The organism is Nocardia pseudovaccinii (assembly GCF_050942345.1).
Classification (GTDB): Bacteria; Actinomycetota; Actinomycetes; order Mycobacteriales; family Mycobacteriaceae; genus Nocardia; species Nocardia pseudovaccinii.
The window spans coordinates 8,646,692-8,701,126 of the sequence record NZ_CP192074.1 but is presented as its reverse complement, the minus strand read 5'-3'; the positions used below and the strand labels follow the sequence as shown (position 1 = coordinate 8,701,126).

Here is a 54,435-nt window from a genome sequence, read left to right as displayed (position 1 = left end):
TGTTCACGCGTACTCCTTTGCCATTCGCGTGAGTAGAGCACGGCTGTCGATGGGATCCATCGCACTTTGCCGGAGGCTCGCGTACGCCTCATGGTATCGCCGCATGGTGGTTGGCTTCGCAAGATACAAGTTCCCCGTGAAATTCTCCGTGTAGACCACTGGCGGCTCGATCGCCTGCCCGTGCTTATCCGCGCCGAACTCCAGGATGACGAACGGACCGACCGCGACCCCGAGGGGGAATCCCGCACGGAACGGGAGGATCTGCAAGTTCACGTTGGGACGGATGCTCATGTCGGCGAGATGCCTCAGCTGGGTCGCCATCACCTTAGGCCCGCCGACCATTCCCCGGAGGACCGGCTCTCGAAGGATGACGTCGAGTGCCGCAGGATGGTGCTTCCGGGTGATTCTCGTTTGCCGTCGGACCCGTAACTGCACTCGGCGTGCGTGCTCCTCGGGGCCATCGTCCGGATAGACGGATCGGATGAGCACACTCGCGTACGCCGGTGTCTGCAACAACCCCGGCACGAGTTCGGGCTCATAGGTAATCAGCCGCTGCGCCGAAGCTTCCAGCCCGACGAAGAAGTCGAAGTTTCTTGGCATGACGTCGCCGAACTCGTACCACCAACTCAGCTCGTTGCCTTGCGCCGCAAGCCCTTTCATCGCGGCCGTGTGGTCCGCATCGAAGCTGTAGATCTTGCACAGCGCGTCGACGTCCACATCGCGGAGATGCGCCACCGTGCCCTTTTCGATCCGTTGTAATGTGCTGCCACTGCGGTCGATCAGCTCGGCCGCTTGGTGCAGCGTGAGTCCGCACCCCTGTCGACCATCCCGCAGATACTTCCCCAACTGCCGCCGTGCAAGCGTCGATCCGTCCTCCGACATACCCCGCCTCCCATCAGGTTTCACTGTTCGCAGTAGCAGAGCACACCGCCATCCCATGTGGAGGTCACATTGCGAATGATCATGCAATCGCGACATAACCCCAGGAAGGATTGCATCCAAGGGGGTATTCGTGGACCAGATCAGCGTTGGCATGATTCGTGTACGGAGGGTTCACTCGACCCGCCGCGACCCGGCACCGCACGCTGCTCGGTGAGAGTGTCTGAGCCGAGTGCGGCAGATGTGGGCTGAATCCGCAGGATCGAAACCAATTGAGAACGACTTTGCGTCCCAACGGAACCGATTGACCGTTTCACGCGTCCAGTACAGTAAGCGGACGATCAGCGAGGGAGGGGAAGCCGATGGAAGTAGGGCAATCGGCCGCGAATGCGCTGTATCAGCAAGCCACTGGGGGAACATTTCGGATGGAGGCCGACGCCGCACGGCGGTGCGCTGAGGTCTACACACGGTTGGTCGAAACCACACTTGAACCGCAGATCGTCGCGTCCCGCAGTGTGCACCAGCATGAAGGCTTTGGGGGCTTCGATTCTGCCAAGCAGCTTCAGGATGGATTCTCTGGCAAGGCCGTAAAGATGACCGAGGCTCTCAACGGGATGAAAGAGGCAGCGCTCAGGATGGCGGCGGCCTATCTGCAAGCTGGTCAACTGGTTGAGGAAGCCGACGCAATGAACGCCCGAGCCATGAACACAGCCACCTCGGAGGTACAAAAGTCATGACAGGGATGCGTAAGGCGCTGATTGCCCTGCTGGCGATAACAGTCACCCCGTTCGCGGTGAGTTGTTCGACGAACAACGACCCGACACAACCCGCTGTCAACTCCGGTCAGGCCAGCACCTCGTCCACTGACACGCAATCGGCCCGGCCGACGCTTACCGCACCCAAGCTTCAGCCGCCCTCGCAGGACAACAAATACACTGCTAGCACCGGACGTCCAAAGATCGTCTTCGACCCGTGTACTTGGGTTAACGACCAAACGATTCAAAAGGCTGGATTCGATCCCGCCTCACGCAAACGCGGTAGAGATCTCGTCGCCGAGTACAGCTTCCTGGTTTGCAGCTTCTCCTCCCAATTGCGTGACCTGAGTCTGGACTCCGGAAACGCGACTTGGGCGGAAGACCTCGCGAAGGTGGGCTCGTTCAGCGAGCCGATCACCGTGAACGGCCGCGAAGCTCTGTTGGTTCATGATCCGGAAGTGCACCGCGGCTGTCAGGTCGACGTACGAACCAAGGTGGGATTCGTACAGATAGCGGTCTATCTCACCGACCGCGCCCCACAGACCCTCAACCCCTGCGACGGCATCACCGACATCGCCTCCACTATCGAGCCGGAGATCGGCAAGGACAACTGACGATGACCGGCCTCGACATCAACGATGTTCCTTCGGCGCTCGGTGCATTCGATTCGAGCCGCAAGCCCGACACCAGTCAGCCGAGTACGCTCGCGCGCAGTCAGCAGCAGGGTGCGGAGCAGTACGAGACGAAACTGTCTGCCGATGGCCAGGATCCGGCGTACATCACTCGGATGGAGCAGTTCGAGGGCCACACCCACGAGGAGATCTACACCAACGCCCAGCAGATGAGTCCGGGCATCATGCATCAGCAGGCCGATACCTGGATCAGCATCGCCACCGCGCTGAGCGGTGGACTGTTCGGCGCGAATCTCGCGATTCAGAAGGCATTGTCCTCGGGCATCGAGGGGGCCATGGCTGATGCGGCTCTTGCTGCGGCGCAGACGTTCTATCGGCAGGCAAGTGATGTCGAGCAGGTGATCAATGCCTGCGGGCACCGGATAAAGGGCGTGGCGTCGGCCGCCGAAGTGGTGAAGATGACGGTGCCGCCACCGTCCGCGGCGCAGGGGAGCAGGGGTTCGGCGACGTCGCTGGACCCCGCGCAGGTCATTATTTCCGCGGTCGGCGCGGGGCTGGTCGGGGACGGCGACAGTCAGGAGGTCGCCTATCAGCGCGGCATCGAGGCGCTGCATCGCACGGCGATCGACACCATGAACAACAACTACAAACCGTCCTACGGCCCCGCCGGATCAGGAGTTCCGACATTCGTGCCGGTCACGTCGCCGGGCGGCGGTGGCAACGAGGGCGTTGCCGGGCCGAGCGGCGGTAGCGGGGGCAGCAATGGCGGCGGCACCACTGGATCCGGTACCGGAAACACCGGCGGTAACAACGGCGAGTCGAATGGATCGGGGACCGATCAGGGCACGGTGAACCCCACTGGTCTCGACTCGAATTCCACTGCCGGACAACAGACCCAGTCCCCGACGACGGCCGCGAGCTCCACCGCCACCTCGCCCGCCGCGACAACCACCACTCCGACGACCTCGGGACATGCGGGCGGCTTCGGCACATCCGGATCGGGCGGCACATCCGGGCCCGGCAGCAGCACCACACCGAGTCCGGGACGCAGTGTCACCGGTGTGCCGACGACCGGAAACTCCGGCGCGGCAACGGTTTCCACTGCGACGACCAGCGCGGCCGGCACCGGCCGCAACGGTATGTCGGGCATGTCGCCCGGCGCGGGGCGCAAATCGGGGGAGGACGAGTCGAACCGCAAGGTTCCCGACTATCTGATCGGCCAGTACGAAGAACTGGTCGGCCCGGACGATCCGGCGGTTCCCCCGTCGATCGGGGCCGACGCGCCCTCGGCGTACCCGAGCGGTGAGCGCGGGTGAAGTTCGAGTTCACGCCCGATGAGTTCATGCACATCTGGCGTGAGACGCGGTCGGATCGCTACCCCTTTCCCTTGCGCCTGATCGCCTCGGTGCGCTGGGAGGACGAATTCGACCAGCTCACACGCGAATTGGACCGCCGCCTGCCGCTGCACGCCAACCCCGACCTCTCTGCCGTCTTGCGCGTGGCCGCAGATCCGCGAATCGCATTGGCGCTCACCGGAACTCGGCGACGCCCATTGCGCGCATTCGGCGCGATCGACGCCGACATCGGCGTCACCCTGGTGCAACGGCCGGGCCCCACCACCGATTTCGGCGGCAATGTAGTGCTCGAGGTCGGCACCGCCGCGATCGTGCCCGCCGTATTCACCGCAGTGCTCGGCGACGTGCCACCCGGACGTCATCCGGCCGTGGCCGAAGATGCCCAACGCCTGGTCGACAACCTCGAGTCCTGGACCGGCATCAAAGAAACACCGTCCGACCGTATCTACCGCCTGCTACGCGCCCCGCGCTCCGGTTCCGGAACCGTGGAATTCCTTCGCGGCCTACGCGATTCCCATCCCGCCCCACCCGAATACCTGAACTGGTTCGACATCGACGGCGACGGCCGCTACCACTACCGCCACCAATACAACGAATTCCACATAACCCCGTGCGACCAGCTCACAATTCGCCGCGAAATCACCCGCCTGGCACAAACCATCCCCTGATCCACCGCTCGAGTACCGAGGGGTGCTCCACTTCGACTGCCAGATCGCTGGATGACCTGTCGACGCGGAACACCCACGCGCTGTCAGGACGGCCTGGCTCGAGCCCTCGACTCCAGCGAACCGGCGGAAAGGGTCGACTGCGGGTCGACACGATGTCGGACGCGGCCGTCCCCGGCGGGGCCGAGACGGTCGATTGCTATGGCGTGTCAGGCTCTTTGTCGAGCGAAGGACGATAGCGCGGATCTTGTTCTATTGCTGCCCGGAAGCGCGGGTGAGCTTGGACGAAGGCGAACCTTTCGTCATAGATCGGGCGGTACGTCACCCGCTGGGCACTCTTGCCGAACAGGTGGATGACCACCACCAGCCCCAGCGGAATCGAACCCGGGAACAGTGCGAGTACCAGCGGGATGAGCAGGGGATCGACATGCGCCACACTGACGATCACCACAGCGACGAGATTGGCGGCCATCAGCCATAGCAGCGAGCGGGTGGCCCAGCGGTATCGCCGGGCGGTGCGGACGCATCGGTCACAAACGGGCCACTCGCCGACGAGGATCGTCGAAACAGGCGCGACCGGCACCACGCCTCCGGTGAACAAGTCCTTGCCGAGGTCTCGTTCTCTGGCTGTGCGATGAAACCGCGGATGCAGATCCGTGTCGTAGAAGCGGGCCCGCACGTGGCTTCGCGACACAGCCGGACGACCGTGCCCGGGACACAAGTCGGGCAGAGGTTGCGCAATTTCCAGTTCGAGTGGTTCGACGCGTAGCCGCCGGGGTGTTTTCCGCCAGAGCGAACCGGTATTCGGCAAGGCGTCCCGACACCGGCGCACCCGGATCGTCACGTCGTCCTCATGCGTATACGGCCGCTGATACACCAGCGGAGTCGGCGGTAGTGGGTTCGCCTCGAAGCCGTCACCACTATTGGGGCGGTAGTAGTCACCGGCCAGGCGAGGTCGCCTCACTCGAACCATCCGCGTTGATTGCGGTCCTGGAAGTACAGATCGTCGTCGTTCAGATCGTCGGGTGTGACGATCCGTTCCCGATTGGGCTTTCGAGTTCCTGGAATCACGTGGCTCGCTGGGTGGTCACGGCTACTTGCGACGTTGGGGGCCGACGTGGACGGAGCTTCTTGGGGAGTGCTGGTCGGCGATTGCGCGGCCGACGAACTCGGAGATGGCTCCGCAGGTGGCGAAGTGTCGGGATCCTGGTTCCGGTAACTTTCGAGGATCGCGTTCCCCAGTTCGGCCTTTCGCTGGATTTCCTCGGGCGATGTCGCCGCGAAATCCTCTAGCGCCTTGGGGATGACCGCGTCGCCGAGACGCGCGAACGACTCGCTGTGCACGAGATCGCGAATGGTGCCCTTTCCTTGCAGGATCTCCTGCATTTGCGCCTTCAGATCCGGAGCGAGGCCCGGGCTGCCGACAATGATGTTCAGAGCCTTCGCAAGGTGACGTGACATGCCGACGTCGCCGCCGGCGAGATCCAGCATCGGTTCCTCGCGATTCATCAGTTCACTCCGGGATGGTCGTAGGTTCCACCGAGGCTGGGGATTTGGAATTCCATCGCGGTTCCGATGAACGCTGTGATCGTGCCGAGCGCTGCTTGTGCGGCAGCCAGCAAGGCTCCAAGGTTCTTGACCTGTTTCACAACATTGAGTGTCATCGCGAGGAGGATGGCATTGCAGACGACCTCGAGTGCGGCGGCGGCGGAGGCGCCGACGCCGGTTGCCGCAGCAGCAGCTGCGGCGGCTTGCGTCAGAACCCACTGAACGACACGGTCGCCGAGCTCCAGTATTCCCGCTTGGACGGTCTGCGCGATGCCGAACGATGCCCACGCGAAGGCGGCGACGGCGTTGGAAATCTCTGTCAGCGGCTCGACCTGCCCGTCGAGGGCCGCCGACAGTTTGGAGAAGTAATCATTCGCGCTGGTGGCCGCGTTGCCCTGCCACGATGACTCGACATTTTTCATCGCTGCGTCGATGGCGTCACCGTAGGCTGTGTTGTAACCCGCCAGATTCTCTACTGCCTTGGCGGACTCGAGCATTTCCTGCCAATCTCCTCCGAAATACTTCTGCACCTCTTCGATCGGGTTCCATCCGGTCAACGAAACGATGAGATTCAAGTAATAGGTAACGCTGTACGCGTTTCCGAGGACGAAGTCGACCAGAGTTCCTCCGGTCGACAACCAGGCCTCTACCTGCGGTTCGACGAGCTTCTCGGTCGGATCGGATGCGGTAGTCAGGTCTGTCATTTTCCGGCCTTTGTCGGGTAAGTCTTATCGAGTGCTTCGGCTCGTGCCTTGTCGACGGTTCGGTACATGTTCGCGGCGTTCTTCAACTCCGTAGCGGATTCGCTCGTCTTGGAGCCGAGCCGTGTGTAATTCACCGCCAGTTCGTCGCAGGCCTCTTGAAGGACCCCGATGAGAGGTTTCAGGGCCAAACCGGCATTGCTTTCCAGATCGAGATACTTCTTGGCGTACTCGACCGCCCTCGCGCTTCCCACAGCGATTTCCGCCAGCTGGTCTGCCGCCTTGTCGATATCGTCTGGGGCGACCTTGAATTCGTATGTCATTCTTTGACTTTCTGTTGATGTGGCGAGAACCGCGCGTGCCGACGCAATCCCGTTCGTTTCCGGCTGGGGTGGCGTGTCGGACGCGCGTCTACGTTGGCCGATCGGTGCGAGAACTCGACCTGGCGGTAGGGAGGTGCGTACCCGGGCCGGATTCCGGTGCCAGGGTGCACTTCTCGGGCTGTCCACCATGCCATCGCGGTCACCCCCCTCGTGAATCGCCGTAAGAATACTTCACCTCGAGCATCCGGCCCCAGGTTCCGGACGAGGCACACCACCCGCGGCGCGGCGGGTGAACTGGCGGAGAACTGGCGCGGCACAAGGCCGTTGGTGGCGAAAGTGTTCGGCCGATAGGTGTTCGGTGGATAGGGAGATAGGGGCTGTTGGGTGCCAGCCGGTTCGCAACTGCAGGGGCCGCACTCGCTCGCGGTACCGGTGTCAGCGTGTGTGGGGCGGAAAGTGGTGTGGCGGCTGGTTGTCCGGCAGCCGGTAGCCCTGCGGCGGAAGGCAATTCGGCGAGTATGCGGGTCCGGGAGCCGGTTGCGGCTGGTAGCCGTTGGGTGCGGCCGGATTCGGGGGATATTGCGGTGGATATTGTTGGGCGCCTGCCGGATACGGGTTCGGCCGGTGGCTTCCAGGCGGGTTCGTCGGTGCGGAACCGTAAGCCGGGTACATGTTCGGCGGTGGCCCATACCCGGGATAGGTTCGCGGATCAGTCTGCGGCTGAACGGATCCGGATCGCAGTGCGCGCACGTCGCGGCGCTGCACGGTGACTCGGGCGGGTTCGTGGAGGTCGTAGTCCGGTAGGTCGTTGTCGTCGAAGAAGCAGAAGGCGGTGGCGAATCCGCGCCAGAAGTAGCCGCGGACCAGGTTGCCGAAGGTCGGCCAGCGGCCGTCCTCTCCCCGGATGACCACCAAGCCCAGCAGTGCTTTGCCGATGGTGGCGTGGATTATGCGCTGCACGATCACCGTGTGTACGAACGACAGCGCCGCATAGGTCGCCACGAAGACGAGGACGACCCACGCCAGCCCCGAGACGGCGGTGTTCGCTACCGCGCCCGCTGATCCGCCATGTAGCGCGATATCGAAGAACGCCGCCGTATTGCCGCGCAGTTCGCGCGGCGAAGGGTAGCGAGGATCATTCTTGTCGCCGTGGTACTGCGGCGCGCGTGGCGGAACCTCGAGAAAGTCGTTGACTCGCTGCAACCCTCGACCGGCGATCCCCATATCGACGATCCTGGCATACCTCTGCCGCGCAGGCTCCTTGGAACCGGTCGCCTAACGGCGGCGGCTCATGCGGCGGGCCCCGAGGAGGAGTGCGAGAACCAGGATTACGCCGCTCACCAAAACAAGCGTGCGGGTGCCCGAGTGGTTGTCGGATTCATCGGTGGGCTGGGCTTCGTGGTCGGTGTCTTTCGGGGGTGGGGAGGCAAGTCCCGCAGTGCCTTTCGTGGATGCGGACTTGGTTTCCGGGAGCTTTCCGACGGTGGAGTTCTTCGGCAGGGCGAAACCGTAGTCGAGCAGGCGCGCGGCCTGTTCCCACGGACGTATCGGCAGCACATCGGCTTTCAGCAGCGTCACGATGAGTCTGCGGCCGTCGCGTTGGGCGGCGGCGACGAAGGTTTGCCTGGCGTCGTCGGTGTAACCGGTCTTGCCGCCGAGCGCACCGTCGTATTCGTAGAGCAGGTGGTTGTCGTTGGCGATGGGGAAACCCGGATGGTCTTTGTCGTCAGGGTTTTTCGGGTCCTTGGGGTAGCCGGGAAAATCGATTTGCTCGGTGTGGATGAATTCGGCGAACAAGGGAATCGTCATGGCCTCGCGGAACAGCACCGACAGGTCGTAGGCCGAGGTGCTCATCCCAGGGCCGTCCAGGCCGGACGGGCTGGCGGTGCGAGTATCCAAGGCGTGCAACGACTTCGCCAGATCGTTCATCTTCTGCACCGTTGCGGCGTCGCCGCCGAGCTGGGTGGCGATGGCATGCGCGGCATCGTTGCCCGACGCCATGATCAGCGCCTGCATCAGTTGTCGGTTGGTGTAGCGGCCGCCGGGGCCGATGCCGACGCGGGTGCCGTCGGCATTCGCGTCGTCCTGGGTTCCGGTGACGGTCTTGTTCAGGTCGAGGCTGCGCAGTGCGACGGTCGCGAGCAGCACCTTGATCGTGCTGGCGGGCCGGTAGCGCCCGTGCGGGTCCTTGGCGGCGAGCACCTCACCGGTATCGAGGTCCGAAATCTGCCAGGCCGTGGCGGAAATTTCCTGCGGCACCGGCGGTGCGCCGCGCGGGATGACGACGCCGCATTCACCCAGGCGTGAGCCGCCGACCGGTGGAGTCGGCACGGCCAGCGGGGTCGGCGACGGCTGTCCGGGTTCGGGGACCTCGGATTCGTCGATCGGGTTGGGCGGCTGCGTCTTCTGCGGGCAGCTGTCGGTATTCGGGGTGCTGAACGGCGTCGTCGTGGTGGTCGTCGGCGTCGCGTGCGAAACGGTCGCGGCAGGGCCCCAGGTCACGGCCGTAATGGCCAGTGCGGAACCGAGGCAGAGTGCGACGAGGAGGCGAAGATCCCGGGTGCTCATCGGCTGCGAGCCTACTGACCGGCCGCGCGGTGGGCCGTGATGAGACACGAATGCGCCAAGTGTTGACAGGAACTACTAAATGAGAGCTACTATCAAATAGTTGTAACTATCATTTTCTGGAGGGGCTATGCAGACAGACTCGACTCGCCGCTGGTTGGCGCTGGGGGCGCTGGCCTTGGCAATGCTGACCATCGGCCTGGATATGACCGTGCTGACCGTGGCGCTGCCCACCCTCGCCGTCGACTTGAACGCGAACACCGGGGCGCTGCAGTGGTTCAGCACCGCGTACACACTGGCGCTCGCGGCCGTGATGCTGCCCGCGGGTGCGCTCGGCGACCGCTACGGCCGCAAAAAGCTGCTGCTCGGCGCGCTGGTGCTGTTCGGAGCGGCCTCGCTGGCCTGCGCCTTCGCCGCCACCGCCGGTCAACTCATCGCGGCCCGCGTGGTACTCGGCATCGCGGCGGCGGTCATGATCCCGCTGTCGATGGCGGTGCTGCCGGTGCTGTTCCCGGATTCGGCGCAGCGGGCCAAGGCCATGAACATCTGGGTCACCTCGACCGCACTGGGCCTGCCGCTCGGTCCGATCCTCGGCGGCTGGCTGATCGATAACTTCTGGTGGGGTTCGGTATTCCTGATCAATGTCCCGATGGTGGTGCTCGGTGTGCTGGCCATCGCGGTCCTGGTGCCGGAGTCGCGGAACCCGGATCAGCGGCCGATGGATCTGCCGGGCGTCGCGCTGTCGATTCTCGGCATGGTCGGCGTCACCTACGGATTCATCCGGCTCGGTGACAAGGGGTGGGGCAATGGGCTCGGCTGGGGTGCGCTGCTCGGCGGAGTCGCGGCCGTCGCGGTATTCATCGCGTGGCAGCGGCGCGCGAGCTTCCCGCTGGTCGATCTGGGCCTGTTCGGCAGCCCCGGCTTCCGCTGGGGCGCGGCGTTCACCGTGATCATCACGTTCGGCTTGTTCGGCCTGTTCTTCACCGTGCCGCAGTACTTCCAGGCGGTCCTCGGCGCGGATGCGCTCGGCAGCGGCGTGCGCCTGCTGCCGTTGATCGGCGGACTGCTGATCGGATCGCGGCTGGGTGATCGGTTGCAGCCGAAACTGGGACCGGCGCTGATGGTGGGACTCGGCCTGACGGTGCTCGCGGTCGGCATGGGCTTGGGCGGGCTGACCGAAGTGGGGACCTCGTACTGGTTCGTGGCCGTATGGGTCGGGTTGACCGGTGCGGGCATGGGCCTCGGGCTGCCAGCTGGCATGGCGGTCGCGCTGGACAATCTCGAGGTGGCCCGTGCGGGTGTCGGCTCGGCGCTGGTGCAGGCGCTGCGTCAGGCGGCGGGCACCATCGCGGTGGCCGTGCTCGGCACCGTCCTGGCTACCGTGTACCGCGGCGATCTCGGCGCATTGAATGTCGATCCGATTCGCGACAGCGTGAATGCCGGTGTGGCGGTTGCGAAGTCGACCGGCAATGCGGCGATGCTGGAGCAGGTGCAGTCCGCGTTCGTCGGCGGCATGAGCGCGATGCTGTGGGTGTGTGCGGCTCTCTGCGCGGTGGCGGTGCCGCTCGCACTGCGGGTGCTGCCGGGGCGGTCCACGGCCGCACCGCAACACGAGGAGGCGATACCGGACGCGCTGGTGCCGGTCGATGGGCCAGAATCGACTCATGTCGGTTGAGCTGCCCGCGGACGGGACGGCCGCGCAGAGCCTGCGCGAGCGGAAGAAGGAACGGACCCGCCGGACGATTCGCGAAGAAGCGTTCCGGCTGTTCCGTGAGCAGGGCTATACCGAGACCACCATCGAGCAGATCGCCGCGGCGGCCGAGGTATCGCCCAGCACCTTCTTCCGCTATTTCCCGACCAAAGAACAGTTGGTGCTCGCCGACGATCTCGATCCACTGATGATCGACGCGATACGGGCCCAGCCACACGACATCCCGCCGATGACGGCGTTCCGCAATGCGGTCGCGGGGGTGTTCGCGAATCTGCCCGCAGCCGAGCTGGCATTCGAACAGGAACGTCAGGCCCTGCTGTATCACGTGCCCGAGCTGCGCGCGGCCATCGGATTGGAACTGCAACGCGGCATCGACCTGATGGCGGGCCTGCTCGCCGACCAGATGGGCCGGGATGCGGACGATTTCGAGATACGCGTGACCGCGGGTGCCATCGCGGGAGTCGCGCTCGGCATCGCGAGGTTCAACCCGCTGAATGCCGAGAACCTCAATCGCGCACTGGATTTCCTGGAGGCGGGGTTACCGCTCGGCAAGCAGTAGTGCTGCCGAGCGGCCGAAAATCCTAGCCGGACTGGGTAACCGGGCACCCGTGTGCCAATGGGCCGAGCAATTTGTTGTTGTCGTAGAAGTGCTCGAGTTCGAGAATGCGCAGGTCGTCGCTGACCCGGGCGATCGTTACGCCGAACATCTCGATCAATGCGCCGGTGGGCTGGTTGCCCTTGTATTCGCCGTCGTAGCGGCCCCAGTGCCGCCAGCGGAAGGTGACCGCGGGCGGTCCGGCCAGCACCTCGAGCACCTCCCAGAAGAAGCCGTTCGGGAAGGCGGTGTGGAAGATCTCGTGGGAGGACTCGAAGGTCTCCTGCTCGACCTCGTAGTACGGGTTGTCGCCGATCAGGATGTTGTAGCTGCCGATCCTGGCGAATTCCTCGGCGTCCTGCCACGGCCCGCCGTTGACCCGGCCTCGGTAGTGCTCGGCCACCAGCGAAACCCAGGTCGCCGGATCCTTCTTGTGTGAGACCTCCATTTCGAAGACCCGCACCAGATCCTCGACGATGGCCTCGAGCGAGCCCGCCGCGTGCTCGGTGGTGCGCTCGCGCGGCACGGTTTGCCTGGTCAGGTGGTAATCGGGCGCGCCGTTGCGCCAATCCTCGGCCGGCGTCGCGGCGACCACCGCGTCCCGGCCCTGCAGCCACAGCGGCGTCTCGGTTGTGGAATCTGTTGTATCAGCTGTCATCTCGGCTCGCGCCCCTTCGAAGAGATCGGACGCGAGGCAGGCTAACAGCCGGTCGGCCGGTTGTCGCGGCAGGTTCGAATTTGCCGAACCCTATGTCTCCCAGCAACTTTCGAGTTTTAAACGATGATGTGTCACATTCTACCAGCCGTATGCAGTACGCGGTGCGGCGAATCGTCGTCCATGCTGGCGAAGAAGCCGCCGATCACATCCTCGATCTCCGAAATCGACTGTGCGCAATACAGAATCGGTTGGTAGTGCGTGATGTCGTAGACGGCGGTGCCCATCGTCGCCACGTCCAGCGGTCGCAGCTCGGCGTGCTGGAACTCCTCGATCTCGCCGTAGGAGGACAGCAATCCAGCTCCGTAGCAACGGATTTCGCCGTTCTCCCGGACCACGCCGAACTCCATGGAGAACCAGAAGACATCGGCGAGGAACTTGAGCGCCGTCTCGGTGGTCAGCCGGGCGACGGCCGCGCCGACCGCCTCGTAGATGGCGGCGAAGCGCGGGCTGGCTATCTGATTGGCGTGTCCAATGATCTCGTGGATGGCATCGGGTTCCGGGGTGTACAGCGGGGCCGAATGGTGCCGGATGTACTGGGTGGAGTGGAAGGTGCGGTCGGCGAAGGAACCGAAGAACTCGCGCAGCGGCACCAGACCGGCCGCAGGCACATAGCGGAATCCGGTCAGCGGGACCAGTGCCGCGGAGACCTCGTCGAGCTGCGGAATGTGATCGCGCGGCAAATCGACCCGGGCCGCGGCCGCGAGCACCTCGGTGGCGGCGTACTTCTGGTGTTTGCGTGCGAGTTCGGCCGACACGATGCGCCACACCTGTTGTTCCTCATCGGTGTAGTCGATCTGCGGCAGGGGTTTACCCGGTGCGTAATCCAGCGCCAGCGCGGCGATCGCGTTGCGGCGGGCGCGGTAATCGGGATCATGCACGCCGGGGTGCTCGTCGCTCAAGTGCACCATGACATCGCCATCGCCGGATCTGGTCACCGGCGAGTACAGCTGAGCTTCGGTGAACATACGTCGATGCAAGCACCGCGGGGTCTTTGCGACAACAAAAGCCCGTCCAGCTGATCAAACTGTATAGCTGGGCGGGCTTCTTCGCGTTATTACCGGCAGCGGACCGGCTCCTGCGGCGGCGAGCTGATCAGTGCTGACCGTGCAATTCGTGCACCACCGCATGGCCCTTGCCGCGGCCGATCATCCACTTGTTGACCGGCGTGGTGAGGATGAAGGCCACCACCAGGGAGAAGGCGAGCGTCGCCCAGAACATGACCGTATCCAGGTGTGCGTCCATGGCGCCGGGCACGGCGAGGATGACGGCATTGTCGACGATTTCCATGACCGTGATCGAGACCGTATCGGCGGCCAGTGCGGTGGTTATCGCGGCGGCCAGCGGCAGACCCGCCTTCAGGACGCCGCGCATGGTCAGCGCGTAGCCGAAAAGGAAGGCGAGCACGATCGCCAGCACCATGGTCGCGGTGTTGTTCCAGCCGAGTGCCGTGCCGATCACCATGCCGAGGATTTCGCCGATCGCGCAGCCGGTGAGGCAGTGCAGGGTGGCCTGGGCAGCCATCCGCCAGGATGCCGGAGCGTGATGCTCGGTGTTTGCGTGCTGAGTATGCCCGGCGGCTGCCTCATGCGCGGAATGTGCTGTATGCCCGGCGTGTTCGTGGTGTTCGACGGGCGTTCCGTGCTCCTGCTCCATGTCGGGAACTATACCCCCGTAGGGTAATTAGTCAAATGTGAATTCCGACGTTGTGCCCGATTTGCCAGACATGAGCGGACCGGATAAAGCAATATGGCGAATGTACGAAGGAGGGCGCATGAAATCCGTGCGGATCGATCTCGACCAGAAACTGCTCGCCGCCGCGGCCGCCATCATGGGCACGTCGACGAGCAGCGCCACCATCAACGAGGCACTGCGCCGAATCGTTGTGCACGAGCGGCAACTTCACCAATTGCAGCGATTGGCTGCCGGTGTGCTGTCCCCCCTGCCCGGACCCGAGATCGCGGTTGCCGACGGCTGATCGGGCTCACCGCGTCGGGCAGCGCAGCCCTTCCTGGGGCGGGGTCAGCTCGATCAGGTACTTCAGGACCGGTTCGTCGACGCATTCGACGCCGTCCAGGAACGAACCATGTTGGATGCCTTCATAAGTGACCAACGTGGCGCCCAGCGCGCGGGCGAGATTCGTCGCGCCCTGGTACGGCGTGACCGGATCACCGGTGGATGAGACGACCACCAACTTCGGCAGGCCGGTCACCGTCGGGGTATGCGGGCGGCTGGTCGGTGGGACGGGCCAGAAGGTGCAGGCGTCGAACGGAACCCAATCGGCCGCGCGGCCGGTGTCGAACGCCGGGGCAGCGGCGCGGACCCGCCGGTCCAGTTCGAGCGCGCTCGCTCGATCGGTGATCCGCCGGTCGTCGAGGCAGCTCACGGCGGTCTTGTAACCGGTGTCCACCGACTCGGGCGCGAGATAGTCGTCGGCCAGGGTGAGCAGGATATCGCCGTGGCCCTTGGTCAATTCGGTGAGGCCGCGGGTCAGCACCGGCCAGGCTTTCGAGGTGTACATGGTCGAGATCACCCCGGTCGTGGCGTCCGAATAGCCGAGGCCGCGACCGTCGTTCGTGGTGGCGGGGCGGTCGGCCAGCGGCCGCAGCAATGCCGCCATGCGCCCGGACGCCTTGGCCGGATCGGTGCCGATCGGACAGTCCGGCGCTTTGACGCAGTCGGCGGCGTACGCGTCGAAAGCCCGTTGCATACCGGCATAGACGATCACCGGATCGGCGATATTGGTGGCCGGATCGGCCGCGCCGTCCAGGACCATGGCACGTACCCGATCCGGGAACATCTCGGCATAGGTCGAGCCGAGTCGGGTGCCGTAGGAAACGCCGAGGTAGGTCAGCTTCTCCTCGCCGAGTGCCGCCCGGACGATGTCGAGATCGGCGGCGGACTCGGCAGTTCCGACATGTGACAGCAACGCTAATCCGGTGCGCTGCACGCATTTCGCGGCCAGATCCATGCTGTTGTGTTCGGCCTGCGACATCCAGAAGGGCAGGTATTCGCCTGCCAGACCGGCACGTTCGGCCGCCAGCTCCTCGGGCGTACTGCAAACGAGCTTCGGCGTCGACGCGCCGAGTCCGCGCAGATCGATGCCGATCACATCGAAGCGTTGCGCCAGCGGTGTCTGCGCGAGGTCGGCGGGCAGCGTCAGGCCGATACCGCCGGGCCCGCCCGGGTTGGTGAGGATCGAGGCGATCTTCTGTCCGCGTGCGCGCGATCGCGAGATCGCCAGTTGCGCGGTTTTGCCGTCGGGCTCGGCGTAATCGATCGGAACCGTGACGCGGGCGCATTCGAGTCCGGTGCGGTTCGCACCATTTTCGAAACCGTCGCACGGACCCCATACCAGCGTTTGGTGGTAGTACTTGCCGATGCCCGGGGTGTTGTCGAGGTGCGGGCTCTGCACGGGCTGGGCCTGCGCACCGCAGGCGGCCGCGAGAAAGACTGCGGCGAGCCCGATGTGACGCGCACTCCGCCTGCGCCAGTTGAACATTCGACCCCCATGGTTGGACCTGCGCACTCAGTCTGCCCGACCCGGTCGCGGTGCGCAGACCATGGTCGCCATCGCATCCGGCCTGTCGGTGGGTGCTGGCATGATGCGAGATCGCATCGCATTCGAGGGGGATTGATGTCGGTACCCATCGCCAAAATGCCATCCGGCCAACGTCCACGCGAACGGCTGCTCACGCTCGGCCCGCACGCGCTCAGCGACAGCGAATTGCTCGCCGTGCTGCTGCGCCAAGGTCGCCGCGGTGAAAGCGCATTGGATATGGCCGCCGAGCTGATCGCCGAGCACGGCGGCATCGCCGGTCTGGCAGCCGCGCGGCCCGAGGAATTATCGCGGCGCGCGGGTGTGGGGGAGGCCAAGGCGGCGGCCATCATCGCCGCCTTCCATCTCGGCACCAGGGCGCGCAACAGTCCGGAGACCGCCCCGCGCCTGGACGGCGCCGCCGACGTCGTCCGGGTAGCGCTGCCGCTGTTCGCGGGCGCCCGCGTCGAACGGCTGCTGGTGCTGGTGTGCGATGCGCAGAATCGCTTGCGGCACAAGGTATTCGTCGCCGAGGGGGCGATCGATCAGGTCGCCGTCCCGGTCCGTGAAATCCTGAATACCGTGCTGCGCCACGACGGTCGCGCCTTCGCAGTCGTGCACAATCACCCCTCCGGCGACCCGGTCCCCAGCTTCGACGATCGCCGCGCGACCACGCTGCTCATCGAATCCGCCCGCACCGTCGGCCTGCGCTTCCTGGACCACGTGGTGATCGCGGGGGACGGGTGGGCCAGCGCCGCACCGCTGCACCGGTCCGGTGCGTGATGCGGTCAGCGGGGCAGTGCCGGAATGCGTTGCAGCAGTGCGGGTGTCGGCTCGTCGACACTCGCCGCGAAGTCGTCGTGCCTGGTGACCCACCGCACCACGAACGGGCACACCGGCACGATCCGGCGGCCGCTCGCCACCGTGTCCGCGAGCGCGTCGTGGATCAGAATGCTGCCCAATCCCCGGCCGCCGAACGCCGGATCGACCTCGGTCGCATAGAACACACGGTGCGTACCGTCATCGAAATACAGCTCCTCGCCGACGGTCGTACCATCGAGCCGGATCTCGTACGCATTGCGCGCGGGAACGCCGACTACCTCTACATTCGGTTCACTCATGCCCCCTGGAACGCATCCGTACCGCCGTTTATTGCGCAGACGACAAAGGCAACTGGTGACTGGATGCAGATGTGTTCGAATATGAGCGAACGGCCTTTGGTGGGCACGGCCGATGAGCGCACGAATGGCGAAGGCCGCCTGCATCCGAAGATGTAGGCGGCCTTCGTTTTTCGGGCCGGTGAGGTTGGTCCTGGGGTCAGCGGGCGAACAGCAGTGCGCGCTTGACTTCCTGGATGGCCTTGGTGACCTCGATGCCGCGGGGGCAGGCGTCGGTGCAGTTGAAGGTGGTGCGGCAGCGCCAGACGCCTTCGACGTCGTTGAGGATGTCGAGGCGTTCGCGGGCGCCTTCGTCGCGGCTGTCGAAGATGAAGCGGTGCGCGTTCACGATCGCGGCCGGGCCGAAGTAGCTGCCGTCGCTCCAGTACACGGGGCAGGAGGTGGTGCAGCAGGCGCACAGGATGCATTTGGTGGTGTCGTCGAACCGGGCGCGGTCGGCCTGGCTCTGGATGCGTTCGCGGGTGGGCTCGTTACCCGAGGTGATCAGGTAGGGCTTCACGGCACGGAACGCGTCGAAGAACGGCTCCATGTTGACCACGAGGTCCTTCTCCACGGGCAGGCCGCGGATCGGCTCGACGGTGATGGTGAGGGACTTGCCGCTCTTGGGCAGCATGTCCTTCATCAGCACCTTGCAGGCCAGCCGGTTCACGCCGTTGATCCGCATGGCGTCCGAACCACAGACACCGTGCGCGCAGGAGCGCCGGAAGGTGAGCGTGCCGTCCAGGTAGGACTTGATGTAGATGAGCACGTTCAGGAAGCGGTCGGTCGGCAGGACCGGCACCTGGAAGGTCTCCCAGTGCGCGCCCTTGTCGTCTTCCGGGTTGAACCGGGCGACCTTGACGTCGACCATGACCGAGCCCTCGGGAACCGGTGCGGCCTTCTGCGGGGGTGTTTCGAGTACGGCAGTCATCAGTACTTACGCTCCATCGGCTCGTAGCGGGTCTGCACCACCGGCTTGAAGTCGAGGCGGATATCGGAGATGAGCTCCGCGCCCTCCTTGTAGGCCATCGTGTGCCGCATGAAGTTGACGTCGTCGCGGTCCGGGTAGTCCTCGCGGGCGTGGCCGCCGCGCGATTCCTTGCGGTTGAGCGCGCCCACCACGGTGACCTCGGCCAGCTCCAGCAGGAAGCCCAGCTCGACGGCCTCGAGCAGGTCGCTGTTGTAGCGCTTGCCCTTGTCCTGCACCGTGATTCGGGTGTAGCGGTCCTTGAGCGCGTGGATATCGGTGAGCGCCTGCTTGAGGGTGTCCTCGGTGCGGAACACCGCGGCGTTCATATCCATCGTGTACTGCAATTCGGTGCGGATATCCGCGACGCGCTCGTTGCCGTGATCCGACAGCAGCATGGCCAGCCAGTCCTGCACCATCTGCGCCGGGTTCTCCGGCATCTCGACGAATTCGGTGCGCTGGGCGTACTCCGCGGCGGCGATGCCGGAGCGGCGGCCGAAGACATTGATGTCGAGCAGCGAGTTGGTGCCCAGACGGTTGGAGCCGTGCACCGAGACGCACGCGCACTCACCGGCGGCGTACAGGCCGGGCACCACATCGGTGTTGTTGCGCAGCACCTCGCCGCGGATCCGGGTCGGGATGCCACCCATCACGTAGTGACAGGTCGGCATGACCGGCACCAGTTCCTTCACCGGGTCCACACCCAGGTAGGTGCGCGCGAATTCGGTGATGTCGGGCAGCTTTTCCTCGAGCACGTCCTCGCCGAGGTGGGTCACGTCGATGTAGACGTAGTCCTTGTTCGGTCCGGCGCCGCGGCCCTCGAGCACCTCGAGCACCATCGAGCGGGCGACGATGTCACGCGGCGCGAGGTCCTTGATGGTGGGGGCGTAGCGCTCCATGAAGCGCTCACCGCTGGCGTTGCGCAGGATGCCGCCCTCACCGCGGACGGCCTCCGAGATCAGAATGCCCAGGCCGGCCAGGCCTGTCGGGTGGAACTGGTGGAACTCCATATCCTCCAGCGGCAGACCCTTGCGGAACACGATCGCCATACCGTCACCGGTCAGCGTGTGCGCGTTCGAGGTGGTCTTGTACATCCGGCCGGAACCGCCGGTGGCGAAGATGATCGACTTCGCGTGGAAGACGTGCAGTTCGCCGGTGGCCAGCTCGTAGGCGACCACACCGGTCGCGACCGGACCGCGCTCGGACTCGGACATGACCAGGTCGAGCACATAGAACTCGTTGAAGAACTCCACGTCGTGCTTGACGCAGTTCTGGTACAGCGTCTGCAGGATCATGTGGCCGGTGCGGTCGGCGGCGTAGCACGCGCGGCGGACCGGGGCCTTACCGTGATCACGGGTGTGACCACCGAAGCGCCGCTGGTCGATCTTGCCCTCGGGCGTGCGGTTGAACGGCAGACCCATCTTCTCCAGGTCCATCACCGCGTCGATGGCCTCCTTGGCCATGATCTCCGCGGCGTCCTGGTCGACCAGGTAGTCACCACCCTTGACGGTGTCGAAGGTGTGCCATTCCCAGTTGTCTTCTTCGACATTGGCCAGCGCGGCGCACATGCCACCCTGTGCAGCACCGGTGTGGCTGCGGGTCGGGTAGAGCTTCGTCAGAACGGCGGTGCGGGCCCGGGGACCGGCCTCGATCGCCGCGCGCATACCGGCGCCACCGGCACCGACGATGACGACGTCGTAGCGGTGCTCCTGAATCCGGGATTCACTCATGCCTCCACCTCGCTGCGCTCGGCTCCGGCATGTGTGAAACACGCTGTGTCGATGATTCGTTCGCTGCGCTCACTCATGGGAGTTCGCCTGTTCCTAACTGATGTTGGGGTCGAAGGTGAAGATGACGTAGGTGCCGACGCCCACGATCAGAATCATCGAAATGGCCAGCAGGGTGTTCAGCCAGAACCGGGTCGAGTCCTTGCGCGAGTAGTCCGCGATCACCGTGCGCAGGCCGTTGCCGCCGTGCAGCTGGGCCAGCCAGAGCATGCTCAGATCCCAGAACTGCCAGAACGGGCTGGACCAGCGGCCGGCCACGAAGGCGAAGTTCAGCCGCTTCACGCCGCCGTCGAGCAGCAGCATGATCGTCATGTGGCCGAGGACCAGCACGATCAGCAGCAGGCCGGAGAAGCGCATGAACAGCCACGCGTACTTCTCGAAGTTGTTGTTGGAGCGGGCGCGCGGCGAGCGGGGGAGGTCCAGGCTCGCGGGCCGGTCGTACGACTTACCGAGAACAGGTGCGCTCATGCCTGTGCCTCGCTGACGCTCGGCTCCGGCATGACCGCAGTGGCGGCTGTGTTCATCATTCGTTCGCTTCGCTCACTCATGGGATCAATGCTCCGTGAACAGGTAGAAGAACTGGCGGCCGACGGCCGGAACCACCAGCAGGAACCAGATGGCGAGAATCACCCAGAGCATCGTCTTCTGGTACTTCGGGCCCTTGCCCCAGAAGTCGACCAGGATCACGCGTACGCCGTTGAGCGCGTGGAACAGCACGCAGACGACAAGGCCCATCTCCATCAGCGCGACGATGGGGTTCTTGTAGATCTCGATGGCGTGGTCGTAGGTATCGGGGCTGACCCGAACGAGTGCGGTGTCCAAGACGTGCACGAAGAGGAAGAAGAAGATGGTGACACCGGTGATCCGGTGCAGCGCCCACGACCACATTCCGGGGTCGCCTCGGTACAGCGTCTTCCGCTTCGGCTGTGCCGGAGCTTCTATCGTGGTCATAGAGTGCGGTGCCTCCAACGTCGTTGATGGACCCGGTTGCAAGTCCGAGGCAGGCGACGTGGATGTAAATGCCCAGGTGGCTGCGCTTTGCTGCTCCAAATAGCTCGCGCGGGGCCCGCCGCCGGGAACCTGAACCGATCTGTTCTGGACTCTAATCCCCTCGCAATCGCGGAACTAATTCGGCAGGCCGTGCGTTGCGCTACAGTCGAGCGAGTTAGGTTTACCTTTCTTGATGTGTAAAGGGTTGCGCCGTGGCCCCTGCGCGGGCAAGTGCGGCTGGTCTCCGGAGGGGCTGCCGATATCGAAAAGCGGCTGAAAAATCTTGCGCGACAAGGCAATTCAAGTTATGTACATTGCCTATGTATCGAACTCGCGATTTCCGGTCGACGTCGGGGCTCTCCGCTCGACGGGCCGAATTGTGAGCGTCGGCAATGTGGAAAATGTCTCATTCGACAGGCGATAACCTACTCATCGGTAACAGAAAACTATCGCAGATTCCGGTCGGCGACAGCTGAATTTCGCTATGACGTCCATCGGCGTCGTTCCAGCAACCGCGTCATGAGTTCGCGGTCCGCAGGACGCCCCGCGCCGGTGACGGCGACCAGGATCGTGCGTTCGGAGGCCCCGGCGTTGGGTGAACCCGAAGCCATCTGCGACCAGTGATAGCGCACCTGAGCCTCGATGAACGCGCGGTCGCTGCCCGCATCGCAGAGCAGCACCGCGCGATTGATCGGAAAGCGGTCGATCACCCGCTGCAGTTCGAACTGTGTTCCGGTGTTGGCCGGGACATACCCCGACAGATCGACCGCCACCAGGTCGACTCTGGCCAACAGCAGGTCGACCGCGCTCTTCCAGAAACTGCCGTGGCACAGCAGTGCGCGGACCGGGTAGCTACCGGCCGGATCGTGCACGCGTTCGGGCATATTGGTGATCCCGGTCAGCCGGTGCTTACCCGGCGGCAGCGGCTCGGATCCGAATCCGGCGAGCGCGGTACGGAAGGTGCGCGGCGATGCGGCGAACATGGTGCGTATCGCGTTGTCGGCCCGCGCCCGCGCAACCTCCGCCGGGCTGACCGAACCCGAGCTACGCAGAATGTAGACATAGCCGAATTCGCGCCACGCGCCGTGCAGGAAATTGCGGATTCTGGCCTGGTTCTCGAACAGTCGGAGATAGGCGATCTCCAGCGGCGGCGATTTGAACACGTTGCGCGCGGCCGATACCACGGTCAATCGGTAATCGACCGACTTCGGTTGCACGAACTGCACTCGCAGTGGAGGAATCTCGGACGCGCGAACGAAGCGGGGGTCGGGACCGAGGTGACTGAGCGCTGCGGCGTATGCCGGGCTATTCGACCACTTTTCGGCGGTATACGCCGCGTACCAGCGTCGCCAGCGTGGTAGTGCGAACGCGATGATGGCGAGCGATATCGCGATGAGTGCGGCGATCAGCGGCACCACGGCCTCCGGAGCATCGCGCAGCGTGCCATCGGGGTCCTCGGTCTGCACGCCGAACACCAGCACCGCAATGATCAGGCCGATCGGAATCACGATCCACCACACCCGCCGGAGCGCCACCTGACGGTGGCCTCGGATCGCCCGCAACTCGTTCAGATGCGCCTCGAGCGGCGGCACCAAAAGTGCGGCGCGGTCGGGATGGCGGTCGACTTTGCGGCGCACCCGATGCGCGCTGTACCAGGCATGCCAGTCGCGTGCCCCTTCGTAGCCGCGCTCCCACAACCCGAACCCGCAGATGACCGCTGGAAACAGCACGAGCTGATGCCACTGCGACAGGGACACATCGGGAATACCGCGGTGCAGCGGTTCCGGTGCGAAGAAGATCAATCCGATGATCGCCGCGGCCCACGGCAGCGCAAGTGCGGTGTTGCCGAGCCCGGACCACAGTGCCTTCGATTCCGTCGCGCGCACACGCTGTCGAAGATCCTCCGCGGTCATGCCGACATCACTTCAGGACGGCGACGACATAGGTGACTACGTAGGTGAGCGCGAATATCACCGGCACCCACTGCTCGAGGTGGGTGAGCGGCCGGTAGAGACGCCGGTTTCGGCCCTGACCGAGTGCGGTCCACTCCGCGCGCCAATACGGTGATGCGGGCAATCGCTCCTCCAGTGCGCCGACGACCTGATATTTGGCCGCATTGAGCTGACGGTAAGAACGCAGCAGGTAGTACCAGGCTCCGCACTGCACGACCAGCGCGACCGTCGGGCACACCAGCGTCCACACCGCACGGCTCGGATGGAGTTGCAGCAGTACGCCGATGATCGTGAAGGCGCTGGTGTTGAGGGTCAGGAAGAAGCTGTTGGTCAGGCTGCGGCGGGCGCTGATCCGGTCGGCCATCTCGACATACAGCTTGTACTGTTCGAGCACCGCGTCCTGGTACCGGCCTGCATAGCTTTCCGGCGTGACGTGCGAATTCCACAGGCCGTCGCTGATCGGGCTGGACATCGACTCCACCTTCCGAAGGGGCCGAAAGTAATTCGATGATATCCGAAATCTGTTGCCGCGCACCGGGATCTGGCCAGGTCCACGATCAGGCGTGGGTCGAGCCGGGCGGCGTCGGGCCGGGACGGGAGAATTCGACCAGCCGAGCCGCCCGCCATACCGAAACCGACCCTCGACCACGGAAGGTAGCGAACACGTGGATATCGACTGGAAACTATTACGGACCAGCGCATATGAGGTCATGCAGCGGGCCTACGCGCCGTATTCCCGATTCCCGGTCGGGGCGGCCGGGCTGGTCGACGGCCGAGTGGTCGTCGGGTGCAATGTGGAAAATGTTTCCTATGGATTAGGCCTGTGCGCCGAATGTGTACTGATCGGGAACCTGTTCGCGGGCGGTGGTGGCCGGTTGCTCGCCCTCTCGGTCACCGATTCCCGGGGCGAAATCCTGATGCCCTGCGGGCGTTGCCGACAGCTGCTCTACGAACACGGCGGGGCCGATCTTCTGGTGGACCACAAGACCGGGCCTGTGCCGCTTCGAACCCTGCTTCCCGACGCCTTCGGACCCGATGATCTGGACGCCGGGCAGACCTAGGTCGCTCGTCCTTCGAACAATGCGTCGATTTCGGCTTCCGTCGGCATCTCGACGTCGATGAGCTGAATCGCTGGTGTGTCGGCCGGACTGATCCCGAGGTGTTCGGCGATGAGCTTCACGTTCTGCCCCACGCCGTTTGCGTGTGCGGTGACACGTCCGGCCCAGATCTCGAGTCCCGTGACTCGTCGCGTCAGTCCGAGCTGGGATTCGCCGTAGCCTTCCTCGACATCGGTGACTCGTGCTTCGAGCTTCGTCATTCGGCGATCCACATATGCGGATGTCATGGTCGCCGCTCAGCAGTCTTCTTCGAGGACGGCGTCGATCTCGTCGTCGGTTGTGACCGTGATCTGCGAGATTTCGTCGATGGGGACGCCGAGGCGTTCGAGGATGCGGCAGAAGCTTCGTCTTTGGACGATTTCGATTGCGGTGACTCGGCGCGTGAGCTTCAACTGGGATTCGCCGAAGCCGTCTTCGGCCTCGCGGATTCGGGCCTCGAGGTCCGTCACGCGGCGGTCCAGGTGTGCGTGCGTCATTGCTCCCCCAATGTCGACTCGATGATGCGCAGAGGCTATCGGAGAGCACCGACAAGTTCCAGGGGCCGAGCGTGTCTCGTGCCAGACTTGCCGGTGTGACGGCAGTGGACGCGGTTTCGATCATTACGGCCAAGCGGGACGGCGGGGAGCTGTCGGATGCTCAGATCGATTGGGTGGTGGATGGATTCACCAAGGGGGCGGTGGCCGACGAGCAGATGGCGGCGTTGGCGATGGCCATCGTGTGGCGGGGGATGACGCGTCGGGAGACCGCACGGTGGACGAATGCCATGATCGCGTCGGGGGGTCGGATGGACTTCACCGATCTGCCGCGGCCGACGGTGGACAAGCATTCGACCGGCGGGGTGGGGGACAAGATCACGTTGCCGCTGGCTCCGTTGGTCGCGGCGTGTGGGGCCGCTGTGCCGCAGCTTTCCGGGCGCGGGTTGGGGCATACCGGCGGGACGCTGGACAAGCTGGAGGCGATCCCGGGATGGCGGGCCGATGTGCCGGTAGCGCGGATGCGGGAGATCCTGTCCGATCCCGGCATCGGCGCGGTGGTGTGCGCGGCGGGTGCCGATCTCGCCCCCGCCGATAAGCGGCTGTACGCGTTGCGCGATGTCACCGGGACCGTTGAATCCATCCCGCTGATCGCCAGCTCGATCATGAGCAAGAAGATCGCCGAAGGGACCGCCGCGCTCGTACTCGATGTGAAGGTCGGCTCCGGAGCCTTCCTGAAAACCCTGGACGGTGCGCGTGAATTGGCAACGGCCATGGTCGAACTCGGCACCGACGCCGGGGTGCGGACGGTGGCATTGCTGACCGCGATGGACACCCCGCTCGGACGTACCGCGGGCAATGCACTCGAGGTCGCCGAATCGGTGGAAGTGCTCGCGGGCGGTGGCCCGGCCGATATCGTCGAGCTGACGCTCACCCTCGCCCGCGAGATGGTTGACCAGGCCGGACTCGATATCGACCCGGCCGACGCTCTCGCCGACGGTCGCGCGATGGACCATTGGCGCGCCATGGTTCGGGCCCAAGGTGGCGATCCGGACGCGCCCCTGCCGCGCGCGAAGCACACCGAAGTCATTCGGGCCGAGCGTGACGGTGTGCTTACCCGCCTCGATGCGATGGCCGTCGGCATCGCCACCTGGCGACTCGGCGCGGGGCGAGCCCGCCAGGGCGACCCCGTCCAATTCGGCGCGGGCATCGAAATGCACGCCAAACCAGGCGATTCCGTAACCACAGGCCAACCCCTGCTCACCCTGCACACCGATACCCCGCGGGCCTTCCCCGGCGCCCTCGCCGCCCTCGAAAACTCGTTCACCATCGGAGCCGCGCCCCCGCCGCAAGCCCCCTTGATCTTGGACCGCATCGCCCCCTGACGCCGCCGCACCCGATTTCGCCCGACATACGATTTCGTCGGCGACACGTTCGAGTCCGAATGCGAGTCGAGCGCACCGAGTTGGGGGCAAAAGGTTTGCGGCAAGCAGGCAGGAAACCGACCGCTACGTTAATTCTTGGCTGGTAAAAGGGGCTTTCCGGTACTCGAAGACTGCTCGAGCAGGGACATCGCGGGTTATGTCTCGGGTGGGGGTGGCGGAGAGCGCAATCACAGCCGCATGAACGGGTCCGTGCGGCTAACGTGTGGTCATGACAGGACCGATGCCTTTGACCCTTGCCTCGATCCGCCAAGCTCCCAAGGCGCTGCTGCACGATCATCTCGACGGTGGTCTGCGGCCCGCGACGGTTTTGGAGCTCGCCGCCGATTGCGGTTACGACGACCTACCCGCCGACAATGAGACCGAACTGGCGGCGTGGTTCCGCGATGCGGCCGACAGCGGCTCGCTCGAGCTCTATCTGGAAACCTTCGCGCACACCGTCGCGGTAATGCAGACCCCCGAGGGCCTGCGCCGCGTGGCTCGGGAATGTGCGGAAGACCTCGCCGCCGACAGCGTGGTCTATGCCGAAGTGCGCTTCGCTCCCGAACAGCATCTCGAGCGCGGCCTGACCCTGGACGAGGTGGTCGAACACACCCTCGCCGGATTCCGCGAGGGCGCGGCGGCCGCGGCCGAGGCCGGTCGCCCGATCGTGGTGATCTGCCTGCTCACCGCCATGCGGCATGCGGCGCGTTCGCGCGAGATCGCCGAACTCGCGGTGCGGTGGCGCGACCGTGGCGTCGGCGGCTTCGATATCGCGGGCGCGGAAGCGGGCTTCCCGCCCAGCCGTCACCTGGATGCCTTCGAATACATGCGAGCCAATAGCGCGCATTTCACCATTCACGCGGGTGAGGCGTTCGGGCTGCCGTCCATCCACGAGGCGCTGGCGTTCTGCGGCTGCGATCGGCTCGGCCACGGTGTGCGGATCACCGACGACATCACCGTTCCCGGCGCGATCGAGGACGCGCAACTCGGACTGGTCGCGAACTACGTGCGGGATACGCGAATTCCGCTCGAGCTCTGTCCCTCGTCGAATGTGCAGACCGGCGCGGTCCCCTCACTCGACAAGCATCCGTTCGACCTGCTGGCGCGGCTGCGCTTCCGCGTCACCGTCAACACCGACAACCGCCTGATGAGCGACACCAGCATGAGCCAGGAAATGCTCAAGCTGGTCGACACCTTCGGCTACGGCTGGAGCGACCTCGAACGCTTCACCATCAACGCGATGAAGTCCGCGTTCATCCCGTTCCCCGAGCGGCTGCGCATCATCGACGACATCATCAAGCCGGGTTACGCCGTCCTGCTCGGCTAGCCCTACTTCTCCTGCGTGAGCCTGGACTCGAAGTTGCGCTCCAGGTCCCGCCAGCTCTGGGCCTCCGCGGTGAACGGCGGGTTCGGGGCCAGGCGGGTCGGGTCCGGGTTCAGCAGGTAGGAGACGTACCAACCGAGCGGGGTGGACTGCGCCAGCGCCTGCTCCACCGTGTCGTCGTCGGCGTAATCGGCTGCGTCGGTGAACAATTCGACCGCCAGATCGAGCTGTTCGATATCGACCGCCTCCGGGCCCTCACTCAGATCGTCGGCGAGACCGGGCAGCACGTAGACGTTCTCGTCGGTCACCTCGACCTCGAGCGAACCGTCGACGGCGGCGGTCTGCACATCGGTGTAGGTGCTCACCCGTGCCAGCTCGTGCTCGTGGTCATCGGCCAGGTAGCGGGCCAGCGCACGCTCGGAGCCGAACACGGTGATCGAGCCGTTCTTGCCGAGGAAGATCGGCTCGTCGTCGAGGTAGCAGCGCAGCGTGAAGTAGGTGCCGTCGGAGGTGACGATCTTGACCGGGTCGATGCCGACCTCGTGCCAGAACGACTCGTCTTCCTCCTCCTCTTCGTCTTCTTCCTCTTCCTCGTCGTCCGCATCGAGGTCGACGGATTCGAACTCCTCGTCCTCCTCGCTGTCGGCCGCGTCATCGGCGTCGACGACGTTCTCCTCCGCGGCGAGCAGCTCGGCCTCCGCGACCGCGACCGCCTCGGCATCGACCTCGGGGGTCTGCACCACGGAGTCGATGGCGTCGAGGACATCGTCCCAGCCCTTGGCGATGGCGGCGCCGATCTGATCCCACAGCTCCTCGCCGTCGCGCCCGACGAAGGCGCTCACGCCGCTGGCCAGCGCGCCGACCACCGGATGGGAGCCGAAGAACTTGGTCACCGTCTCCAGCTCGCACACCTCACCGATGTTGCGCACCATGCTGAGCGTGTCGTCGAGCTCGGCGATGGTGTCGACATCGGGATCGCTCGCGACCAGCTCCGGCACCCCGACCAGATCGAAGGTGAAGTTCTCCTCCGGCTCCAGTTCGGCCGCCGACAGCCCGGCCACGACCTTCCACGCCGGATGGTCCACGAGATCGTTATCGGAGTTGGTCCGGATGAATGCGGCCAGCTCCGCAACGGTCTCGAAACCGTACAGCGAGTCCTCATGTCCGAGGAACGCCTCCCACTCGTCATCACCGTCGCGCCAGCGCGGTGCCCACAGGGTGACGAGATCGCCGTCGGTCAGGCCGAGCTCGATCGGGACGATGTCTCCAGAAGCCATGTGCGGAAGCCTATCGACCTTCCGAGTCAGTGACTATCCGGCCCGCCTCCAACGCTTCCCGGGGCACCCTCCGGCGCTACCACGAACGACTCGTTCAGTGTCGCAACGACCTTCGATCGCTGCGTTCCGGCGTCCTCGGCGGCCTGGCGACAGGCCCATACGATCAGCTGACCGACCTCGGCGGGCGGCAGTGAGGTGACCGACTCCGACAGGCTCAGCGCGACCAGGGCGCCGTCGCTGTTCACCTCGACGCTGACCGCGCCGTCCTCGGTCCGGAACCGGCCGTGCACCTGCTTGAGGCCGTACAGCGCGGCCTCGAGCGCTTCCAGTTTCGCCGTCGCGTTGGCGACCAACGCGTCCATCTCCGCACTCATGCCTGCGCCTCGCTGGCGCTCGGCTCCGGCATGAGCGCTGGGGCGCCTGTGTTCATGATTCGCTCGCTCCGCTCACTCATGCGCCTGCACCTCGCTGGCGCTCGGTTCCGGCATGACTGCGATCGCAGCTGTGCTCATCGTTCGCTCGCTCAAACCGGCCTCATCCAGCTCGTCGGTCCCGTGTCCGCGTCATCGATTCGGTCCAGTTCGTCCACCGCGGCCTGGCGGGTCGGCAGGCCGAGCTTGTCCAGGATGTCGGCGGGCATACCCGCCTCGGCGAGCAGCTCGCGGCGGCGGGCTCGGGCGGCGACGGTGGAGCGCTTGGTCAGTCGCAGGATCTCGTCGGCCAGAGTCTGTGCGCCGTAACGGTATTCGCTGCGTTCGAACTTGATCTCGATCGGCATGCCCTGGTCGGTGGCCCGGACCGAGATGGTGCCCGATCGGTTGGTGCTCGACGCCACCGTGACATTGGGTATCGGTGGGGTCTGGGGCTGGGACATTATTCGTTCGCTCCGCTCACTTATGAGGTCGGCCGGTAGAAGCCATAGAAGTTCATACCCATGTTGTCGGTCCGAACCGAGCTGATCTGGACCGGATTACCGGCCTCGACGAACTGCCCGTTGCCGACCACCATCGCGACGTGGCCATCCCACACTGCCAGATCGCCCGGCATCAGATCGCCCGGCGAAACCTGCATATGGCCGTTGCCCTGTTCCTGTGCCAGCCGGGGCAGGTCGACACCGGCCTCGCCGTACGCGTACTTGGTGAGACCACTGCAGTCCAGTCCGGAGCCGGGCGTATTGCCACCCCATACATATGGCGTGCCGACCGCGCCGATGGCCGCCTTGACCGCCGTCGCCGCCTTCTCGTTCGGGGCTTCCACGACACTGCCGTCCGGCAGGGTGATCTTCACGCCCTTACCAGAGGTCGACGACTGCCCGGTCCCGGTCGTGGTGCTGCTACTCGGTTTGGAACTCGACGCGGTGCTCGCGGTCGTCGTGCTGGCTTTGCTCGCGGTGCTCATCAGGCTGCTGAGCACGCCGCCGGCGCCGCTCGCGACGCTGCTCACCGTCGATGACAATTGCGAGGCGCTCTGGGTGGCGGTGCCGACCGTGCCCGCGACATTGGACAGCGACGGCGTCGACGGCGCGGGAGTCAGCTCGTTCATCGACGCGGTCTGGGTATCGAGTTCGTTGCGTACGCGGCCGACCACATTCAGCCCCTGACCGATGTGGTCGATCGCGGAGCCGACGAGCACCGTCAGTCCCTCGGGGGTGGCCAGCGCCGGACCGAGACCGGTGGCCTGGTTCACGAACGACTGGACGATCCCGTTCAGCTCCTTCTGGCCTGTTTCGACTTGGGCGGCAGCCTGATTCACGACGGTAGCCATGTCGTTGCCGCGGTCGGAAATGCTGGCGGCCGAGGTCTGCACCCGCAGCGCCTTCGCGGTGACGGCATCGGCCGCCGCACCGTCCCATGCGTTGTTCACCTGATTGATGCTGTTGCGGCCGACCGCGTGCACCTGGTCGACGGCGGTCGAGGTGGAGGTCAGTGCGTCGGCGGGCCCGCCGGTGGGCAGGACGCCGGTGCCGAAGCTGGAGAGCAGGTCGAGCAGTGGCTGGACCAGGGCGCTGACATCGATCACGGCGTCACCCGTCCAGTCCGGTGGCATTCAGCCCGGCGGCATTGTTCAGGTCGGTTTCCTCGAGGACGACGGCCGAAGATGCTGCCGCACCGCCCATGCTCGCGAGCACCGCCGACAACTGACCGATCGAGGCGACATGCCCGGCATGGGCCGCGGCGTAGGCCGCCATGAAATCGCCGCCGATCAAGCCCATTATGGGGCCGAGGAGAGTGGGATCGGCGGCCGCGGCGCTCACTCCGGCGGCGGCGAGATCACCTGACATGGTCGCGGCCGTCGCGCCGTAGGCAGTGATGCCCTCGGTGTCGGCCGACATCTTTCGCATAGTGCTTCCCCCATCTGTTGTTCCCAGGCAGAGTACGTCATCCACCTAGTTCGACGCGCTGCCTTACCGATCGGTTCCAGCCGTTCGAAAAAAAATTCGGGTGGAGGTTTGCCGCCGAACTCGTCTTCGACCTTATCGTTCCAACATGCGCACGCACACCGTGGACCATCCACTCGCCGCCGCCCTGCTGACCACGATGCGCGATGCGGACACGGCCAATCCGGCCTTCCGCGCCGCACTGCGTGATCTCACCGGAATCCTGATCTACGAGGCGCTGCGCGACGCGCCGGTGATCCATTTCCCGATCACCACACCGGTATCCGACACCGAGGGAACGCGATTGGCGCAGCCGCCGCTGCTGGTTCCGGTGCTGCGCGCCGGACTCGGCATGGTCGACGCGGCCGCCGAACTCATTCCGGACGCCAGGGTCGGTTTCGTCGGCATCGCCCGCGACGAAACCACCCATCAGCCGGTGCCGTACATGGAATCACTGCCCGCCGACCTGTCCGAGATGCCGGTCTTCGTACTCGACCCGATGCTGGCCACCGGCGGTTCGATGCGCCACACCCTGCAACTGCTCGCCGCCCGCGGCGCCACCGACATCACCGCGGTCTGTGTGGTGGCCGCCCCCGAAGGCATTGCCGCCCTTGCTGATTCGGGCCTACCCGTGCGCCTGGTCACCGCGGTCGTCGACTCGGGCCTCAACTCCGACGCCTACATCGTCCCCGGCCTCGGCGACGCGGGCGACCGCCAATTCGGTCCCCGCTGACCCCCGCCCCATCGAGCGCAGTCAAATGGCAGCTCGTCCCCACCGAGGGCAGTCGAATGGTTGCCGAAAACCCCACTCACAACCACCATTCGACTACCCGCGACAAACTCTCGAGAACGCAGCCGGTCGACCGAGCTGGAAGTCACGGGCTGCCCGCCTGACGGCGGGAGGTAAGCGGGGTACGGCACACGACGTGCCCGGCACGGCCGGGAAAACCGCGGGAAGGCAAACAATCTTGGGCCAGCAGACTCGAGAAGTCAGTGCAGGACAACAGAACCCACCCCAGCCCTGCCAACACAATCCGGTAGCAGTCCCCGCCACCCCGTGAGCTATTTCGCGAGCCGCCCGCAGTATGCCCGCAACTCGGCAAGCCGCCGCTCACCCGAGGTTCGCGCGGCGGCGAGTGCATCCCGGTCGGTGACCGGCTCGACCACCTCCAGGTAGCACTTGAGTTTCGGCTCTGTGCCCGACGGCCGGACCACAATGCGGGAGCTGGTGCCCTCGAAAATCAGTGCGTCGGTGCGCATTCGGCCGCGCACCTGGAGCAGATCGGTGTATTCGACCGGCTCGCCCGCGATTTCGCCGGGCGGTGCGGCGCGCAGGCGGTTCACCAGTTCAGCGGCGGCGGCCGGATCGGGTAGGCGCAGCGAAACCTGGTCGGTGGCGTGCAGGCCGAATTCGACGGCGTAGTCGTCGAGTTCGTCGGCGAGGGTGCGGTCCGCGGCCTTCAGCCGGGCGACGAGATCGGCGGCCAGCACCGCCGCGGAGATGCCGTCCTTGTCGCGGACCGCGGCCGGGTCCGCGCAGTGACCGATGGCCTCCTCGTAGGCGTAGACCAGACCGTCGCCCGCGCGGGCCAGCCATTTGAAGCCGGTCAGCGTTTCCGCGTATCGCGCGCCGCGGGCGGCGGCGAGTTTCGAGAGCAGTCGTGACGACACGATGGTGGTCGCCACCAATGAATCCGGGGGCGCGGTCCGCAGCACGTAATCGCCGAGCAGCACACCGGTTTCGTCGCCGCGCAGCATGCGCCAGCCGCCGTCGTCCGGAATTCCGATGGCGCAGCGATCGGCGTCCGGGTCGAGGGCGATGGCGAGGTCCGCGCCGATCCGGGTGGCGGTGGCGAGCAGAAGGTCGGTGGCACCGGGCTCTTCGGGATTCGGGAAGGCGACGGTGGGAAAGTCGGCATCGGGCGCGAATTGCGCACCGACGACGTGCACATGCTTGAATCCCGCCGCGGTGAGGGCAGCCACCGCCGTATCGCCGCCGACCCCGTGCAGCGGTGTCAACACGATCCGGACATCGGAGCGCTCGCCGGGACCGCCGATCAATTCGGGCAGGTGGGCCACCCGATCGATATAGCGGCGCACCAGGTCATCGGCGGCCGGTGTGACCGGCGTGCGGGGGATCGGCTCGGTGACGGCCTCGATGCAGCGCTCGATCTCGGTGTCGGCCGGTGCGATCAGCTGCGAACCGCCGTCCAGGTACACCTTGTAGCCGTTGTCCGTCGCCGGATTGTGCGATGCGGTGATCTGTACTCCGGCAACGGCTCCCAGCTCACGCACTGCGTACGCGACAACAGGGGTGGGCAGCGGCCGCGGCAGCAGCGTCACCGGAAAGCCCGCGGCGGCAAAGATTTCCGCGGTGGCGATGGCGAATTCGGCGGAGCCGTGCCTGGCGTCGCGCCCGACGACCACCGCGCCGCCGCCGAGACAGCGACCGCGCAACCAGTCCACGAGTCCGGCGGTCGTCCGGCTCACGGTGTCCACGTTCATCCCGTCGGGCCCGTCCTGCAGCGGCCCGCGGAGCCCGGCGGTGCCGAAGCGCAGCATCTACAGCCGTTCCAGTACGCCGCGCAGCAATTTGCCGAGACGCGGTGCGGCCGCATGCCCTTCGGCGAGTACCTCGGCATGCGACAGGTGCGCACCCGTGACGCCCGCGGCGAGGTTGGTGACCAACGAAATACCGAGCACTCGGGCTCCGAGCGCACGTGCCGCGATCACCTCGAGCACCGTCGACATGCCGACCAGATCCGCGCCTATGGTGCGCAGCATCCGGATCTCGGCCGGAGTCTCGTACTGCGGTCCGGTCAGCCCCGCGTAGACGCCTTCGGTCAGGCTCGGGTCGATTTCCCTTGCCACCGCACGCAATTCGGGGTCCCACGCGTCCACGAGGTCGACGAAGGTCGCGCCCGCCAGCGGCGTGCGGCCGGTGAGATTGAGGTGGTCGCTGATCAGCACCGGCTCACCGACGCGCAGTCCGTCCCGGATCCCGCCCGCCGCATTGGTGAGCACCACGGTTTCCACGCCCGCCGCGATCGCCGCGCTCACCGGATGCACGACATCGCTCGGCTGATAGCCCTCGTACAGATGCTGACGCCCCATCAGCAGCAGTACGGGCGTGTTGTCGACGGCGACCGAATGCACCATCCCGACATGCCCTTGTGCGCTCGGCGTCCCGAATCCCGGCAGTTCCGGCATCGGCACCGATGCCGACGGCGTCCCGATCTCCGCGGCCGCCTCCTGCCAGCCCGATCCCAGCACCACCGCAACCCGGTGCCGTTCCACTCCCGTACGTTCGGCAATCGCCTTCGCGGCCTGTTCGGCAAGCATGCCGCCACCGTATCTGATTTGCCGCGCCCGCGGCGCCGCGTGCTCGCGCACCCCCGGTGCCTCGCGGCCGATCCTTTCGAGCAACCCGCGACCAGTCGCCAGCGGTGCGACCGCGACCGACGCTCGTAAGACTTTCGACAAATCTCGAGACGTAACCACAGCCAGCCGACCACGCTGGAAGCCGCCGGTCTGCCCACCTGGCTGCGGGAGGTAAGCCGGGTACGGCATACGACGTGCTCAGCATTGTTCCCCGCAAACCAGGGGGCGGCAAACCATCCCGAGGCCACCGCCCTCGAGAAATCGGTGCCCGACCACATGCCCCATCGCAGCCCAACCAACTCACACTCAGCGTGGCCATTGACGGCGCCCTATTTCAAGATCAGGTGGAATTCATGGCGGCATCGGCAAGCGAGAACCCTCCGCCACCAGTGCCACCTGATCTTGATCTACTCGCCGGGGGTTAGCTACCCGCGAGTAGGGATTCCGTTGTATAGCCGTTACGCTGCATGCATGCCGTATCTGGGACGTGAAGGGGATGTGTTCGTCGTCTATCTCGGGAGCGAGGGGCAGACGGACAGTGAGAACCGTTTCCATCCGGATTGGATCGATGCGTTCCATGGGCTGTTGGATCAGGTCGAGGCGTCCGAGGGGCCGGCGGCGCTGGTGACCACGGCGAGTGGGAAGTTCTACAGCAACGGGCTCGATACCGATTGGCTGTTCGGCAATCTGGACAAGATGCACGGCTACCTCGATCGCGTGCACAGCATCTACACCCGCCTGCTGACCTTCCCGCTGCCCACGGTCGCAGCCGTCAACGGTCACGCCTTCGGTGCGGGCGCCATGCTCGCCACCTCGCACGATTTCCGGGTGATGCGCGCCGACCGCGGCTTCTGGTGCCTGCCCGAGGTGCACCTCGGCATGCCGTTCACGGTCGGCATGAACGCGCTGCTCACCGAGCGCCTCACCAATCAGGTCTGCGTCCAGGCCATGACCGCCGGTCACCGCTTTGCCGCCGACGAGGCCATTTCCGCGGGAATTGTCGACGCAAAGGCGGATGCTGATGTGTTGCTGAAGTCCGCGATCGAGCGCGCGGGCGCCCTCGCGGCAAATCGCAAGCCCAATCTTCCCGTGATCAAGCGGTCGCTGCACGCCAAGGCGCTGGCCGGGCTCGCGACCCCCACCACCCCGGAGAATCTGGCGTTCGCCCCGGGATAACCGCACGCTGATCACAAACCTTGTGCCGCACGGCGGCATCGCCCCGTGACGCAGGGTGCGCCCGATCGTCGGCGCAGTGCCAGACTGTGTGCCATGCCACCACCGCGCAGCGGGCACCCCGAATCACGCACGGACCACCACGCGCACCCGGGTGCGGCGGCGGAGGCCGCGATCCTGGCCGCAGCGCCCGAACTGGTCGCGCTATCGCATTCGATCCACGCCGAACCGGAGCTGGCGTTCGAGGAAACCCGCAGCGTCGCCAAGACCATCGCGCCGCTGGCCGAGCGCGGTTTCGCCGTCGAGACCGGCATCGCCGACCTGCCGACCGCATTCCGCGCGACCTATGGATCCGGCGAGCTCACGGTGGGTATCTGCGCCGAATACGACGCACTGCCCGAGATCGGGCACGCCTGCGGGCACAACATCATCGCGGCTGCCGCGGTCGGCGCCGGGCTCGGCCTCGCCGAGGTGGCCGACGCGCTCGGCATCACCGTCGTCGTCTTCGGAACACCCGCCGAGGAGAGCGGCGGCGGCAAGGTGCTGATGCTCGAGCGCGGCGTCTTCGACGGTGTCGCGATGGCGTTGATGGTGCACCCCGGCCCCATCGATATCGTCGACGCGCGCTCGCTGGCGCTGGCGGATCTGTCGGTGGTCTTCCACGGCCACGAGGCGCATGCCAGCGCCGCCCCGGAATTGGGCCGGAATGCGGGCGACGCGGTGACCGTCGCGCAGGTTGCTCTCGGATTGCTGCGTCAACATCTCCGACCCGGACAGCAACTGCACGGTATAGTCAGCGACGGTGGCGTAGCCCCCAACATCGTTCCCGGACGTGCGGAACTGCTGTATTACCTACGCGCAGTCGACTCCGCATCCCTCGACGATCTGATGCGACGAGCGTCGGCTTGTTTCGAGGCGGGTGCGCTGGCGACCGGCTGCACTCACGAAATCCGGACGGTTGCGCCGACATATACCGAGCTGACGCCCGATTCGGGATTACTGTTTGCCTATCGCGAGCAGATCGTGGACTTGGGCCGGGTGCCGATCGCACCGGAACTCGAGGCGCAGCGACCGCTCGGGAGTACGGATATGGGCAACGTCACCAACGTCATACCGGGCATACATCCGGTCATCGGCATAGATGCCGGTGGGGCGGTGACGCATCAGCCCGGCTTCGCCGCGGCGAGCGTCAACGCTTCGGCCGATCGTGCGGTAACCGACGGTGCGATCGCGCTCGCGCGTACCGCTATCGCCGTAGCCCGCGATCAAGTACATAGGGACAGGTTGTTGCAACGGCTCGTTCAACGACAGGAGGACATTCGGTGAGCATTACCGGCCGTTCCGCGGCGCACGCGACACGCTCCGGGACGGTGACGCGCGCGACCATGGGGGGCCAGGGGAGCGCCGCGCAATCGGATATCGCGGAAGTCGGCCCGGATGCGGTCGATTCCTGGCTGGCCGAGCACACGGTCGATCTCGTCCAGTGGCGTCGGCACATCCACGCGAACCCGGAGCTCTCCCGCACCGAATTCGCCACCACCGAGTTCGTCTCGGCCTGGCTGACCAAGGCGGGATTGACGCCGCAGAAGATGCCCAACGGCACCGGAGTGCTCTGTGACATCGGTCCGGTGGACGCACCGCGTATCGGCCTGCGCGCCGATATGGACGCGCTCCCGCTGCAGGAATTCACCGGACTCAGCTTCGCCTCGACCGTGCCCGGCGTCTCGCATGCCTGTGGGCACGACGCGCACACCACGATCCTGCTCGGCACCGCGCTCGCGCTGGCCGATCAGGAACTGCCGGTCGGCGTGCGGTTCGTCTTCCAGCCCGCCGAAGAGGTGATGCCGGGCGGTGCCATCGATATGGTCGCCGCCGGGGCGATGGAGGGCGTCGACCGGATCTTCGCACTGCATTGCGATCCGCGCCTCGAGGTCGGCCGGGTCGGCATCCGGGTCGGTGCGATCACCTCGGCGGCCGACACCATCGAATTGGTCCTCGATTCGCCGGGTGGGCACACCTCGCGTCCGCATCTGACCAGCGACCTGGTCTACGCCATCGGCACCGTGATCACCGGCCTGCCCGGTCTGCTCAGCCGCCGCATCGACCCGCGCACCAGCACGGTGATGGTCTGGGGTGCGGTCAGCGCGGGCAAGGCGCCGAATGCGATACCGCAGACCGGCATGCTCACCGGCACCGTCCGCACCGGCGATCACGCGACCTGGTCGCTGCTGGAGCCGATGGTGCGCGAGATCGTGGACGGCCTGCTCGCGCCGACCGGGGTGCGCTACCAGTTGAACTACCGCCGCGGCGTGCCGCCGGTGGTCAATGACGAGCACTCGACCAGGATGTTCGAGGACGCGATCCGCATGCTCGGCCCGGACGCGCTCGCCGACACCTTGCAGTCCGGTGGCGGTGAGGATTTCTCCTGGTACCAGGAGGAGGTGCCGGGCGCGATGGCCCGCCTCGGCGTTTGGTCCGGGCACGGCGAACAGCTGGATCTGCACCAGCCGACCTTCGATCTCGACGAGCGCGCGCTGGCCGTCGGTGTCCGGGTGCTCAGCAATATCGTGTTGAACGCGAGCTGACGAAGACGAGGAAGCGGCCGACCTCGAAAAGGGGTCGGCCGCTTCCGCGTCTGTTCAGCTACCGAAGAATCCGGGACCGACGTTCTTGCTGTTGCGCGTGCGCAGCGCGTGCACGTATTCCGCTGGCGCGCCTGCCTTTTCGGCCGCATCGGCCATCACGCCGATATAGCGCGCCGACGGTAGGCCGCCTTCGTACGCATCGAGTACGTACAACCAGGCCAGGATGGGTTCGGAACCGCTGCCCGCACTCGGCGTCACGCGCAGCCGGATCTTGCGGTGGATGCCGAAATCGGAACCCTCCCAGCGGTCGAGGCGCTCCTCGTCTTCGGGGGATACGTCGTAGAGCACCACGAACACCCGCGAGTCGGGCTCCTCGACGACGGTGGCCAGCGGGCCCTCCCAGCCGATGTCGTCACCGCTGAAGGTGAGGCGCCAGCCCTCCAACCAGCCCGTCCCGTACATGGGGGAGTGCGGACAGCGCTCGAGCATCTGGGACGAGTCCATGTTGGACCCGTAGGCGGCGTAGATCGGCACGACGCAAGGGTATCCAATAACCTGCGCGCATCGTCTCTATCCCGGCGAGATGACCGTGTGTTCGCCAGCTAACGTTGTTTACCGGCACCGGAGATCCCGGTCGAACAGCTCCAGCGGAGGTATCCATGACCCGCATAGCGATCATCGGTGGCGGACCGGCCGGTTATGAAGCGGCATTGGTGGCGGCCCAGCACGGGGCCACGGTCACCCTGATCGATAGCGACGGCATCGGCGGGGCATGCGTCCTGTGGGACTGCGTGCCGTCGAAGACTTTTATTGCCTCCACGGGCGTGCGCACCGATCTGCGTCGCGCCCGTGACCTGGGCATTACCCTCGATCCGAGCCAGGCCCAGATCGAATTGGGCGAAGTGAACGCGCGTGTGAAGGCGCTGGCGCTGGCCCAGTCCTCCGACATCCGATCCAAGGTGCAGGCCGCGGGCGTGACGGTGCTGGCCGGACGCGGACAGCTCAGCGACCCGGCCACCGGCATGGCCGCGCACCGGGTGCGCGCGCTGCTGGCCGATGGCACCGAGGAGGCCGTCGAGGCCGAAGTGGTGTTGATCGCCACCGGTGCGAGCCCGCGCGTGTTGCCCGGCGCCGAGCCCGACGGCGAGCGCATCCTGAACTGGCGTCAGCTCTACGACCTGGAAGAACTCCCGGAGACCCTGGTCGTGGTCGGCTCGGGTGTGACCGGCGCCGAATTCGTCTCCGCATATACCGAAATGGGTGTGCGGGTGAAATTGGTCTCGAGCCGCGACCGGGTGCTGCCCGGTGAGGACGCGGATGCCGCGCTCGTGCTCGAGGACGCGCTCGCCGAACGCGGTGTCGAACTGGTCAAGCACGCGCGCGCCGATGCGGTGGAGCGCACCGCCGAGGGGATCGTGGTCAAGCTCTCGGACGGCCGCACCGTCACGGGCACGCATGCGCTGATGACCGTCGGCTCGATCCCCAATACCGACGACCTCGGCCTGGAACGGGTCGGCATCGAACTCGACCGCGGTGGCTACCTGCGGGTGGACCGGGTGTCGCGCACTTCGGTGCCCGGTATCTATGCGGCGGGCGACTGCACCGGCCTGCTGCCGCTGGCCTCGGTGGCCGCGATGCAGGGCCGCATCGCGATGTATCACGCGCTGGGTGAGGGTGTCAGCCCGATCCGGCTGAAGACGGTCGCCTCGGCCGTATTCACCCGACCGGAGATCGCGACCGTCGGCGTGAGCCAGACGGCCATCGATAACGGCGAGGTGCCCGCGCGCACGGTCATGCTGCCGCTGAACACCAACCCGCGCGCCAAGATGTCGGGTCTGCGCAGGGGTTTCGTCAAGATCTTCTGTCGGCCCGCGACCGGTGTGGTCATCGGCGGTGTGGTCGTCGCCCCGATCGCCTCGGAGCTCATCCTGCCGATCGCGCTCGCGGTCCAGAACAATCTGACCGTCAACGATCTCGCCCAGACCTTCTCGGTGTACCCGTCGCTCACCGGCTCGGTCACCGAGGCGGCCCGGCTGCTGATGCGTCACGACGACCTGGATTAACCGCCACTGAACCCAGCCGCCCCGAGACCTACTGTCTTGTGGCGTTTTTCATCGCGTTGCCAGTAAGGCGCGCATGTGGTTCACTTCCCGCAGAGATGCGATCGGCGGGCGATCGCGAGGGTTCTGTGTGGGGGGATCGATCCTTTCCAACGGGAACGGCGAACGGCCGCTTGGTCGTTCGCCGGTCTTCGTTCGTGGACCAAGCGTCTCACCAGGGATAACTGCGTGTGACCCACTCGGTCGCACACGGGAAAGGGATTGCGAAAAGTGAAACATCGTAAGCCGAGTCGGACGCAGCGAGCGATGGCGAGCACATCGTTGCCACTGGCCACCGCGGCGGCCGTGGCCACGCTCTTCGCGGCGCCGGCGGGGGCAGTTCCGGATCAGCCGAGTACACCGACCACGCCGGCGCCCGCGCCCGCCGATCCGGGCAGCACCGCCCCGACGGATCAGGGCCAGCCGGAGACCACCAAGCCGGATCCGGGTAAGCCGGATACCAAGCCGTCGCCGACGCCGAGCCAGCCGGGTGTCACCACGCCGGATCCGAACCAGGTCATGCCGAATCAGCCAAGGGATCCGAAGCTGTCGACGCCGACCCAGCCGGGTGTCACCACCCCGCGCGTCGCGCCGCTGCCGGTTCCGGGGCAGACCGGCCCCGCGATCCCCGCCGTGGTGCCGGAGACGGCCCCCGGTGCGGAGGCTCCGAAGCCCGCGCAGCCCGGTACCACCGCGCCGGGTGCGAACACCCCGAGCGGTCCGAGCGCCAGGACCCCGCAGCAGCCGGACACCGACACACTGGTGCAGCAGCCGCGCTGGGAGGCTCCGCGCTTCCAGCAGGCGCCTGCCGCGCCCGTCGTCGAGATGGACGGGCCGCACCAGGAGATCGGCGCCAATATCGACGGCGGCTCGCTGGCGCCCGGTTACGTGGCCAACACCCACCACTTCAACAATGCCGCGGGCTACGTCGGCACCATCGGGTACCGCACCCCGACCGGTCAGGGCGAGGCCGGTGTGTCGGTCGAGTACATCGGCGCCAACACCGTCAAGGTCACCTCCTACACCGGTGGTGAGGGTCTGGCCGACAACAAGACCGAGGTCATCCTCGACACGACGCAGGCCAACATGGCCAAGGCCGCTGTCGAGCACTGGATTCGGGAACAGCCGGGCGGCGTGGCTGCCCTCGAGGCCGCCGCGCAAGTTAAACTGCCGGTGCCGCCAGGCGAACTGGCTCCGCAGACGGTCAACGTTGCCGGGGTCACCACCCAGTGGGGTGGGTCACTCCAGTACTGACACGAGCTGATTCGACGGGTGGGGCGGTCGTTCACGACCGCCCCACACGTGTGTCCTGGGGAAAGGATTTGGTGTGGGCTCCGTGGGTGATGGCAGGGACAACGAATCCGACCGGACCGGGTCGGAATTCGGACCCCCGTTGGACGATTTCGGCCCGCCGGTCTCCGAATTCGGGCCGCCGGTCGGCGAATTCGGGCCACCGACGGGTGAACAGGGCCGACCGCAGTGGTCGGTGCCCGAGCCCGGCACCGATCATCCCGAGCTGATCTGGCGTCCCGCCGACGAACCGCCGACGGTGCCACCGCCACCCCCGCAGTACCGCGCGCCGGATACGACGGTGTTCGGCGATGCGCCGCCACCGCCACCGCCGCCCCGGCGACCGGAGCCGCCGACGCACCGACCCGAGCCGCCGGTGGAACCGGACCCCAACGAGGCCACCGTCCGGCATGCGACCCCCTCGGCGGCCCAGCGTGATACCTGGTGGAACAGCCCGACCGAATCCGGCGGGGTGCCGAAGCCGCCATCCGAGCCTTCGGGTCTGTCCTGGGCCGATGATCCGATCGCCAAACGCCTTGCGCCGAAGCTGATCTCGGACACCATCACCGCGACTCCGACCCGGCACAGTTCGCGTGGTCGATGGATAGCGCTCGGTGTGCTCGCCGCGATCGTGGTGGTCTTGGCGCTGGTGGTGACCTTCGTCGCGGTCAGCCGCGACGACAACGGCGGTCCGAAGGCGGCACCGCCCGCACCGCCGAGCACCTCCGCCGCGCTGAGCTGCCCCGCGAGTAAAGACGGCAAGGTGACCCGCGGTAACGGGCAGGGCGACACCTCGACCGGCCCCGGTGCGATCCTCGGCTTCCAGTACGAGTTCTACGTCGACCGCAATGGTGAGCGGGCGCGCAGATTCGTCGCGCCGGATGCCGAGAATGTGTCGACGGCCGAGGTCATCCAGCAGGCCATCAATGACCAGATTCCGGTCGGCACCACGCATTGCCTGCGGATTGCCGAGTCGGCGGCGGACACGTTCGAGGTGGACCTGACCGAACATCGCCCCGACGGCACGACCAATGTCTACCGGCAGACCATCATCACGGTGGTCCGCGACGGCAAGAACGTGATCTTCGCCATCCGGGAGCGCGCCTGAACTCTCAGATCATGGGATGAATATTTCACAATTTGGTAGCGGTATGGGACAGTGGGGTTTCGCGTCCCCTCGGAGGTTTCCATGTCGCCGATCAATCCACCGCTCGCCACCAAACTGGGCGGACTGAAGAGTTCGGCGATCCGTGACCTGCTCGAGCTGACCACGCGCGAAGAGGTGATCAGCCTCGCGGGCGGTTTGCCGGATGCGGAGTTGATGCCCCGGGAGCGGCTCGTCGCAGCGGCCGATGCGGCGCTGAGCGGTTCCGCGGTGTTGCAGTACACCGGGTCGCGCGGATGGCCTCCGCTGCGCGATGTGCTGCGCCAGCGGGAGTCGGCGAAACTCGGCCGCGCGGTCGGGCTCGACGAGGTGTTCGTGACTCATGGTTCGCAGCAGGCGCTTTCGCTGCTGGCCGAGGTGCTGCTGGATCCGGGCGCGCTCGTGGTCGTCGAGGATCCGGCGTATGTCGGAGCGCTGCAAGTGTTCCGCGCCGCCGGTGCGCGAATCGTGGCGGTGCCCTTGGATGCCGAGGGCATGCGGCTGGATGTGCTGAAGGAACTGCTGGCACGCGGTGAGCGGCCGACGGTCGTGCACACGGTGAGCAATTTCCACAATCCGGGTGGCGTCACGATGAGTCCGCCGCGGCGTCGTGAATTGGCCGAACTCGCCGATACCTACGGCTTCTGGGTGATCGAGGACGATCCGTACGGTGAGCTCTGGTTCGACCGGCCCTCGCCCGATCCCGTGGCGACCTACTCCCGCAACGTTATTCGGCTGTCCAGTGCCTCGAAGATCCTCGCGCCCGCGCTACGGGTCGGCTGGATGGTGGCGCAGGAGCGGATCTGTCGCGCCGTCGAATTGCTGAAACAGGGCGCGGACCTGTGCGGTTCGGCGCTGACCCACCAGATGGCCGCCGATCTGCTCAGCGACGAAACCTGGCTGACCGGCCACGTCGACACCGTCCGCAGCGCATACGGCGACCGCGCCAAGGCGCTCGTGCATGCCGTGCGCACCCGCTTCGGCGACCGCGTCACCTGCACCGATGCCGCCGGTGGCATGTTCGTGTGGGCCGACTTCACCGACGGCACCGATACCGATCGGCTGCTGCCACGAGCCCTGGAGCACGGCGTGGCCTTCGTGCCCGGTTCGGCGTTCGCCGTCGATACCGATTACAGCCACTCCATGCGCATGTGCTTTACCACTTCGGACGCGGCGACGTTGGCGGAGGCGATCGACCGGCTGGCTCGCGCGGCCGGATAGTCGTCAATCCACCCAGTTGTAGGTGCGCTCCACGGCCTTGTTCCAGGCGGCGAGGTGGGTTTCGCGATCCGTGGCCGACATCGCGGGTTGCCAGGTCTTGTCCGCGGCCCAGTTGGCGCGGATATCGTCGGTGCTCTCCCACAGGCCCACGGCGAGCCCGGCCGCATAAGCCGCGCCAAGCGCGGTGGTCTCGTTGACGACCGGGCGGACCACCGGCACATCGAGGATGTCGGACTGGAACTGCATGAGTAGATCGTTGCCGACCATGCCGCCGTCGACCTTGAGGGTGGTCAGTTCCAGCCGCAGCTGCTGGGATTCGGCATCGGCGCGCATCGCGTCCATGACCTCGCGCGTCTGAAATGCGGTGGACTCCAATACCGCTCGCGCCAGGTGAGCCTTGTTGACGAAGCGGGTCAGGCCCGTGATGACGCCGCGGGCATCCGGGCGCCAGCGCGGCGCGAAGAGGCCGGAGAAAGCGGGGACGATGTACGCGCCGCCGTTGTCCTCGACGCTGCGCGCCAGCGGTTCGATCTCGTCGGCGGCGGAAATGATGCCGAGATTGTCGCGGAACCATTGCACCAGTGAGCCGGTCACCGCGATGGACCCCTCCAGCGCGTAGACCGGCGCCTCGCCGCCGAGCTGGTAACAGACCGTGGTGAGCAGGCCGTGCTTGCTCAATACCGGCGTCGTTCCGGTATTGAGCAGCATGAAATTGCCTGTGCCGTAGGTGTTCTTGGCCTCGCCGGGGGATAGGCAGGCCTGGCCGAAGGTCGCCGCCTGCTGGTCGCCGAGAATGCCCGCGACGGGTATGCCCGCCAAGGGACCGGAGCTGATCTCCGCGTAGATCTCCGAGGAGCTGCGGATCTCGGGCAGCATCGACCGCGGTATCCCGAATTCCGCGCAGATCTGCGAATCCCATTGCAGCGTACGCAGATCCATCAGCATGGTGCGCGACGCATTGGTCACATCGGTGATGTGCAAACCGGTGAGCTTCCACAGCACCCAGCTGTCGATGGTGCCGAAACACAGCTCACCGGCCTCGGCCCTGGCTCGCGCACCCTCGACATTGTCCAGAATCCAGCGCAGTTTCGGACCGGCGAAGTAGGTGGACAGCGGCAGACCGGTGCGGTCCTGGTAGCGCGTCGCGCCGTATTCGCCGCCCAGTTCGGTGACCAGACGGTCGGTGCGGGTGTCCTGCCAGACGATTGCGTGGTGAATCGGCTTGCCGCTGGCCCGATCCCACACCACCGTCGTCTCGCGCTGATTGGTGACGCCGACCGCATTGATCTCATCGGCGGCAATACCGGTGCTCCGCAGCACCTCGCCGAGGACGAATTCGGTATTGCGCCAGATGGTTTCCGGATCGTGCTCGACCCAGCCCGGCCGCGGGAAGATCTGCTCGTGCTCGCGCTGCGCGACACCGACGACACGGCCCTGCCGGTCGAAGATGATGCACCGACTCGAGGTCGTGCCCTGATCAATGGCGGCCACATAGCGACGCATTCGTGCAGGCTACTAAAACGGACGTGGCGAGCGGCGAAAACGACGGAGCGCGCCGTGCATCACATCGCGACCAGCGGGTTCTCGGACTAGTGTTGGGGTCGGCTACCGGCGAGTAATGCTGACTATCGGCCGCGGGCGACACGGCTTCGGCCCCGACACGGGATCGTCGCCGATTCCTTTAGCCTGTACAACAGAAGACCGCCCCCCGACTGAGCAGCTCGATCGTGTGCCCGAAGGACCACAACGTCGTCTGAACCCCGGCGCCGGGGTCGGCTGGAGGAGTCGCGCATGACCAAGCAACCGGAATCGCAGTTCCTCGGACCCGAGCAACGCGCGACGGCATGGGAGCGCTTCGGTAAGGATCACTTCGACGTGGTCGTCGTCGGGGGCGGCGTGGTCGGCTCGGGTATCGCGCTCGACGCGGCCACGCGCGGTCTGAAGGTCGCGCTGGTCGAGGCGCGCGATCTCGCCTCCGGCACCTCCAGCCGGTCCTCGAAGATGTTCCACGGCGGACTGCGCTACCTGGAGCAACTGGAATTCGGGCTGGTGCGCGAGGCGCTGCGGGAACGCGAACTCGCACTCGCCAGGCTCGCACCGCATCTGGTGAAGCCGCTGCGCTTCCTCTACCCGCTGACCCGTCGCGGCTGGGAACGCCCCTACGTGGCCGCCGGACTGGTGCTCTACGACACCATGGGCGGCGCGAAATCCGTTCCCGGCCAACATCATCTATCCCGGGCGGGCGCACTGCGACTGGCGCCGGGTTTGCGCCCCGGTGCACTGATCGGCGGCGTCAGCTACTACGACACCGTCGTCGACGATGCCCGCCACACCATGACCGTCGCCCGTACCGCCGCGCACTACGGCGCGGTGATCCGCACCTCCACCCAGGTCGTCGGCTTTCTGCGCGAGGCGGACCGGGTCGTCGGGGTGAAGGTGCGCGACAGCGAGGACGGTCGCGCCGGCGAAATCCGCGCCCACGTGGTGATCAATGCGACCGGTGTGTGGACCGACGAGGTCCAGGCGCTTTCGCACAATCGCGGCCGCTTCCACGTGCGTGCGTCCAAGGGTGTGCACATCGTGGTGCCGCGCGACCGCATAGTCAGCGATGCCGCGATCATCCTGCGCACCGCGAGCTCGGTGCTGTTCGTCATCCCGTGGGGCGCGCACTGGATCATCGGCACCACCGATACCGATTGGAATCTGGATCTCGCCCATCCGGCGGCGACCAAAGCCGATATCGATTATCTGCTGGATCGGGTCAACCAGGTGCTGGTCACCCCGCTCACGCCCGCCGATATCGACGGTGTCTACGCGGGTCTGCGGCCTTTGCTCGCGGGAGAAAGCGATTCGACTTCCAAGCTTTCGCGGGAACACGCCGTCGCCAGGGTCGCACCGGGGCTTGTCGGCATCGCCGGTGGCAAATACACCACCTACCGGGTGATGGCCTATGACGCAGTCGACGAAGCGGCACAGGATATTCCGGCGCGCGTCTCACCGTCCATCACCGAGAAGGTTCCGCTGCTCGGCGCCGACGGCTACTTCGCGCTGATCAATCAGACGGTGCAGCTCGCCGAGGCCTATGGCGTGCATCCGTACCGGATCAAGCATCTGCTCGATCGCTACGGTTCGCTCATCGACGAGGTCATGGCCATGGCCGACGGCAAACCCGAACTGCTGCAACCGATTATGGACGCACCGTCGTATCTGCAGGTGGAAGCCGTCTATGCGGCCGCAGCGGAGGGCGCGCTGCATCTGGACGACATTCTGGCCCGCCGGACCAGGATCTCCATCGAATATTCGCACCGCGGCGCGAACTGCGCCGAGCAGGTGGCCCATCTGGTCGCGCCGATACTCGGCTGGGACGACGACGAAATCGACAGGGAGATAAGTACTTACCAAGCGCGTGTGGAGGCGGAGATTCGCTCCCAGACCCAGCCGGACGACCCCTCCGCCGATGCCCTGCGCATCGCCGCCCCCGAACCGCGCGCGGAGATCCTGGAACCGGTCCCGTTGGACAGGTGAGAACTAGACGCCTGGCGGCGGCAGCACAATCGAGGCGATCGTGCCGCCACCCGCTGCGGGTTCCATTGTCGCTGTGCCGCCGTGCAATTCGGCGATCCACGCCACCAGCGCCAGTCCGATTCCGCTGCCACGCCCACCGCTCACTCCGCGCGCGAACGGACTGCTCGACAACTGCGGAGTCAAACCAGCCCCATGGTCACGCACGCTGACCCGGCCATCGGCCACATGCACCTCCACGGGCGCACCGCGATTGACCGCCCCGTGCGTGATCGCATTCTCGATGAGATTGCGCACCGCAAGGCTCAGCAGATTCGGATCACCGATCACCACACTGGGATTCGCCTGCAGCACGATATTGTCCTGCGGGAATTCCTCGACCACCGATTCGGTGAGCTGATCGAGCAGCAGCTGCACCTTTTCCATGGTGGTGACGCCCGCCTGCATTCGCGCACGCGCCAATAGTCCCGAGACGATCCGCTCCATCCTGCTGCCCAATGCCCTGGCATCGACCAACGCCCGCTCGACCTCGTGCGGATTGCGGCGGCGCGGCGCGGTGACCAAACCGAGAGTCGTGAGCGGCGTGCGCAATTCGTGTGCGGCATCCCCGAGAAACCGCTCCTGCTCTTCGAGCAGCACAATGGCCTGCCGCATGCTCCGGCCGGAGAGCAGATGTCCGGCCACCGCGGACAGCGCGACCAGCGTGAGCCCGCCGACGACGAGCCCCCAGATCAGCAGCGCCCGATCACGGTCGAACGCACCGGGATTCGTGCCCGCGATGACCACCGCCTTGGTCTCGGACTCCTCCCAGGTGATGGGTGTCGCCGCGATACGGACCGGGCGGCCCGCACCGTCGTATCCGTCGCGGAAGACGGTCTCCCCGGCCAGGTCGGCGTCGTCGGCGAGACCCGCGACACCGTCGTCCTTGGGTAGCCAGGAGCGCAGATGCGCGAAATTCTCCTGCCACCGGCCATTCCCAGGCGCGCTGAGCACCACCACCGCGACTTCGCCGTTGGCCAGTGCGTCGTTCTCGAGCTGGCTCACATCGATGGTTTCCTCGCCCTCGGGCAGGTTGACCGCACGGAACAGTCCGCTCACCACCCGATCGAGGGAATCGTCGACCGCGGCCTCCCGCGAGCGGGTATCGATGGTCGCCGCAACGATGCCGAGAATGATCAGACAGGTCGCGGTGATGGCGGTGATCAGTGCGGTGAGCAGCCAGCGGGTGCGGCGCAGGCGGGCCACGGCGGGGCGGGCATCCGCCGTGGAGATCAAGGTGCGAATGGGTCACTTCCGATCATGAAACCGGTGCCGCGCACGGTCTCGATCACCGGCGGTGCGCCGAGTTTGCGCCGCAGCTGGGCTATGACGGCGTCGACGACATTCGATGCGGGTTCGGCCATTTCGTCCCAGCAGCATTCGATGAGTTCCGAACGCGATACGACGCTGCCCGCGCGCGTGGCGAGCAGTTCGAGTACGGCGAATTCCTTCGGAGTCAGCGAGCGCAGAATGCCCGCGCGCTGCACCCGGCGACGCGGCAGGTCGATATCGATATCGCCGAGCACGATCCGGGCCGGCGCCGGATGTTCGCGCCGCCGCGACAGCGCACGCACCCGTGCGGCGAGTTCCGGCAGCGCGAACGGTTTGACCAGGTAATCGTCGGCACCGTGCTCGAATCCGGCTATGCGATCGGCCAATGCGTCGCGGGCGGTGAGCATCAGGACCGGCACTCGCTGCCCCCGCGCGCGGTGCGCCGCGACCAGTTGCAGACCGTCGCCGTCGGGCAGGCCGCGATCCACGACGAGCACGTCGTAGCCATTGACGGAGATCTTGAAATCGGCATCCGCGAGGTCGGGGGCGAGGTCCACCGCGAAACCGGCCGAGCGCAGTCCCGCGGCGACTTCCATGCCGAGACCCTCGTCGTCCTCGATCACCAGCACTCGCACGAGGTCAGAGAATAAGGTATTTCACACCTGGTGCGCATACTGGTGTCCGAGTGCTCAGTAGGTGTACAGATCCCAGCCGTCGGCGACCTCGCGGCACTCCCACTGGGTGCCGCCGGTTTTCGGGGAGTTGCCGTCGGCGGCGCAGGCGTCGTAGGTCGCGTAGTTGCCGATGAACGGGGTGTGCATCGGGGTGGGCGCGGCCGACGCGGCACCGGCCGCGGCGACGGCACCGAGGGCGAACATTCCAGCGGCGATCGCGGTGCGGATCTTCATGGTTTTCCTCTCTTTCGCGCGGGTTGTTCCCGCGTTGCGACAAGAAAACCAATGTGTCCGTGAGAATTTCGTGATGACGCTGAAACCGCTGTTCAGCACTCATTTTTCGGGGTTTCGACATAGGTGGCCCACGCCAGGATCGACCGAATGTAGCGCAGTACCAGCTCATCCGGGTACCGCTGTGCGTCGGCCAGATGCAGCCGGGCCAGTTCCTCCAATGCCGCGAGCATGATTCGCTCGGTCGCGCCATCCGGATCGACGGTGACCCCGGCATGGCGCGACAGATGCCGCGCGCCGATCGCCCGCGCGTAGGCCCGGCCGAGTTCGAGCCGGTCGCGCAGATCCGGCGGTCCGCCATCGGGTGGGCTGAGGATGATCCGCCAACTGGTCGGTGCGGCATGCAGATAGGCGAGAATGCCGCGGCCGATCCGATCAGCGTCGTCATCGGTGTCGGACCAGTCGAGAGTGCCGATACCGGCCAGTGCGATGGCCGATTCGCGATCCACCAGCGCGGTCATCAATCCGGACAGATCGGTGAACTGCTGATACACCAGTGCCCGTGCGACCTCGCCCTCGCGCGCGACCCGATCGATACTCACCGCGCCGAAGCCGTCCACGGCGACGATATCGCGCGCAACATCGAGTAGCTGTGCGCGCCGGTCGGCTGCGGACATGCGGCGCTTGGGCGTGGGGCATGGCTTCGCAGTGGGGTGCTCAGACGTCGAGCGCTCCGTGGTCACGGCAAAGACGGTAGCGCAAGTAGCAGGTCCACCGCCTTGGCAGCGCTCTGCACCGCGCTCTCCATGGTGGCCGACCAGTCGGTCGCGGTCCAATCGCCCGCCAGCACAAGCGTCGGCACCGAGGTGCGCTGATCCGGGCGCAGCCCGTGCGTGCCGAGCACCTGGGAGAAGGTCGCCTTCGGCATCCGAACCACGTGTCCCTGAACGACTTTCGCGTTTTCCGCGGCGGGGTAGTAGCGGCGCAGCAGGCGCATCTGTTCGTCGATGATCTGCTCGTTGGTCTTGTGGATCTGCTCGTACGCGCCGCTGGTGGTCAGGCAGTACAGCCAGGCCTGATCGGTGCTGCGCCCGGTCATCCGCTGCCGGTCGAAGACCTCGTCGATGACGCCGGTGCCGCCGATCAGCGCCTCGAATTCGGCCTCGGTGCCGAGCGGGCGGTCCAGGTAAAGGTTGGTGCTGACGATCGGAGTAACGCCCAATTTATCTGCGGCGGCGCAGATTTCGGAATGTTCGGGCAGGTCGTCGAGCAGTCCGCCGATATTCGAATTCGGTACCGCGCAGACGACGGCATCGGCCGGGACGACCGAGCCGTCGGCGAGCGTTACCCCGGTCACCGCGCCATTGTCGATATTGATGCGGCGGGCTACCGCGCGGTGCCGGACTTCGACGCCGTATTTCTCGAAAACCCTCTGGGCCCCGGTGATATAGAGCGTATCGAGGTCGGTGGTCGGGTAGCCGATGGTGACCGCCCGACGATGTTTCATCCCGAGTCGGATGCCGGTGGCCAGCAAATCGGCGAGAATCTTGGCCGATTCCTGCTGCACCGGCTCGGCCGCGAGACCGAGAGCGAGCCAGTCCCACAACGCTTCTCGTGCCGGAGCGGGCATGCCGACCCGATTGAACCACTGTTCGGTGGTGAGGTCGGCAAGATAGTCGGGTTGGTGCAGGCTCTGCCAGCCAAGGCGCGCCGTGGCGCGGGCCGCGCGCAGCCGATCGAGCACGCTCGCGTCGGGATGTGCGCCGAACAAGGTGCGCCAGGCGCCCCAGCCCTTCGTCACTATGGGGGTGCTGCGTCCGCCCGGCCAGCGCAGTGTGCCGCCCTGTGGAAAGGCGACATACTGGCGGGTGCCGACGCTGGTCAGATAGCGGAACAGGTGGTCGTAACCGCTGGCGATCACATGCTGGCCGTTATCGGGAAGGTCATCGGCCGCTTCGACTTTCATCGCGTGCGTCCGGCCGCCGAGTCGACCGCGGCGTTCCAACAGGGTTACCTGCTTGCCTGCCTCGGCCAACCAGACCGCGGACGCGAGCCCGGCCAGTCCGCCTCCGATGACCACATACCGCCGCGGATCGTTCACGATGCACTCCCTATGTTAACTTACATTTTGCAAGTTAATCGGAATTGCTCGGGCCGTCAAGGGTTTTGGCTATACGCCGATCTGCTCCATGGCATGGAATTCGATCGAACTGTGCGCGGAGAACACCGTGACCTCGTCGCCGTGGTCGCGCATCAGTTCGCGCAACCGCTGCTGATTCTCGATGCGGGCGGCGGGAAGTGTCTGCACATTCTTCTCGAACATGGCTGTTCCGAGCGGTTGTCGCGGACGAACCGGGTCGAGAACGCCGGGATGGAAGTAGGCGTCGCCCGCGGACAGTAGCCAGCCGTTCCCGGTGTCGACGGCGACGCCCGCATGGCCACGGGTATGTCCGGCGAGCGGGATGATCAGGATTTCCGGTGGCAGACCGGTCAATTCGCGTACCGCGTCGAAGCCGAACCAACTGTCACCGGTATCCGCGTACGACTCCCAGCGCGGACCGTGCCGGAACTGGGGTTCCTTGTAGCGCAAGCGTTCTTCGCGTGTGTGTCCGCCCTGCAGGGCACGCAGTTCCTCCGCGTATACGTGCACGCGCGCGTCCGGGAAGTCGGCGAGGCCGCCCGCATGGTCGAGATCGAGATGGGTGAGCGCGATGTCGCGGACATCCTCGCGCCGGTAACCCAGCGCTTCGATCTGGCGCACCGCGGTCTGGGCGAGATCGAGTACCGGATTGGTGAGCCGGAGGAAGCGGCGACCGAGCCATTCCTCGGGGCGGTGCACCGCCTGTTCGCCGACGCCGGTCTCCACCAGGACGAGTCCGGAGTCGAGTTCGAGGAGTAAACAGTGGCAGACCATTTCGGCGCGGCGGAAGATGCTGCCGGTGCCGTCGAGGAGTCGGCCGCCGAGTGGGCGCATGGTGCCGCAATTGAGGTGGTGCACGCGCATCAGGAGAGCTCCCGTTCGAAGGTGGTACGCAGGTGGGCGGCGACCGCGCGCAGCGGCGCGACATCGCGTTTGGTCTTGGCGAGCATCAGGGCCCCCTCGATCGTGGCGAGGGCGACAGTCGAAAGTTCGGTGGCGCGCTCCTGGTCGATTCCCTTGTCCCGCAGGTACTTTTCGATCGACTCGCGCCAGGATTCGAAACCGGTGACGCAGGCCTGCCTGATCGTTTCGCTCTCGCGCCCCGCGTCGAGTGCGATGGTCGCGATCGGGCAGCCGCGTTCGAAATCGGAATCGACGAGCAGTGCGGTGAGGACGTCGAAGACGGTGGCGATATCGCCACCGTGGGCGAGGATGGCGTCGAGCTGGTCGCGCAGTTGCCTGCTCGATTGGGCGAGGGCCTCGGCGGCGAGTTGCTCTTTGCCGCCGGGGAAGTGGAAGTAGAGCGATCCCTTGGGTGCGCCGCCCGCGCTGACGAGTTGATTCAGGCCGGTGGCGTGATAGCCCTGAGTGTGGAAGAGGTCCGCCGCGGCGTCGATGAAGCGTTGGCGGGAGTCGGTGCGAGGTGCCACGCCTTCACGGTACGTGAACTATGACGACCGGTCTAGTTAGTTCTGGAAACTGGCCGATATTCGGGGTCGGTTGCGGTGGATTCGGGATGGGCAAGTGTTAGCAACTGAATGGCAAATGGCTGCCTTCGGTGCGGTCAGATGGGTTCTGGCTGGCAGCGGGGGCAGAAGTAGATGCCGCGTTCGCGCTGGGTGATGCGGTCGGACTGGGGGTTTCGGGCCGTTCGGCCGGGTCGGGGTTCGGTCTCGCCGAGAAGATGGACGACCATGCGGGTGCCGCAGCGCTGACACGGACGGCGGGCGCGGCCGTAGGCAAGTGGCCGCCAGGGTGGTTCGGTGGCGGCCTTGGTGAGTACGCGATGCGCCTCGTGTACGAGGGCGATCAGGTCGGGGACGTCGCCGACCGGTGTGGCCGGGTGGACGCGGCGCAGGAAGCAGATTTCGCTGCGGAAGATATTGCCGATTCCGGCCAGGTTGCGCTGGTCGAGTAGGGCGAGGCCGATCGGTTGCGCCGGATGCCGTGCCAGCCGTCGCACCGCCTCGGTCACATCCCAGTTCGCGCCGAGCAGGTCCGGCCCGAGATGGTCGGTGGCGGTGTGCTCGTCCGCGCGGCGCAGCACCTCGACGGTGCCGAGCGAAAAGCCCACCGCCTCGGTGTCATCGGTGCCGAGCACCAGCCGGGCGGTCACCGGCGGCCGCGTCCACCGTTCTCCGGCACAGTAGGTCCGCCATTCGCCCTCCATCTTCAAATGCGTGTGGACGCTGACCTCGTCGGTCCGGACGAACAGATGCTTGCCATAGCTGGCGACCCCCTCGACCCGCTGCCCGACCAGATCGACCGTGGCATAGCGCGGCACCCGGAAATCACTGCGGATCAGCGTCTTTCCCTCCAGCGCGAGCCGCAGTCTGGCCGCGGTCAGGAATACGGTGTCGCCTTCAGGCATGGCTCGACCATAGGTTTATCCGGGCCGGGCTCATTGTCGGCTCCGTAGTTCGAGTCCGCTCTTCCCCGCGCGATTCCCGCTTTGCGGGGTGCGAGTGCCCGTCGCGATGACTGCCGGAGTGGTGTCGCCGTGCGCGGGCTCGTCGTCGGGGCGCGGCCTGCTCCGCAATCGCAGGCCGCGTGGGGTTACCGAGAATCCGGCCTCGCTTTGCGGCGCGCGAGTGGCCGTTACCGCGGCTGCCACGATGGTGTCACCGTTCACGGCTTGCTCCGTAGGCGGAGGCCTCTCGGTGTCGCGGAGAATCCGGCCTCGGTGAGGAAACCGGCGAAGGTGTTGCCGTGCACGGTTTCTCCGTCGACCCGGTCGATCACGAGTGAGTCGACGCGGCGGTCGCGTACCAGATCGGCCAGGGCGGTGGCCGCGGCCTGGCGGACGTTCGGGTCCTCGGTGAAGGTGAGCAGGGTT

General features: G+C 66.0%; 59 protein-coding genes (2 of these 59 only partly in view). 20 read left to right on the top strand and 39 right to left on the bottom strand.

Annotated elements, in window-relative coordinates; translation table 11 throughout:
- Both ACQPZ2_RS39300 and ACQPZ2_RS39295 read right to left on the bottom strand, forming a co-directional pair.
- A protein-coding gene (locus tag ACQPZ2_RS39300; protein ID WP_433523018.1) for a DUF397 domain-containing protein crosses the window boundary here: on the bottom strand, positions 1-7 show its start. The gene continues 197 nt to the left of window position 1, outside the view; 7 of the gene's 204 nt are visible here — the first part of the coding sequence; it begins with the start codon at positions 5-7; the stop codon falls past the left edge of the window.
- A complete protein-coding gene (locus tag ACQPZ2_RS39295) occupies positions 4-882 on the bottom strand; it encodes a helix-turn-helix domain-containing protein (RefSeq protein ID WP_433523017.1) in 879 nt (292 codons plus the stop codon). Before ACQPZ2_RS39295 ends, ACQPZ2_RS39300 begins: the two co-directional genes overlap by 4 nt.
- A 359-nt stretch (positions 883-1,241) precedes the next feature.
- Here ACQPZ2_RS39295 and ACQPZ2_RS39290 point away from each other — a divergent pair, with 359 nt between their 5' ends.
- From ACQPZ2_RS39290 to ACQPZ2_RS39275, 4 genes are read left to right on the top strand one after another with little or no spacing between them, the layout of a single operon-like run.
- The gene (locus ACQPZ2_RS39290; protein WP_433523016.1) at positions 1,242-1,616 is read left to right on the top strand and encodes a hypothetical protein; all 375 of its coding nucleotides are present in this window, start codon (positions 1,242-1,244) and stop codon (positions 1,614-1,616) included.
- On the top strand, positions 1,613-2,248 hold the full coding sequence (locus tag ACQPZ2_RS39285; RefSeq protein ID WP_433523015.1) for a DUF3558 domain-containing protein: 636 nt from the start codon (positions 1,613-1,615) through the stop codon (positions 2,246-2,248). Before ACQPZ2_RS39290 ends, ACQPZ2_RS39285 begins: the two co-directional genes overlap by 4 nt.
- 2 nt (positions 2,249-2,250) lie before the next feature.
- Positions 2,251-3,582 (top strand): hypothetical protein, encoded by a 1,332-nt coding sequence (locus tag ACQPZ2_RS39280; protein WP_433523014.1) that lies wholly within the window; start codon positions 2,251-2,253, stop codon positions 3,580-3,582.
- Positions 3,579-4,289 (top strand): ESX secretion-associated protein EspG, encoded by a 711-nt coding sequence (locus ACQPZ2_RS39275; RefSeq protein ID WP_433523013.1) that lies wholly within the window; start codon positions 3,579-3,581, stop codon positions 4,287-4,289. Before ACQPZ2_RS39280 ends, ACQPZ2_RS39275 begins: the two co-directional genes overlap by 4 nt.
- A gap of 196 nt (positions 4,290-4,485) precedes the next feature.
- Here the strand turns inward: ACQPZ2_RS39275 and ACQPZ2_RS39270 are convergent, their stop codons facing one another.
- The 6 genes from ACQPZ2_RS39270 to ACQPZ2_RS39245 all read right to left on the bottom strand — a co-directional run bounded on the left by ACQPZ2_RS39270 (position 4,486) and on the right by ACQPZ2_RS39245 (position 9,426).
- Positions 4,486-5,250 (bottom strand): hypothetical protein, encoded by a 765-nt coding sequence (locus ACQPZ2_RS39270; RefSeq protein ID WP_433523012.1) that lies wholly within the window; start codon positions 5,248-5,250, stop codon positions 4,486-4,488.
- On the bottom strand, positions 5,247-5,777 hold the full coding sequence (locus ACQPZ2_RS39265; RefSeq protein WP_433523011.1) for a hypothetical protein: 531 nt from the start codon (positions 5,775-5,777) through the stop codon (positions 5,247-5,249). The genes ACQPZ2_RS39270 and ACQPZ2_RS39265 overlap by 4 nt, the downstream gene beginning before the upstream one ends.
- Positions 5,778-5,794: 17 nt before the next feature.
- Positions 5,795-6,472 carry a WXG100 family type VII secretion target gene (locus ACQPZ2_RS39260; RefSeq protein ID WP_433523010.1) on the bottom strand — a complete coding sequence of 226 codons (678 nt, stop codon included), beginning with the start codon at positions 6,470-6,472 and terminating at the stop codon, positions 5,795-5,797.
- 62 nt (positions 6,473-6,534) lie between these two features.
- Positions 6,535-6,858: a type VII secretion target gene (locus ACQPZ2_RS39255; protein ID WP_433523009.1), complete on the bottom strand. Its 324-nt coding sequence runs from the start codon at positions 6,856-6,858 to the stop codon at positions 6,535-6,537.
- A 435-nt stretch (positions 6,859-7,293) separates the two neighbouring features.
- Positions 7,294-8,082 (bottom strand): hypothetical protein, encoded by a 789-nt coding sequence (locus ACQPZ2_RS39250; RefSeq protein ID WP_433523008.1) that lies wholly within the window; start codon positions 8,080-8,082, stop codon positions 7,294-7,296.
- Positions 8,083-8,133: 51 nt separating this feature from the next.
- A complete protein-coding gene (locus ACQPZ2_RS39245) occupies positions 8,134-9,426 on the bottom strand; it encodes a D-alanyl-D-alanine carboxypeptidase family protein (protein WP_433523007.1) in 1,293 nt (430 codons plus the stop codon).
- Positions 9,427-9,553: 127 nt separating this feature from the next.
- Here ACQPZ2_RS39245 and ACQPZ2_RS39240 point away from each other — a divergent pair, with 127 nt between their 5' ends.
- Together ACQPZ2_RS39240 and ACQPZ2_RS39235 are read left to right on the top strand one after the other, a co-directional pair.
- Positions 9,554-11,098 (top strand): MFS transporter, encoded by a 1,545-nt coding sequence (locus ACQPZ2_RS39240; RefSeq protein ID WP_433523006.1) that lies wholly within the window; start codon positions 9,554-9,556, stop codon positions 11,096-11,098.
- A complete protein-coding gene (locus ACQPZ2_RS39235; protein WP_433523005.1) occupies positions 11,088-11,693 on the top strand; it encodes a TetR family transcriptional regulator in 606 nt (201 codons plus the stop codon). Before ACQPZ2_RS39240 ends, ACQPZ2_RS39235 begins: the two co-directional genes overlap by 11 nt.
- 22 nt (positions 11,694-11,715) lie before the next feature.
- Here ACQPZ2_RS39235 and ACQPZ2_RS39230 read toward each other — a convergent pair whose 3' ends face one another.
- From ACQPZ2_RS39230 to ACQPZ2_RS39220, 3 genes are all read right to left on the bottom strand, one after another.
- The gene (locus ACQPZ2_RS39230) at positions 11,716-12,387 is read right to left on the bottom strand and encodes an ester cyclase (protein WP_433523004.1); all 672 of its coding nucleotides are present in this window, start codon (positions 12,385-12,387) and stop codon (positions 11,716-11,718) included.
- A gap of 131 nt (positions 12,388-12,518) precedes the next feature.
- On the bottom strand, positions 12,519-13,412 hold the full coding sequence (locus tag ACQPZ2_RS39225) for a phenylalanine 4-monooxygenase (protein ID WP_433523003.1): 894 nt from the start codon (positions 13,410-13,412) through the stop codon (positions 12,519-12,521).
- Between the two features lie 127 nt (positions 13,413-13,539).
- Positions 13,540-14,100: a DUF4396 domain-containing protein gene (locus ACQPZ2_RS39220; protein WP_433523002.1), complete on the bottom strand. Its 561-nt coding sequence runs from the start codon at positions 14,098-14,100 to the stop codon at positions 13,540-13,542.
- 118 nt (positions 14,101-14,218) lie between these two features.
- Here ACQPZ2_RS39220 and ACQPZ2_RS39215 point away from each other — a divergent pair, with 118 nt between their 5' ends.
- On the top strand, positions 14,219-14,422 hold the full coding sequence (locus ACQPZ2_RS39215; RefSeq protein WP_063038892.1) for a type II toxin-antitoxin system VapB family antitoxin: 204 nt from the start codon (positions 14,219-14,221) through the stop codon (positions 14,420-14,422).
- A 6-nt stretch (positions 14,423-14,428) separates the two neighbouring features.
- On the opposite strand, the gene ACQPZ2_RS39210 is transcribed toward ACQPZ2_RS39215, so the two are convergent.
- Positions 14,429-15,946, bottom strand: a complete 1,518-nt coding sequence (locus ACQPZ2_RS39210) for an alpha/beta hydrolase (RefSeq protein ID WP_433523001.1) — start codon at positions 15,944-15,946, stop codon at positions 14,429-14,431.
- 135 nt (positions 15,947-16,081) lie between these two features.
- Here ACQPZ2_RS39210 and ACQPZ2_RS39205 point away from each other — a divergent pair, with 135 nt between their 5' ends.
- Complete coding sequence (locus tag ACQPZ2_RS39205) at positions 16,082-16,765, top strand: JAB domain-containing protein (protein ID WP_433523000.1); 684 nt, start codon at positions 16,082-16,084, stop codon at positions 16,763-16,765.
- A 5-nt stretch (positions 16,766-16,770) separates the two neighbouring features.
- On the opposite strand, the gene ACQPZ2_RS39200 is transcribed toward ACQPZ2_RS39205, so the two are convergent.
- The 7 genes from ACQPZ2_RS39200 to ACQPZ2_RS39170 form a co-directional block, all read right to left on the bottom strand.
- A complete protein-coding gene (locus ACQPZ2_RS39200) occupies positions 16,771-17,103 on the bottom strand; it encodes a GNAT family N-acetyltransferase (RefSeq protein WP_433522999.1) in 333 nt (110 codons plus the stop codon).
- Between the two features lie 196 nt (positions 17,104-17,299).
- A complete protein-coding gene (locus ACQPZ2_RS39195) occupies positions 17,300-18,070 on the bottom strand; it encodes a succinate dehydrogenase iron-sulfur subunit (protein ID WP_364346493.1) in 771 nt (256 codons plus the stop codon).
- Positions 18,070-19,821, bottom strand: coding sequence for a succinate dehydrogenase flavoprotein subunit (gene sdhA, locus ACQPZ2_RS39190; RefSeq protein ID WP_063038888.1), 1,752 nt, complete (start codon positions 19,819-19,821; stop codon positions 18,070-18,072). The genes ACQPZ2_RS39195 and sdhA overlap by 1 nt, the downstream gene beginning before the upstream one ends.
- A gap of 108 nt (positions 19,822-19,929) precedes the next feature.
- Positions 19,930-20,361: a succinate dehydrogenase hydrophobic membrane anchor subunit gene (locus ACQPZ2_RS39185; protein WP_040686830.1), complete on the bottom strand. Its 432-nt coding sequence runs from the start codon at positions 20,359-20,361 to the stop codon at positions 19,930-19,932.
- A gap of 84 nt (positions 20,362-20,445) precedes the next feature.
- On the bottom strand, positions 20,446-20,844 hold the full coding sequence (gene sdhC, locus ACQPZ2_RS39180) for a succinate dehydrogenase, cytochrome b556 subunit (RefSeq protein ID WP_433522998.1): 399 nt from the start codon (positions 20,842-20,844) through the stop codon (positions 20,446-20,448).
- Positions 20,845-21,365: 521 nt separating this feature from the next.
- Entirely contained in the window at positions 21,366-22,796 is a 1,431-nt protein-coding gene (locus ACQPZ2_RS39175; protein ID WP_433522997.1) for a hypothetical protein, read from the bottom strand.
- Positions 22,797-22,803: 7 nt separating this feature from the next.
- On the bottom strand, positions 22,804-23,307 hold the full coding sequence (locus ACQPZ2_RS39170) for a RipA family octameric membrane protein (protein ID WP_433522996.1): 504 nt from the start codon (positions 23,305-23,307) through the stop codon (positions 22,804-22,806).
- A gap of 193 nt (positions 23,308-23,500) precedes the next feature.
- Here ACQPZ2_RS39170 and ACQPZ2_RS39165 point away from each other — a divergent pair, with 193 nt between their 5' ends.
- Positions 23,501-23,896, top strand: coding sequence for a cytidine deaminase (locus ACQPZ2_RS39165; RefSeq protein WP_169814453.1), 396 nt, complete (start codon positions 23,501-23,503; stop codon positions 23,894-23,896).
- On the opposite strand, the gene ACQPZ2_RS39160 is transcribed toward ACQPZ2_RS39165, so the two are convergent.
- A complete protein-coding gene (locus ACQPZ2_RS39160) occupies positions 23,893-24,153 on the bottom strand; it encodes a hypothetical protein (protein ID WP_433522995.1) in 261 nt (86 codons plus the stop codon). The two genes, ACQPZ2_RS39165 and ACQPZ2_RS39160, sit on opposite strands and share 4 nt — an antisense overlap.
- Before the next feature lie 36 nt (positions 24,154-24,189).
- On the bottom strand, positions 24,190-24,429 hold the full coding sequence (locus tag ACQPZ2_RS39155) for a hypothetical protein (protein ID WP_433522994.1): 240 nt from the start codon (positions 24,427-24,429) through the stop codon (positions 24,190-24,192).
- Positions 24,430-24,524: 95 nt separating this feature from the next.
- Here ACQPZ2_RS39155 and ACQPZ2_RS39150 point away from each other — a divergent pair, with 95 nt between their 5' ends.
- A complete protein-coding gene (locus ACQPZ2_RS39150) occupies positions 24,525-25,811 on the top strand; it encodes a thymidine phosphorylase (RefSeq protein WP_433522993.1) in 1,287 nt (428 codons plus the stop codon).
- A gap of 268 nt (positions 25,812-26,079) precedes the next feature.
- Positions 26,080-27,177: an adenosine deaminase gene (locus tag ACQPZ2_RS39145; RefSeq protein ID WP_063038880.1), complete on the top strand. Its 1,098-nt coding sequence runs from the start codon at positions 26,080-26,082 to the stop codon at positions 27,175-27,177.
- Between the two features lie 2 nt (positions 27,178-27,179).
- Here the strand turns inward: ACQPZ2_RS39145 and ACQPZ2_RS39140 are convergent, their stop codons facing one another.
- From ACQPZ2_RS39140 to ACQPZ2_RS39120, 5 genes are all read right to left on the bottom strand, one after another.
- Positions 27,180-28,451 (bottom strand): primosomal protein, encoded by a 1,272-nt coding sequence (locus tag ACQPZ2_RS39140; RefSeq protein WP_433522992.1) that lies wholly within the window; start codon positions 28,449-28,451, stop codon positions 27,180-27,182.
- A gap of 26 nt (positions 28,452-28,477) precedes the next feature.
- Entirely contained in the window at positions 28,478-28,825 is a 348-nt protein-coding gene (locus tag ACQPZ2_RS39135; RefSeq protein ID WP_433522991.1) for a YbaB/EbfC family nucleoid-associated protein, read from the bottom strand.
- 149 nt (positions 28,826-28,974) lie between these two features.
- Positions 28,975-29,325 (bottom strand): hypothetical protein, encoded by a 351-nt coding sequence (locus tag ACQPZ2_RS39130; RefSeq protein WP_040686879.1) that lies wholly within the window; start codon positions 29,323-29,325, stop codon positions 28,975-28,977.
- A gap of 20 nt (positions 29,326-29,345) precedes the next feature.
- On the bottom strand, positions 29,346-30,470 hold the full coding sequence (locus tag ACQPZ2_RS39125; protein WP_433522990.1) for a C40 family peptidase: 1,125 nt from the start codon (positions 30,468-30,470) through the stop codon (positions 29,346-29,348).
- Between the two features lie 4 nt (positions 30,471-30,474).
- The gene (locus ACQPZ2_RS39120) at positions 30,475-30,783 is read right to left on the bottom strand and encodes a hypothetical protein (RefSeq protein WP_373864733.1); all 309 of its coding nucleotides are present in this window, start codon (positions 30,781-30,783) and stop codon (positions 30,475-30,477) included.
- Between the two features lie 154 nt (positions 30,784-30,937).
- On the opposite strand from ACQPZ2_RS39120, the gene upp reads away from it, so the two are divergent.
- Positions 30,938-31,561, top strand: a complete 624-nt coding sequence (gene upp, locus ACQPZ2_RS39115; RefSeq protein WP_433522989.1) for a uracil phosphoribosyltransferase — start codon at positions 30,938-30,940, stop codon at positions 31,559-31,561.
- Between the two features lie 329 nt (positions 31,562-31,890).
- Here the strand turns inward: upp and ACQPZ2_RS39110 are convergent, their stop codons facing one another.
- Both ACQPZ2_RS39110 and ACQPZ2_RS39105 read right to left on the bottom strand, forming a co-directional pair.
- On the bottom strand, positions 31,891-33,390 hold the full coding sequence (locus ACQPZ2_RS39110) for a phospho-sugar mutase (protein ID WP_433522988.1): 1,500 nt from the start codon (positions 33,388-33,390) through the stop codon (positions 31,891-31,893).
- Positions 33,391-34,170, bottom strand: coding sequence for a purine-nucleoside phosphorylase (locus tag ACQPZ2_RS39105; RefSeq protein WP_433522987.1), 780 nt, complete (start codon positions 34,168-34,170; stop codon positions 33,391-33,393). It abuts the gene before it with no gap.
- Positions 34,171-34,680: 510 nt separating this feature from the next.
- On the opposite strand from ACQPZ2_RS39105, the gene ACQPZ2_RS39100 reads away from it, so the two are divergent.
- The 3 genes from ACQPZ2_RS39100 to ACQPZ2_RS39090 all read left to right on the top strand — a co-directional run bounded on the left by ACQPZ2_RS39100 (position 34,681) and on the right by ACQPZ2_RS39090 (position 37,967).
- A complete protein-coding gene (locus tag ACQPZ2_RS39100; protein WP_433522986.1) occupies positions 34,681-35,385 on the top strand; it encodes an enoyl-CoA hydratase-related protein in 705 nt (234 codons plus the stop codon).
- 93 nt (positions 35,386-35,478) lie between these two features.
- Complete coding sequence (locus ACQPZ2_RS39095; RefSeq protein WP_433522985.1) at positions 35,479-36,708, top strand: M20 family metallopeptidase; 1,230 nt, start codon at positions 35,479-35,481, stop codon at positions 36,706-36,708.
- A gap of 59 nt (positions 36,709-36,767) precedes the next feature.
- Complete coding sequence (locus tag ACQPZ2_RS39090) at positions 36,768-37,967, top strand: M20 family metallopeptidase (RefSeq protein ID WP_063038876.1); 1,200 nt, start codon at positions 36,768-36,770, stop codon at positions 37,965-37,967.
- Between the two features lie 54 nt (positions 37,968-38,021).
- Here ACQPZ2_RS39090 and ACQPZ2_RS39085 read toward each other — a convergent pair whose 3' ends face one another.
- Positions 38,022-38,501: a gamma-glutamylcyclotransferase gene (locus ACQPZ2_RS39085; protein ID WP_063038811.1), complete on the bottom strand. Its 480-nt coding sequence runs from the start codon at positions 38,499-38,501 to the stop codon at positions 38,022-38,024.
- Positions 38,502-38,626: 125 nt separating this feature from the next.
- Here ACQPZ2_RS39085 and ACQPZ2_RS39080 point away from each other — a divergent pair, with 125 nt between their 5' ends.
- The 4 genes from ACQPZ2_RS39080 to ACQPZ2_RS39065 all read left to right on the top strand — a co-directional run bounded on the left by ACQPZ2_RS39080 (position 38,627) and on the right by ACQPZ2_RS39065 (position 43,721).
- Positions 38,627-40,030, top strand: a complete 1,404-nt coding sequence (locus ACQPZ2_RS39080; protein WP_063038809.1) for an NAD(P)H-quinone dehydrogenase — start codon at positions 38,627-38,629, stop codon at positions 40,028-40,030.
- 303 nt (positions 40,031-40,333) lie between these two features.
- Positions 40,334-41,320 (top strand): hypothetical protein, encoded by a 987-nt coding sequence (locus ACQPZ2_RS39075; protein WP_433522984.1) that lies wholly within the window; start codon positions 40,334-40,336, stop codon positions 41,318-41,320.
- 73 nt (positions 41,321-41,393) lie between these two features.
- Positions 41,394-42,464, top strand: a complete 1,071-nt coding sequence (locus tag ACQPZ2_RS39070) for a hypothetical protein (RefSeq protein ID WP_433522983.1) — start codon at positions 41,394-41,396, stop codon at positions 42,462-42,464.
- An 81-nt stretch (positions 42,465-42,545) separates the two neighbouring features.
- A complete protein-coding gene (locus tag ACQPZ2_RS39065; RefSeq protein WP_433522982.1) occupies positions 42,546-43,721 on the top strand; it encodes a PLP-dependent aminotransferase family protein in 1,176 nt (391 codons plus the stop codon).
- 3 nt (positions 43,722-43,724) lie between these two features.
- Here the strand turns inward: ACQPZ2_RS39065 and glpK are convergent, their stop codons facing one another.
- Positions 43,725-45,224: a glycerol kinase GlpK gene (gene glpK, locus ACQPZ2_RS39060; RefSeq protein ID WP_433522981.1), complete on the bottom strand. Its 1,500-nt coding sequence runs from the start codon at positions 45,222-45,224 to the stop codon at positions 43,725-43,727.
- A gap of 288 nt (positions 45,225-45,512) precedes the next feature.
- Between glpK and ACQPZ2_RS39055 the strand changes: the two genes are divergently transcribed.
- Positions 45,513-47,246: a glycerol-3-phosphate dehydrogenase/oxidase gene (locus ACQPZ2_RS39055; protein WP_433522980.1), complete on the top strand. Its 1,734-nt coding sequence runs from the start codon at positions 45,513-45,515 to the stop codon at positions 47,244-47,246.
- A gap of 3 nt (positions 47,247-47,249) precedes the next feature.
- Here the strand turns inward: ACQPZ2_RS39055 and ACQPZ2_RS39050 are convergent, their stop codons facing one another.
- From ACQPZ2_RS39050 to ACQPZ2_RS39010, 9 genes are all read right to left on the bottom strand, one after another.
- Positions 47,250-48,518, bottom strand: a complete 1,269-nt coding sequence (locus ACQPZ2_RS39050) for a sensor histidine kinase (RefSeq protein ID WP_433522979.1) — start codon at positions 48,516-48,518, stop codon at positions 47,250-47,252.
- Positions 48,515-49,189 (bottom strand): response regulator transcription factor, encoded by a 675-nt coding sequence (locus tag ACQPZ2_RS39045; RefSeq protein ID WP_433522978.1) that lies wholly within the window; start codon positions 49,187-49,189, stop codon positions 48,515-48,517. Before ACQPZ2_RS39045 ends, ACQPZ2_RS39050 begins: the two co-directional genes overlap by 4 nt.
- 54 nt (positions 49,190-49,243) lie before the next feature.
- The gene (locus ACQPZ2_RS39040; protein ID WP_387293947.1) at positions 49,244-49,462 is read right to left on the bottom strand and encodes a hypothetical protein; all 219 of its coding nucleotides are present in this window, start codon (positions 49,460-49,462) and stop codon (positions 49,244-49,246) included.
- Between the two features lie 92 nt (positions 49,463-49,554).
- A complete protein-coding gene (locus ACQPZ2_RS39035; RefSeq protein ID WP_433522977.1) occupies positions 49,555-50,136 on the bottom strand; it encodes a TetR/AcrR family transcriptional regulator in 582 nt (193 codons plus the stop codon).
- 62 nt (positions 50,137-50,198) lie between these two features.
- A complete protein-coding gene (hpnE, locus tag ACQPZ2_RS39030; protein ID WP_433527639.1) occupies positions 50,199-51,563 on the bottom strand; it encodes a hydroxysqualene dehydroxylase HpnE in 1,365 nt (454 codons plus the stop codon).
- Between the two features lie 66 nt (positions 51,564-51,629).
- Entirely contained in the window at positions 51,630-52,463 is an 834-nt protein-coding gene (locus ACQPZ2_RS39025) for an MBL fold metallo-hydrolase (protein WP_433522976.1), read from the bottom strand.
- Positions 52,463-53,029, bottom strand: coding sequence for a TetR/AcrR family transcriptional regulator (locus tag ACQPZ2_RS39020; RefSeq protein ID WP_433522975.1), 567 nt, complete (start codon positions 53,027-53,029; stop codon positions 52,463-52,465). Before ACQPZ2_RS39020 ends, ACQPZ2_RS39025 begins: the two co-directional genes overlap by 1 nt.
- A gap of 134 nt (positions 53,030-53,163) precedes the next feature.
- A complete protein-coding gene (locus ACQPZ2_RS39015) occupies positions 53,164-53,970 on the bottom strand; it encodes a DNA-formamidopyrimidine glycosylase family protein (protein ID WP_433522974.1) in 807 nt (268 codons plus the stop codon).
- Positions 53,971-54,227: 257 nt separating this feature from the next.
- Positions 54,228-54,435 carry the 3' end of an ATP-dependent helicase gene (locus ACQPZ2_RS39010; protein ID WP_433522973.1) on the bottom strand. Its footprint extends 4,685 nt past the window's final position, so 208 of the gene's 4,893 nt are visible here — the last part of the coding sequence; the start codon falls outside the window, past its right edge; it ends in the stop codon at positions 54,228-54,230.

What these genes read in the sequence shown, in the direction of transcription:
- ACQPZ2_RS39065 (WP_433522982.1), top strand. Translation starts at nt 42,546, where the DNA reads ATGTCGCCGATCAATCCACCGCTCGCCACCAAACTGGGCGGACTGAAG.
- ACQPZ2_RS39035 (WP_433522977.1), bottom strand. Translation starts at nt 50,136, where the DNA reads ATGTCCGCAGCCGACCGGCGCGCACAGCTACTCGATGTTGCGCGCGAT.
- ACQPZ2_RS39240 (WP_433523006.1), top strand. Translation starts at nt 9,554, where the DNA reads ATGCAGACAGACTCGACTCGCCGCTGGTTGGCGCTGGGGGCGCTGGCC.
- ACQPZ2_RS39160 (WP_433522995.1), bottom strand. Translation starts at nt 24,153, where the DNA reads ATGACGAAGCTCGAAGCACGAGTCACCGATGTCGAGGAAGGCTACGGC.
- ACQPZ2_RS39120 (WP_373864733.1), bottom strand. Translation starts at nt 30,783, where the DNA reads ATGTCGGCCGACACCGAGGGCATCACTGCCTACGGCGCGACGGCCGCG.
- ACQPZ2_RS39195 (WP_364346493.1), bottom strand. Translation starts at nt 18,070, where the DNA reads ATGACTGCCGTACTCGAAACACCCCCGCAGAAGGCCGCACCGGTTCCC.
- ACQPZ2_RS39200 (WP_433522999.1), bottom strand. Translation starts at nt 17,103, where the DNA reads ATGAGTGAACCGAATGTAGAGGTAGTCGGCGTTCCCGCGCGCAATGCG.
- ACQPZ2_RS39175 (WP_433522997.1), bottom strand. Translation starts at nt 22,796, where the DNA reads ATGACCGCGGAGGATCTTCGACAGCGTGTGCGCGCGACGGAATCGAAG.
- ACQPZ2_RS39025 (WP_433522976.1), bottom strand. Translation starts at nt 52,463, where the DNA reads ATGCGCGTGCACCACCTCAATTGCGGCACCATGCGCCCACTCGGCGGC.
- ACQPZ2_RS39185 (WP_040686830.1), bottom strand. Translation starts at nt 20,361, where the DNA reads ATGAGCGCACCTGTTCTCGGTAAGTCGTACGACCGGCCCGCGAGCCTG.
- ACQPZ2_RS39095 (WP_433522985.1), top strand. Translation starts at nt 35,479, where the DNA reads ATGCCACCACCGCGCAGCGGGCACCCCGAATCACGCACGGACCACCAC.
- ACQPZ2_RS39215 (WP_063038892.1), top strand. Translation starts at nt 14,219, where the DNA reads ATGAAATCCGTGCGGATCGATCTCGACCAGAAACTGCTCGCCGCCGCG.
- ACQPZ2_RS39110 (WP_433522988.1), bottom strand. Translation starts at nt 33,390, where the DNA reads ATGCTGCGCTTCGGCACCGCCGGGCTCCGCGGGCCGCTGCAGGACGGG.
- ACQPZ2_RS39235 (WP_433523005.1), top strand. Translation starts at nt 11,088, where the DNA reads ATGTCGGTTGAGCTGCCCGCGGACGGGACGGCCGCGCAGAGCCTGCGC.
- ACQPZ2_RS39295 (WP_433523017.1), bottom strand. Translation starts at nt 882, where the DNA reads ATGTCGGAGGACGGATCGACGCTTGCACGGCGGCAGTTGGGGAAGTAT.
- ACQPZ2_RS39015 (WP_433522974.1), bottom strand. Translation starts at nt 53,970, where the DNA reads ATGCCTGAAGGCGACACCGTATTCCTGACCGCGGCCAGACTGCGGCTC.
- glpK (WP_433522981.1), bottom strand. Translation starts at nt 45,224, where the DNA reads ATGCGTCGCTATGTGGCCGCCATTGATCAGGGCACGACCTCGAGTCGG.
- ACQPZ2_RS39280 (WP_433523014.1), top strand. Translation starts at nt 2,251, where the DNA reads ATGACCGGCCTCGACATCAACGATGTTCCTTCGGCGCTCGGTGCATTC.
- ACQPZ2_RS39075 (WP_433522984.1), top strand. Translation starts at nt 40,334, where the DNA reads ATGGCGAGCACATCGTTGCCACTGGCCACCGCGGCGGCCGTGGCCACG.
- ACQPZ2_RS39155 (WP_433522994.1), bottom strand. Translation starts at nt 24,429, where the DNA reads ATGACGCACGCACACCTGGACCGCCGCGTGACGGACCTCGAGGCCCGA.
- ACQPZ2_RS39290 (WP_433523016.1), top strand. Translation starts at nt 1,242, where the DNA reads ATGGAAGTAGGGCAATCGGCCGCGAATGCGCTGTATCAGCAAGCCACT.
- ACQPZ2_RS39220 (WP_433523002.1), bottom strand. Translation starts at nt 14,100, where the DNA reads ATGGAGCAGGAGCACGGAACGCCCGTCGAACACCACGAACACGCCGGG.
- upp (WP_433522989.1), top strand. Translation starts at nt 30,938, where the DNA reads ATGCGCACGCACACCGTGGACCATCCACTCGCCGCCGCCCTGCTGACC.
- ACQPZ2_RS39135 (WP_433522991.1), bottom strand. Translation starts at nt 28,825, where the DNA reads ATGAGTGCGGAGATGGACGCGTTGGTCGCCAACGCGACGGCGAAACTG.
- ACQPZ2_RS39130 (WP_040686879.1), bottom strand. Translation starts at nt 29,325, where the DNA reads ATGTCCCAGCCCCAGACCCCACCGATACCCAATGTCACGGTGGCGTCG.
- ACQPZ2_RS39145 (WP_063038880.1), top strand. Translation starts at nt 26,080, where the DNA reads ATGACAGGACCGATGCCTTTGACCCTTGCCTCGATCCGCCAAGCTCCC.
- ACQPZ2_RS39225 (WP_433523003.1), bottom strand. Translation starts at nt 13,412, where the DNA reads ATGTTCACCGAAGCTCAGCTGTACTCGCCGGTGACCAGATCCGGCGAT.
- ACQPZ2_RS39055 (WP_433522980.1), top strand. Translation starts at nt 45,513, where the DNA reads ATGACCAAGCAACCGGAATCGCAGTTCCTCGGACCCGAGCAACGCGCG.
- ACQPZ2_RS39140 (WP_433522992.1), bottom strand. Translation starts at nt 28,451, where the DNA reads ATGGCTTCTGGAGACATCGTCCCGATCGAGCTCGGCCTGACCGACGGC.
- ACQPZ2_RS39255 (WP_433523009.1), bottom strand. Translation starts at nt 6,858, where the DNA reads ATGACATACGAATTCAAGGTCGCCCCAGACGATATCGACAAGGCGGCA.
- ACQPZ2_RS39090 (WP_063038876.1), top strand. Translation starts at nt 36,768, where the DNA reads ATGGGGGGCCAGGGGAGCGCCGCGCAATCGGATATCGCGGAAGTCGGC.
- ACQPZ2_RS39170 (WP_433522996.1), bottom strand. Translation starts at nt 23,307, where the DNA reads ATGTCCAGCCCGATCAGCGACGGCCTGTGGAATTCGCACGTCACGCCG.
- ACQPZ2_RS39205 (WP_433523000.1), top strand. Translation starts at nt 16,082, where the DNA reads ATGTCGGTACCCATCGCCAAAATGCCATCCGGCCAACGTCCACGCGAA.
- ACQPZ2_RS39040 (WP_387293947.1), bottom strand. Translation starts at nt 49,462, where the DNA reads ATGAAGATCCGCACCGCGATCGCCGCTGGAATGTTCGCCCTCGGTGCC.
- sdhC (WP_433522998.1), bottom strand. Translation starts at nt 20,844, where the DNA reads ATGACCACGATAGAAGCTCCGGCACAGCCGAAGCGGAAGACGCTGTAC.
- ACQPZ2_RS39230 (WP_433523004.1), bottom strand. Translation starts at nt 12,387, where the DNA reads ATGACAGCTGATACAACAGATTCCACAACCGAGACGCCGCTGTGGCTG.
- ACQPZ2_RS39105 (WP_433522987.1), bottom strand. Translation starts at nt 34,170, where the DNA reads ATGCTTGCCGAACAGGCCGCGAAGGCGATTGCCGAACGTACGGGAGTG.
- ACQPZ2_RS39250 (WP_433523008.1), bottom strand. Translation starts at nt 8,082, where the DNA reads ATGGGGATCGCCGGTCGAGGGTTGCAGCGAGTCAACGACTTTCTCGAG.
- ACQPZ2_RS39210 (WP_433523001.1), bottom strand. Translation starts at nt 15,946, where the DNA reads ATGTTCAACTGGCGCAGGCGGAGTGCGCGTCACATCGGGCTCGCCGCA.
- ACQPZ2_RS39080 (WP_063038809.1), top strand. Translation starts at nt 38,627, where the DNA reads ATGACCCGCATAGCGATCATCGGTGGCGGACCGGCCGGTTATGAAGCG.
- ACQPZ2_RS39100 (WP_433522986.1), top strand. Translation starts at nt 34,681, where the DNA reads ATGCCGTATCTGGGACGTGAAGGGGATGTGTTCGTCGTCTATCTCGGG.
- ACQPZ2_RS39285 (WP_433523015.1), top strand. Translation starts at nt 1,613, where the DNA reads ATGACAGGGATGCGTAAGGCGCTGATTGCCCTGCTGGCGATAACAGTC.
- ACQPZ2_RS39265 (WP_433523011.1), bottom strand. Translation starts at nt 5,777, where the DNA reads ATGCTGGATCTCGCCGGCGGCGACGTCGGCATGTCACGTCACCTTGCG.
- ACQPZ2_RS39245 (WP_433523007.1), bottom strand. Translation starts at nt 9,426, where the DNA reads ATGAGCACCCGGGATCTTCGCCTCCTCGTCGCACTCTGCCTCGGTTCC.